This window comes from Streptomyces sp. NPDC058279 (genome assembly GCF_042881255.1).
In the GTDB taxonomy this organism is placed as follows: domain Bacteria; phylum Actinomycetota; class Actinomycetes; order Streptomycetales; family Streptomycetaceae; genus Streptomyces.
This window is the reverse complement of the sequence record NZ_JBHVYA010000001.1, coordinates 54,602-108,869: the sequence shown is the minus strand read 5'-3', so window position 1 is coordinate 108,869 and position 54,268 is coordinate 54,602. Positions and strand designations below refer to the sequence as shown.

At 70.3% G+C, this 54,268-nt stretch carries 54 protein-coding genes and 2 pseudogenes (2 of these 56 cut by a window edge); 34 read left to right on the top strand and 22 right to left on the bottom strand.

What is annotated here, in order from left to right; all coding sequences use genetic code 11:
- Positions 1–563, bottom strand: partial view of a helix-turn-helix transcriptional regulator gene (locus ACFVXJ_RS00580; protein WP_389656318.1) — the 5' portion only. It extends 508 nt beyond the left edge of the window; only the first 563 of its 1,071 coding nucleotides appear in the window; the start codon lies at positions 561–563; the stop codon falls past the left edge of the window.
- A gap of 72 nt (positions 564–635) precedes the next feature.
- Here ACFVXJ_RS00580 and ACFVXJ_RS00575 point away from each other — a divergent pair, with 72 nt between their 5' ends.
- Together ACFVXJ_RS00575 and ACFVXJ_RS00570 are read left to right on the top strand one after the other, a co-directional pair.
- Positions 636–1,022 carry a VOC family protein gene (locus tag ACFVXJ_RS00575; RefSeq protein WP_389656315.1) on the top strand — a complete coding sequence of 129 codons (387 nt, stop codon included), beginning with the start codon at positions 636–638 and terminating at the stop codon, positions 1,020–1,022.
- 176 nt (positions 1,023–1,198) lie between these two features.
- On the top strand, positions 1,199–1,564 hold the full coding sequence (locus ACFVXJ_RS00570) for a hypothetical protein (protein WP_389656312.1): 366 nt from the start codon (positions 1,199–1,201) through the stop codon (positions 1,562–1,564).
- Between the two features lie 791 nt (positions 1,565–2,355).
- Here ACFVXJ_RS00570 and ACFVXJ_RS00565 read toward each other — a convergent pair.
- The gene (locus ACFVXJ_RS00565) at positions 2,356–2,760 is read right to left on the bottom strand and encodes a hypothetical protein (protein ID WP_389658535.1); all 405 of its coding nucleotides are present in this window, start codon (positions 2,758–2,760) and stop codon (positions 2,356–2,358) included.
- Between ACFVXJ_RS00565 and ACFVXJ_RS00560 the strand changes: the two genes are divergently transcribed.
- From ACFVXJ_RS00560 to ACFVXJ_RS00550, 3 genes are all read left to right on the top strand, one after another.
- Complete coding sequence (locus tag ACFVXJ_RS00560) at positions 2,666–3,121, top strand: FAD-dependent monooxygenase (protein WP_389656309.1); 456 nt, start codon at positions 2,666–2,668, stop codon at positions 3,119–3,121. The genes ACFVXJ_RS00565 and ACFVXJ_RS00560 overlap by 95 nt on opposite strands.
- The gene (nadE, locus tag ACFVXJ_RS00555; RefSeq protein ID WP_389656306.1) at positions 3,118–3,948 is read left to right on the top strand and encodes an ammonia-dependent NAD(+) synthetase; all 831 of its coding nucleotides are present in this window, start codon (positions 3,118–3,120) and stop codon (positions 3,946–3,948) included. Before ACFVXJ_RS00560 ends, nadE begins: the two co-directional genes overlap by 4 nt.
- Before the next feature lie 248 nt (positions 3,949–4,196).
- Positions 4,197–4,529 (top strand): hypothetical protein, encoded by a 333-nt coding sequence (locus tag ACFVXJ_RS00550; RefSeq protein WP_389656303.1) that lies wholly within the window; start codon positions 4,197–4,199, stop codon positions 4,527–4,529.
- A gap of 61 nt (positions 4,530–4,590) precedes the next feature.
- On the opposite strand, the gene ACFVXJ_RS00545 is transcribed toward ACFVXJ_RS00550, so the two are convergent.
- From ACFVXJ_RS00545 to ACFVXJ_RS00535, 3 genes are read right to left on the bottom strand one after another with little or no spacing between them, the layout of a single operon-like run.
- The gene (locus ACFVXJ_RS00545) at positions 4,591–6,936 is read right to left on the bottom strand and encodes an FtsX-like permease family protein (RefSeq protein WP_389656300.1); all 2,346 of its coding nucleotides are present in this window, start codon (positions 6,934–6,936) and stop codon (positions 4,591–4,593) included.
- 2 nt (positions 6,937–6,938) lie between these two features.
- A complete protein-coding gene (locus tag ACFVXJ_RS00540) occupies positions 6,939–7,706 on the bottom strand; it encodes an ABC transporter ATP-binding protein (protein ID WP_389656297.1) in 768 nt (255 codons plus the stop codon).
- Positions 7,703–8,209: a PadR family transcriptional regulator gene (locus ACFVXJ_RS00535; protein ID WP_389656294.1), complete on the bottom strand. Its 507-nt coding sequence runs from the start codon at positions 8,207–8,209 to the stop codon at positions 7,703–7,705. Before ACFVXJ_RS00535 ends, ACFVXJ_RS00540 begins: the two co-directional genes overlap by 4 nt.
- Positions 8,210–8,377: 168 nt before the next feature.
- On the opposite strand from ACFVXJ_RS00535, the gene ACFVXJ_RS00530 reads away from it, so the two are divergent.
- The 10 genes and pseudogenes from ACFVXJ_RS00530 (at position 8,378) to ACFVXJ_RS00485 (ending at position 19,747) form a co-directional block, all read left to right on the top strand.
- Positions 8,378–9,652, top strand: coding sequence for an ABC transporter substrate-binding protein (locus ACFVXJ_RS00530; protein WP_389656291.1), 1,275 nt, complete (start codon positions 8,378–8,380; stop codon positions 9,650–9,652).
- A 213-nt stretch (positions 9,653–9,865) separates the two neighbouring features.
- On the top strand, positions 9,866–11,548 hold the full coding sequence (locus ACFVXJ_RS00525; protein WP_389656288.1) for a glycoside hydrolase family 13 protein: 1,683 nt from the start codon (positions 9,866–9,868) through the stop codon (positions 11,546–11,548).
- A gap of 97 nt (positions 11,549–11,645) precedes the next feature.
- The gene (locus ACFVXJ_RS00520) at positions 11,646–12,977 is read left to right on the top strand and encodes an ABC transporter substrate-binding protein (RefSeq protein WP_389656285.1); all 1,332 of its coding nucleotides are present in this window, start codon (positions 11,646–11,648) and stop codon (positions 12,975–12,977) included.
- Positions 12,978–12,986: 9 nt separating this feature from the next.
- Positions 12,987–14,318, top strand: a complete 1,332-nt coding sequence (locus ACFVXJ_RS00515; protein ID WP_389656282.1) for an ABC transporter permease subunit — start codon at positions 12,987–12,989, stop codon at positions 14,316–14,318.
- Complete coding sequence (locus tag ACFVXJ_RS00510; RefSeq protein WP_389656279.1) at positions 14,315–15,247, top strand: carbohydrate ABC transporter permease; 933 nt, start codon at positions 14,315–14,317, stop codon at positions 15,245–15,247. The genes ACFVXJ_RS00515 and ACFVXJ_RS00510 overlap by 4 nt, the downstream gene beginning before the upstream one ends.
- 527 nt (positions 15,248–15,774) lie before the next feature.
- Positions 15,775–16,014: pseudogene (locus tag ACFVXJ_RS00505) on the top strand (hypothetical protein); the annotation flags it as partial.
- A 743-nt stretch (positions 16,015–16,757) separates the two neighbouring features.
- Positions 16,758–17,552 (top strand): TIGR04222 domain-containing membrane protein, encoded by a 795-nt coding sequence (locus ACFVXJ_RS00500; RefSeq protein ID WP_389656276.1) that lies wholly within the window; start codon positions 16,758–16,760, stop codon positions 17,550–17,552.
- A gap of 113 nt (positions 17,553–17,665) precedes the next feature.
- Positions 17,666–17,953, top strand: coding sequence for a hypothetical protein (locus tag ACFVXJ_RS00495; protein ID WP_389656273.1), 288 nt, complete (start codon positions 17,666–17,668; stop codon positions 17,951–17,953).
- Positions 17,954–18,294: 341 nt separating this feature from the next.
- On the top strand, positions 18,295–19,083 hold the full coding sequence (locus tag ACFVXJ_RS00490; RefSeq protein WP_389656270.1) for a hypothetical protein: 789 nt from the start codon (positions 18,295–18,297) through the stop codon (positions 19,081–19,083).
- Positions 19,084–19,288: 205 nt separating this feature from the next.
- Positions 19,289–19,747, top strand: a complete 459-nt coding sequence (locus ACFVXJ_RS00485; protein WP_389656267.1) for a hypothetical protein — start codon at positions 19,289–19,291, stop codon at positions 19,745–19,747.
- 314 nt (positions 19,748–20,061) lie between these two features.
- Here the strand turns inward: ACFVXJ_RS00485 and ACFVXJ_RS00480 are convergent, their stop codons facing one another.
- Positions 20,062–20,451 carry a hypothetical protein gene (locus tag ACFVXJ_RS00480; protein ID WP_389656264.1) on the bottom strand — a complete coding sequence of 130 codons (390 nt, stop codon included), beginning with the start codon at positions 20,449–20,451 and terminating at the stop codon, positions 20,062–20,064.
- Positions 20,452–20,720: 269 nt separating this feature from the next.
- Positions 20,721–21,278: a TetR/AcrR family transcriptional regulator gene (locus ACFVXJ_RS00475; protein ID WP_389658532.1), complete on the bottom strand. Its 558-nt coding sequence runs from the start codon at positions 21,276–21,278 to the stop codon at positions 20,721–20,723.
- A 222-nt stretch (positions 21,279–21,500) separates the two neighbouring features.
- Here ACFVXJ_RS00475 and ACFVXJ_RS00470 point away from each other — a divergent pair, with 222 nt between their 5' ends.
- The 4 genes from ACFVXJ_RS00470 to ACFVXJ_RS00455 all read left to right on the top strand — a co-directional run bounded on the left by ACFVXJ_RS00470 (position 21,501) and on the right by ACFVXJ_RS00455 (position 28,494).
- Positions 21,501–22,904, top strand: a complete 1,404-nt coding sequence (locus tag ACFVXJ_RS00470; RefSeq protein WP_389656261.1) for a purine-cytosine permease family protein — start codon at positions 21,501–21,503, stop codon at positions 22,902–22,904.
- Between the two features lie 143 nt (positions 22,905–23,047).
- Positions 23,048–24,715: an amidohydrolase gene (locus ACFVXJ_RS00465; protein WP_389656258.1), complete on the top strand. Its 1,668-nt coding sequence runs from the start codon at positions 23,048–23,050 to the stop codon at positions 24,713–24,715.
- Positions 24,716–25,266: 551 nt separating this feature from the next.
- Entirely contained in the window at positions 25,267–26,721 is a 1,455-nt protein-coding gene (locus tag ACFVXJ_RS00460) for an IPT/TIG domain-containing protein (protein ID WP_389658529.1), read from the top strand.
- A gap of 264 nt (positions 26,722–26,985) precedes the next feature.
- Positions 26,986–28,494 (top strand): DUF4246 domain-containing protein, encoded by a 1,509-nt coding sequence (locus ACFVXJ_RS00455; RefSeq protein ID WP_389656255.1) that lies wholly within the window; start codon positions 26,986–26,988, stop codon positions 28,492–28,494.
- Positions 28,495–28,582: 88 nt separating this feature from the next.
- On the opposite strand, the gene ACFVXJ_RS00450 is transcribed toward ACFVXJ_RS00455, so the two are convergent.
- Positions 28,583–29,713 (bottom strand): NADH:flavin oxidoreductase, encoded by a 1,131-nt coding sequence (locus ACFVXJ_RS00450; protein ID WP_389656252.1) that lies wholly within the window; start codon positions 29,711–29,713, stop codon positions 28,583–28,585.
- 211 nt (positions 29,714–29,924) lie between these two features.
- Between ACFVXJ_RS00450 and ACFVXJ_RS00445 the strand changes: the two genes are divergently transcribed.
- From ACFVXJ_RS00445 to ACFVXJ_RS00435, 3 genes are all read left to right on the top strand, one after another.
- On the top strand, positions 29,925–30,431 hold the full coding sequence (locus tag ACFVXJ_RS00445; protein ID WP_389658526.1) for a MarR family winged helix-turn-helix transcriptional regulator: 507 nt from the start codon (positions 29,925–29,927) through the stop codon (positions 30,429–30,431).
- 187 nt (positions 30,432–30,618) lie between these two features.
- A complete protein-coding gene (locus ACFVXJ_RS00440) occupies positions 30,619–31,692 on the top strand; it encodes a polyprenyl synthetase family protein (protein ID WP_389656250.1) in 1,074 nt (357 codons plus the stop codon).
- A 242-nt stretch (positions 31,693–31,934) separates the two neighbouring features.
- Positions 31,935–32,699: a dienelactone hydrolase family protein gene (locus ACFVXJ_RS00435; protein WP_389656247.1), complete on the top strand. Its 765-nt coding sequence runs from the start codon at positions 31,935–31,937 to the stop codon at positions 32,697–32,699.
- Positions 32,700–33,060: 361 nt separating this feature from the next.
- On the opposite strand, the gene ACFVXJ_RS00430 is transcribed toward ACFVXJ_RS00435, so the two are convergent.
- The 3 genes from ACFVXJ_RS00430 to ACFVXJ_RS00420 all read right to left on the bottom strand — a co-directional run bounded on the left by ACFVXJ_RS00430 (position 33,061) and on the right by ACFVXJ_RS00420 (position 36,432).
- Positions 33,061–34,896, bottom strand: coding sequence for a glycoside hydrolase family 15 protein (locus ACFVXJ_RS00430; RefSeq protein WP_389656244.1), 1,836 nt, complete (start codon positions 34,894–34,896; stop codon positions 33,061–33,063).
- A 205-nt stretch (positions 34,897–35,101) separates the two neighbouring features.
- The gene (locus ACFVXJ_RS00425; protein WP_389656241.1) at positions 35,102–36,052 is read right to left on the bottom strand and encodes a DNA-3-methyladenine glycosylase family protein; all 951 of its coding nucleotides are present in this window, start codon (positions 36,050–36,052) and stop codon (positions 35,102–35,104) included.
- 2 nt (positions 36,053–36,054) lie between these two features.
- Positions 36,055–36,432: a VOC family protein gene (locus tag ACFVXJ_RS00420; RefSeq protein ID WP_389656238.1), complete on the bottom strand. Its 378-nt coding sequence runs from the start codon at positions 36,430–36,432 to the stop codon at positions 36,055–36,057.
- 84 nt (positions 36,433–36,516) lie between these two features.
- On the opposite strand from ACFVXJ_RS00420, the gene ACFVXJ_RS00415 reads away from it, so the two are divergent.
- Positions 36,517–36,987: a MarR family winged helix-turn-helix transcriptional regulator gene (locus ACFVXJ_RS00415; RefSeq protein WP_389656235.1), complete on the top strand. Its 471-nt coding sequence runs from the start codon at positions 36,517–36,519 to the stop codon at positions 36,985–36,987.
- A gap of 211 nt (positions 36,988–37,198) precedes the next feature.
- The gene (hpf, locus tag ACFVXJ_RS00410) at positions 37,199–37,495 is read left to right on the top strand and encodes a ribosome hibernation-promoting factor, HPF/YfiA family (protein WP_389656232.1); all 297 of its coding nucleotides are present in this window, start codon (positions 37,199–37,201) and stop codon (positions 37,493–37,495) included.
- Positions 37,496–37,587: 92 nt separating this feature from the next.
- On the opposite strand, the gene ACFVXJ_RS00405 is transcribed toward hpf, so the two are convergent.
- The 5 genes from ACFVXJ_RS00405 to ACFVXJ_RS00385 form a co-directional block, all read right to left on the bottom strand.
- Entirely contained in the window at positions 37,588–37,881 is a 294-nt protein-coding gene (locus ACFVXJ_RS00405; RefSeq protein WP_389656229.1) for a YkvA family protein, read from the bottom strand.
- Between the two features lie 280 nt (positions 37,882–38,161).
- Entirely contained in the window at positions 38,162–38,581 is a 420-nt protein-coding gene (locus ACFVXJ_RS00400) for an SHOCT domain-containing protein (RefSeq protein ID WP_389656226.1), read from the bottom strand.
- 111 nt (positions 38,582–38,692) lie between these two features.
- The gene (locus ACFVXJ_RS00395; RefSeq protein ID WP_389656223.1) at positions 38,693–39,040 is read right to left on the bottom strand and encodes a carboxymuconolactone decarboxylase family protein; all 348 of its coding nucleotides are present in this window, start codon (positions 39,038–39,040) and stop codon (positions 38,693–38,695) included.
- A gap of 337 nt (positions 39,041–39,377) precedes the next feature.
- A complete protein-coding gene (locus ACFVXJ_RS00390) occupies positions 39,378–39,662 on the bottom strand; it encodes an SHOCT domain-containing protein (protein WP_389656220.1) in 285 nt (94 codons plus the stop codon).
- A gap of 31 nt (positions 39,663–39,693) precedes the next feature.
- The gene (locus ACFVXJ_RS00385; protein ID WP_389658523.1) at positions 39,694–40,116 is read right to left on the bottom strand and encodes a DUF6325 family protein; all 423 of its coding nucleotides are present in this window, start codon (positions 40,114–40,116) and stop codon (positions 39,694–39,696) included.
- Between the two features lie 513 nt (positions 40,117–40,629).
- Between ACFVXJ_RS00385 and ACFVXJ_RS00380 the strand changes: the two genes are divergently transcribed.
- Positions 40,630–42,048 (top strand): DUF2252 domain-containing protein, encoded by a 1,419-nt coding sequence (locus ACFVXJ_RS00380; protein WP_389656217.1) that lies wholly within the window; start codon positions 40,630–40,632, stop codon positions 42,046–42,048.
- A gap of 121 nt (positions 42,049–42,169) precedes the next feature.
- Here ACFVXJ_RS00380 and ACFVXJ_RS00375 read toward each other — a convergent pair whose 3' ends face one another.
- Positions 42,170–43,786, bottom strand: coding sequence for an MFS transporter (locus ACFVXJ_RS00375; RefSeq protein ID WP_389656214.1), 1,617 nt, complete (start codon positions 43,784–43,786; stop codon positions 42,170–42,172).
- A gap of 443 nt (positions 43,787–44,229) precedes the next feature.
- Here ACFVXJ_RS00375 and ACFVXJ_RS00370 point away from each other — a divergent pair, with 443 nt between their 5' ends.
- The 3 genes from ACFVXJ_RS00370 (at position 44,230) to ACFVXJ_RS00360 (ending at position 46,139) form a co-directional block, all read left to right on the top strand.
- Entirely contained in the window at positions 44,230–44,583 is a 354-nt protein-coding gene (locus tag ACFVXJ_RS00370) for a hypothetical protein (protein ID WP_389656211.1), read from the top strand.
- A 97-nt stretch (positions 44,584–44,680) separates the two neighbouring features.
- Positions 44,681–45,187, top strand: a complete 507-nt coding sequence (locus ACFVXJ_RS00365; RefSeq protein WP_389656208.1) for a hypothetical protein — start codon at positions 44,681–44,683, stop codon at positions 45,185–45,187.
- Between the two features lie 133 nt (positions 45,188–45,320).
- Positions 45,321–46,139, top strand: a complete 819-nt coding sequence (locus ACFVXJ_RS00360) for a hypothetical protein (RefSeq protein WP_389656205.1) — start codon at positions 45,321–45,323, stop codon at positions 46,137–46,139.
- Between the two features lie 477 nt (positions 46,140–46,616).
- Here the strand turns inward: ACFVXJ_RS00360 and rpsR are convergent, their stop codons facing one another.
- The 4 genes and pseudogenes from rpsR to rpmG form a co-directional block, all read right to left on the bottom strand.
- Entirely contained in the window at positions 46,617–46,853 is a 237-nt protein-coding gene (rpsR, locus tag ACFVXJ_RS00355; protein ID WP_389656202.1) for a 30S ribosomal protein S18, read from the bottom strand.
- A 66-nt stretch (positions 46,854–46,919) separates the two neighbouring features.
- Positions 46,920–48,033, bottom strand: a pseudogene (locus ACFVXJ_RS00350) (CobW family GTP-binding protein).
- A gap of 26 nt (positions 48,034–48,059) precedes the next feature.
- Positions 48,060–48,308, bottom strand: a complete 249-nt coding sequence (locus ACFVXJ_RS00345; protein ID WP_389656199.1) for a type B 50S ribosomal protein L31 — start codon at positions 48,306–48,308, stop codon at positions 48,060–48,062.
- Between the two features lie 28 nt (positions 48,309–48,336).
- The gene (gene rpmG / locus ACFVXJ_RS00340) at positions 48,337–48,501 is read right to left on the bottom strand and encodes a 50S ribosomal protein L33 (protein ID WP_389656196.1); all 165 of its coding nucleotides are present in this window, start codon (positions 48,499–48,501) and stop codon (positions 48,337–48,339) included.
- A 313-nt stretch (positions 48,502–48,814) separates the two neighbouring features.
- Between rpmG and ACFVXJ_RS00335 the strand changes: the two genes are divergently transcribed.
- Positions 48,815–49,363 carry an ATP-binding cassette domain-containing protein gene (locus tag ACFVXJ_RS00335; protein ID WP_389656193.1) on the top strand — a complete coding sequence of 183 codons (549 nt, stop codon included), beginning with the start codon at positions 48,815–48,817 and terminating at the stop codon, positions 49,361–49,363.
- Positions 49,364–49,434: 71 nt separating this feature from the next.
- Here ACFVXJ_RS00335 and ACFVXJ_RS00330 read toward each other — a convergent pair whose 3' ends face one another.
- Entirely contained in the window at positions 49,435–49,623 is a 189-nt protein-coding gene (locus ACFVXJ_RS00330; protein ID WP_389656190.1) for a hypothetical protein, read from the bottom strand.
- Here ACFVXJ_RS00330 and ACFVXJ_RS00325 point away from each other — a divergent pair.
- From ACFVXJ_RS00325 to ACFVXJ_RS00305, 5 genes are all read left to right on the top strand, one after another.
- Positions 49,546–50,343, top strand: coding sequence for a metal ABC transporter permease (locus ACFVXJ_RS00325; RefSeq protein WP_389658520.1), 798 nt, complete (start codon positions 49,546–49,548; stop codon positions 50,341–50,343). The genes ACFVXJ_RS00330 and ACFVXJ_RS00325 overlap by 78 nt on opposite strands.
- Positions 50,344–50,712: 369 nt before the next feature.
- Positions 50,713–51,720 (top strand): permease, encoded by a 1,008-nt coding sequence (locus ACFVXJ_RS00320; protein WP_389656187.1) that lies wholly within the window; start codon positions 50,713–50,715, stop codon positions 51,718–51,720.
- Positions 51,717–52,517 carry a TIGR03943 family putative permease subunit gene (locus ACFVXJ_RS00315; protein ID WP_389656184.1) on the top strand — a complete coding sequence of 267 codons (801 nt, stop codon included), beginning with the start codon at positions 51,717–51,719 and terminating at the stop codon, positions 52,515–52,517. The genes ACFVXJ_RS00320 and ACFVXJ_RS00315 overlap by 4 nt, the downstream gene beginning before the upstream one ends.
- 276 nt (positions 52,518–52,793) lie before the next feature.
- A complete protein-coding gene (locus ACFVXJ_RS00310; protein ID WP_389656181.1) occupies positions 52,794–53,816 on the top strand; it encodes an ArsR/SmtB family transcription factor in 1,023 nt (340 codons plus the stop codon).
- Between the two features lie 173 nt (positions 53,817–53,989).
- A protein-coding gene (locus tag ACFVXJ_RS00305) for a peptidase inhibitor family I36 protein (protein WP_389656178.1) crosses the window boundary here: on the top strand, positions 53,990–54,268 show its 5' portion. Its footprint extends 156 nt past the window's final position; the window shows 279 of its 435 coding nt (coding positions 1–279); the start codon lies at positions 53,990–53,992; its stop codon lies beyond the right edge, outside the window.

Below are 54,268 nucleotides of genomic sequence, written 5' to 3'. Positions count from 1 at the left end.
GCGACGAAGTACCAACGGCGTCCCGTGTGGACCAGGCGGTACGGGTCGACGTCCCGGACCGTGGCCTGTCCTTCCCGATCGCGGTACGACAGGCGGCTGCGCTCGCCCCGGCGGCAGGCGGAGGCCAATTCCAGCAGCATGCCGGGCGTGATCTGCGGTTCGTCGGACCTCGTGGTGTGCACCAGGGCGGCGTCCATCTCGCCCAGCCGGTCCGCGATCCGGCGTGGTAGGACCTGACGCAGTTTCAACAGAGCGGAGAGCGCGGCTTGGTCGCCACCCAGCACGCCGCTGAGTGCCGCCTCGCGCAGCCCGACCGCCACGGCGAGTGCCTCTTCGTCATCGAGGACCAACGGTGGCACCCGGGCGCCGGGCCGCAGGCGGTAGCCGCCCCACGGCCCGGGGTCGGACTCGACGCCATAGCCGAGTTCTCGAAGCCGTGCGACGTCACGCCGCACCGTGCGCTCGGTGACCGCCATCTTGTCGGCCAGCTCGCCGCAGGTCCACGACGGTCGCGCGGACAGCAGAGAGACCAGTCGCAGCAGGCGGGCGGATGTGCTGATCACCTTCGTAGTCTCCCGCAATCTCCCGCATGACCAGGACCGAATCTGTCCTGGTCCCGTCGTAGCGTCTCTCCCATGAGCACTGAAAACACGTCCGCACCCGCGATCCGCTTTGCGGCCGTCACCTTCGACTGCCCGGACCCCGCCGAACTGGCCCGTTTCTACGGCGACGCCCTCGGCCTGCCCGTGGCCTACTCCACTGACGACTTCGTCCTGCTCGGCCAGGAAGGCTCGGCGGGGCTGGGGTTCAACCGGCTGGTCGACTACCGACGTCCCACCTGGCCGGACCCTTCCCAGGAGAAGCAGGCGCACATCGAACTGGGCGTCGACGACCTGGATATCGCCCAGGCCCGGCTGCTCGCCCTCGGGGCGGTCGAGCCCGCCGACCAGCCGGAACCCGACCGGTGGCGGGTCCTGCTGGACCCCGCAGGCCACCCGTTCTGCATCACCACCCTGGTGTGAGCCTGATCGGCCGACTGACGATCACGACAGTGCGAGCAGGCCGGGGCGAGGACCCCGGCCTGTCCTGCTGAGGGTGGCGGCAAGCCTGCGCGAATACCCCCGTCCACGCGCGGCGCCTCGGATGTGCCGAGCCGTCTATGCTGAACCGCAGCAGGACACGGGGGAAGGGGCGGTTGGTGGACTGGTTCTGGTGGATTCTCATCATCTTCTGGACGGGCGGCTTCGCGTGGGCAGCCGACAACGTCCGCACCGCTCTGCGTAATCGGCATGAGCGGAAGCTGCAGTTGCTGGAGGCGGCGAAGCAGGAACGTTTGGCCGTTGAAGCGGCGCACAAGTCGCCGGAACCGGTGTGCGGGTGCACGCACCATCTCGCCAAACACGACAAGCGGGGCGGGTGTCACGAACGCGTCGAGGTGCCGACGGCCTGGGACGTGAACAAGAAGCCGCTGCGTTATGAGGCCGGCCAGTGCAACTGCCAACAATACGTGGGACCGCAGCCTCTTTCGCAGGTGTTCGCGGAGGAGCTGACCGACCGCGCCTGACCGACAGGGGGCCTTCCGGCGGACGGTGTCCTGTTCTTCGGCGTGCGGCTCCTCAGATGCGCTCTGCGGTCAGCCGCTTCCCATCTGCGCCGAGGATCAGAACGTTCCTGGCGGTGCCGTCCCGGCCGTGATCGCCGTCCCACCACTCGACGAAACTGTCGGGCGAGCGATTCAGGTCCGGCCTTCCCGGGCCCTGCCGGGTAGTCGGTGCTCAACTCGACGTCATAGTCGTGTTCGGTCAGTTGGACTGTGACCAGCGTGCGGGGGTGATCGACGTGTCCGGCCTCGCCTTTGGCGCGAGCCCACGCACGGAACCGCTCCAGCATCTGCGCATCCGGGGTCCGCTTGGTCACCGGGCCGGTCGGCAACTGTTCAGGGGCGTTGGCGACGCCGTGGAGGCAGCCCCGCACCCAGGAGCCACGATCCGTCTCGGCGGCGTTGCCGGCCTCCAGGGCCCGACGCGTACAGCCACCCCATACGGTCTCCCGCACGGCCGCCCCTTTGCCCGAGGAGTCGTAGACGGCCTTGCCCGCCGTGTATCCGGAACGGTAGGCCGCAACATAGTCGGGTACGGCAGACGAGTGGGGCTCGGGTGCGGAGCCGTCGAAGGCTTGCCGCCGCCGCAACCGACGAGGCCCACCAACGCGGCGACAGCCATCCCGAGTACGCGGCCTGAGCGATGATCCGTGACGCCCCCCGGGTGCCGACTGTTACCCGATGAGACGGCATCCGGGGCCCGTTGGTCACACCGGTCGAACATGGCTTCGCCGGTCTCGCAGGCGCGGGAAGTCCTAGCGCAGGGCGGCGCCGACGATCCCTTCAAGGGCTTCGCGCGGCACCTCGCCCCCGCCCACGAGCCGGTCGAAGACCAGCCCGTCGAGGCAGGTGAGCAGGGTGTGCGTGCGGCTCGCGACGTCTGTCACATCACGCCCGGCGAGGAACCGTCGAACGGCCTCGCGGCCGGCGTTCTCGCGGGGCACGAGGATCTCGCGCAGCTGCGGGTCGCGCACGCTCTCGATGGCGCAGGCGCAGGCGCAGGCGTAGGGGGCGGGGGAGCGGCGGCGGCCCGCGCCTGTGAGCCGCTGTCGGGCGAGCAGCGCCATGCCGTCCACCAGGTCCTCGGTCGTGCGAAGGGGCGGGAGCCGCGTAGGCGAGAAGGGTGCGCCGATCCGTAGCCATGGGCCCGCGTACGCGATCGGACGGATCGCGCTGCTCGGCGACGCGGCGCACGCGATCACCCCGAACCTCGGGCAGGGCGCCTGCCGGGCACTGGGGAACGCGGTCACCCTGGCCGCCGCACTCGCGACCGAGCCCAGCGTCGAAGCCGCGCCCGCCCGGTACGACGCCGTGCCCCGGCCCCGGCGCATCATCCAGCCGGCATTTCGCTCGGCCGGCCCACGATCCGGCAGACCGGTCTCAGGGCCGGCTGCCCAGCGCCGCTCCGACGGCAGACGGACACAACGCCCCCGGCGGCCGGATCCGAACGGCGGTGCCGACGCACCCCTGGGTAGGGTGGCCCGACACCACATCGTGAACAGGAAAGAGGAGCAGACGTGAGTGAGTCGGCGGCCATCGCCCTGCAGCAGGAGATCGCCCGGGAACTCCAGGTCGCCGAGATTTTCGAGGCCGAGCGGGAGATCGAACGCCGGGTGACCTTCCTCGCCGAGCAACTGACCTCCACCGGTCTGCGCTCGCTCGTGCTCGGCATCAGCGGCGGCGTCGACTCCACCGCCACCGGCCGGCTGTGTCAGCTCGCCGTCGAGAGAACCCGGACCGCCGGGCACGAGGCGCGGTTCTACGCGATGCGGCTGCCCTACGGCGTCCAGGCCGACGAGCACGACGCCCAGCTCGCGCTCTCCTTCATCCGGGCCGACCACGTGCTGACCGTGGACATCAAGCCCGCCAGCGACGCCGCGCTAGAGGCCGCGCTCGCTGCCGGTGCGGGCTTCCGCGATGCCCGCCACCAGGACTTCGTGCACGGCAACATCAAGGCCCGCCAGCGCATGATCGCCCAATACGCGTTGGCCGGCGCGCACGACGGCCTGGTCGTCGGCACCGACCACGCCGCCGAGGCGGTCTCCGGCTTCTTCACCAAGTTCGGTGACGGCGCCGCCGACCTGGTCCCGCTGACCGGCCTGACCAAGCGCCGGGTGCGCGCCGTCGCGGACGCCCTGGGTGCGCCTGCCGAGCTGGTATGGAAGACACCGACGGCGGATCTGGAGACCCTCGACCCGGGCAAGGCCGACGAGGACGCGCTCGGGGTCACCTACGACGACATCGACGACTTCCTGGAAGGCAAGCCGGTCGACGAGCGGGCCTTCGAAACGATCGTCCGCCGCTACCGCCTCACGGACCACAAGCGTCGGCTGCCGGTGGCTCCCTAGTGCGGTGAACGGCAAGGTCCACGGGACGCGCCGCCCGGCACGGCACCTCCCTCCCTGCGTTGTCGGACCGCGCAAGTGGCTGCGGGAGGTAGCGCCGCGCAGCTTCCCGTAACACGCCTCCTTGGAGCTGCGCCGCGCCGGCGGACCCACCGACGCGCGCCTTGCTGTCTGCGGCGAGCAGCCGACTGAACGGGTTGCGGCTGCGCCGGGTCAGGCGATTCCACACCCCACAGCATGGGAGCCGAGCCATGGCGAATGACGAGGCGTACCGCCGAGAGCTGGACTATCTCAGTCAGTACGCACACGACGACTGGCTCGGTTTCTCGGTCGTCAGCGGAGCCGTGGGGAGTTTGCTCGGGCGTGGCGCCACATTCCAGGAGCAGCTGGGATTGCTCATGCGGATGGTCGCCGATCTGTACGACGCCGGGGCGAGACCGGGAGACCTGACGGAGTCGGAACAGGATCCCTTCCGGCCATGGAATTCGGACAAGGCCGGGGCTTTGGCGCGAATCGCGGCAGGCGTCGACGCGCATTCCCGGTTGCCCGACTCCGCTGACATTTGCTGGTTCACGGTGCCGTGACGCTGTCGAGGGAGACTGCCCGCGGCACTTGCTCTTCATGTGCGACGGCCCTGCCGCGCACTCAGAGCGTCTCGCTCAGCGAGTCCGCGAGTCGCCGCCGTGCCGTGCGCGTGGCCGGCAGGGTCGCCGCCGCCACCGCACCCAGCACCGCTGCGACGATCACGGTCAGCAGCACCGACAGCGACGGCAGGTGGGCGATTCCGGCGCCGATCCCGCTCGATGCGCCTTGCGCGTCCACGAGCCGGCTGCCCACCACCGCGCCCAGCACCGTTCCGGACACGGCGGAGACCAGCGCGGTCAGTCCGGCGGCCGCCACGATCATCGAGCCGATCTGCCGGGGCGTCAGCCCCATCGCCTTGAGCGCGAGCAGGTCCCGGCCCCGGTCGCGCACCGCCGCACTGATCAGCGTCAGCAGTTCGAGCAGGCCGATCAGCGCCAGTACCGCGATCAGGGCGGCGATCACCGCCCGTGCCGGTTGCAGCCGGTCGGCCGGGTTGGGCGTCTCCCGGATCTCCAGCGTGCCCCCGGCTGCCGCGGCGAGCGCGGTCCTCACCGCCCGAGGATCCGCACCCTTGCGCAGCACCAGGGAGTGGAACTGCGGCCGTAGCCGCGGATCACGCTCGCGCAGCGCGTCGAGGGTGGTGGTGATGACGCGGCCGCCGGAATCGGGCTCGATGGTGCGGCCGACGAGATGCAGTATCTGCGGCCGTCCCTCGACGGTCATGCGCACCCAGTCGCCGACCCGTACACCGAGCAGGTCCAGCAGTCCCTGCCCGGCCACCGCCTCGTCCGGGCCGCCGACCGCCCGCCCTTCCACCACGGCCGACGGGTACGGGTGTGCCGTCGTCCCCAGCCCGCGGAGCGTGATGGTGCCGGTCTGTCCCGGGACCAAGGCCGCCATCTCCGCACCGGGATGGACGGCGGCGATGTCGGGGACCGCCGCCAGGGTCTTCTCCAGCTCCGCGTCCGACGGCCCTGGGGACCCTTCGGCCCGTACGGTCAGGGCCGCGGGCAGCCCCATCAGCGCGGGCCGGCTGCGGAACTGGTCAAGTGTCGACCACGCGACGAGCGCGACCGTGATCAGCAGGAGCGGCAGGGCCAGCCGGCCCACGGATGCCAGTGTCCGGCCGCGTCGGGGGAACGCGGCGCGCCATCCGAGCACCAGTGCGGCAGGCACCCGAATCCCCAGCGCCCGCCTGCCCAGTGCGGTCATCGGCGCGGCGGTCGGCAACGCCGCGCGGGCCGTGGGCACCGGTGGCACCCGCCCGGCGCGCCAGGCCGAGATGCCCGTGGCGGCCGCGATCAGCAGCACCGCGCCACAGGGGACGCCGACCATCAGTGCCGTGTGGCCGGGCAGGTCCTGCCAGGCCGCCGCCGCTTCCCCGACGCGCCCCGGTATCCGGGCGCCGAGCAGGGCGATCGCCGTCGTGCCGAGGGCCACCCCGAGCAGCGCGAAGGCCAGATGCTGTACGAGGAAGCCGCGGGCCACCTGGCCCGGAGTGAAGCCGACGGCCTTGAGGATGGCTATGTCACGGAGCTGGCCCCGAACGCGGGCGCCGATCGCGCCGGAAGCGGCGAGTGCCGCCGCGAGCAGCGCACCGAGACCGAACACGGCGAACATCTGCCCGAGGAGTCGGTCGTCACCGCCTGCCTCGGCCCGGGCCTGCTGCCACTTCGTCACCTGGGCCACCCGGTCGGCGCCCAGGACGGTCACGGCGCGCTGGACCATGAAGTCGGTGTCCGCCGGATCCTTCAGGCGCAGCCCCACGCTCGTCCCGGTGCCCGTGGGGGCGATCGTGTCGAGGGTGGCGGAGAGCACCCAGCCGATGCCCGGTGCGCCGCCGGGCTGGTACCGGGGCTCGGCCGCCTCGGCGATGCCAGCCACCCACAGTTCGTGCGGGGCGCCGTCCGGTCCGGTGACGCGCACCGTCTCGCCCGGCTCCGCCCACAAGGCCCGCGCGACGGAACTCTCCAATACGACGGCCCCGGCCTTGGCCCCAACCCCGGCCCCGGTCCCGCCGTCCCCCGCGGTGAGCCAACTGCCGGCGGTGAGGAGCGGTCGCCCGGTCTCGGGGGGCCGCGCCGAGGTCGCCCGTAGCGTGACCCCGGCCCGCGCGCCGCGCGACTCGACCGTCGTCGCCGCTGTGCGGTAGGGGCCGGAGAGGGCCGCGACCCCGTCCAGGCGGCCCAGGGCATCCACGTCGGCCGCACCGGCACGGGTGTCCAGCCAGATGTGCGCGCCCTGGGATCGATTGAAGATTCGTTGCCACGGGTTCGCGGCATAGCTGAACATCGCGCCGGCGAGCAGGAGCGAGGCGATGATCCCGGCGCTGGCCAGGACGACGAAGAGGGCCTCCCCGCGGTGCGCGCGGAAGCCGGCGTGCGCCCAGCGCAGAGTGGCTCGCACCCTCAGTCCTTCAGTTCGAGGACGCGGGACACGCCGCCGGCCGGCCCGCGGCGTCCGTCACCGAGTTGGGCATCGTCGGCGATGCGGCCGTCGAAGAAGCTGATGACGCGGTCGGCGGCGCCGGCCATCCGGGCGTCATGGGTGACCATCATGATCGTCTGGCCGCGCTGGTGGAAGCGGGACAGCAGCCGCAGCACCTCCCGGGTGCCCTTGCTGTCGAGGCTGCCGGCAGGCTCGTCGGCGAGCAGCAGCGCGGGATGGTTGACCAGGGCCCGGGCGAGCGCGACCCGCTGCTGTTCGCCGCCCGAGAGTTCGCCGGGCATCGAGCGTTCGCGACCTTCGAGCCCCAGTTCGGCGAGCAGTTCGGCGCGGGACTCGCGCGCGGACTTCGGGGAGGCGCCGGCGAGCAGGGCGGGCAGTTCGACGTTGTCGGCGACGGTGAGGTTGGAGACCAGGTTGAAGAACTGGAAGACGACTCCGATGCTTCGGCGGCGGAGCACCGCCCAGCGGGCCTCCCGGTATTCGTCGACGCGTTCCGCGCCGATCCACAGCTTCCCGCCGTCGGGCCGCTGGAGGCCGCCGATCAGATGCAACAGTGTGGACTTCCCGGCTCCCGACGGCCCGGTCACCGCGACGAACTCGCCCGGCCGGACCGTCAGGTCCACCCCGCGCACGGCGTGCACCGGTGCGCCTTCGCCGTGGTGGGTCTTGGTCAGGCCCTCGGCCCGCACGATGGGCACGGCAGGAGCGGTCGCGGCGTCCTCGCTCATTCCAGCTCCTCCTGACAGCGTTCCAGCCAGTCGAGGTCGGCCTGCAGATGCAGCATGGCCCCCTCGATCAGCAGTTGGGAGATCTTGTTGTCGCGGTCTTCGGCCGCGGCCAGCTTCGACAGGTCCCGCATGGTGTTGAGGTACTGCCGTCGTTGCTTGTTGATCAGAGCGACCGGGTCGGCCAGCCCCGACCGGGGCGCGAGGGCGAGTTTCATGAAGAACTCGTCCCGTACCCGGGGCTCCTCGGCGGTCTCGTCGAACCAGGCCAGCACGGCCTCTCGTCCGGCGTCGGTCAGCCTGTACGTGCGCTTGTTGGGTCGGCCCGACTGCTCGACGTCCTCGCCTTCGATCAGGCCGCTCTTCTCCAGCCGGCCGAGGGTGACGTAGATCTGGCCGACGTTGGGCTGAGGGTACGCGGCGCCCAAGAGCTTCTCAAGGTCCTGCTTCAGCTCGTAACCATGGGCGGGGCCACGGGTGAGGAGTGCCAGGAGCGGCAGCCGCACTCGCTCCTCCTCCCTCCCGCTCGGTAGTCACCTGTTCACCCGGCAGCGGGCCGGGTGGTGCCGCCATCATGCCCGTCTGCCTGGACGTCTAGTATCGCCCATGCCTAACGGGTATATATAGGCCCCGATAGTCGGCGGCGCAGCCGGATCGTGCACGGGGAGGAACCTATGCGGTGGATGCGTGCCGCGGGTAGGGCTCTCCTGGTCGTGGCGGTGGTGCTGGCCGGGTACGCCGGGTTCGGCGCCCGCGCCCCCGACGGCGTGGCCGCCGGTGGCCGCGGTCCCATGACGCTCGTCACGGCGGGGGACCTGACCGGTTACCTCTCCCCGCTGCTCGACGACTGGAACGCCGGACATTCGGGCGAGCGCGTCACGCTCGTCGAACTGCCCGACTCGGCCGACGAGACCCGCGCCCAGATGATCAGCGAGCTGCGGTCGGGCAGCAACCGCTTCGACGTGCTGAACATCGACGTCGCCTGGACGTCCGAGTTCGCCGCGGCCGGATGGATCTCCCCGCTCGATCGCGGCCGCTTCCCCTTGGACGCGTTCCTGCGGCCCGTGGTCGACACCGCCACCTTCGACGGCAGGCTGTACGCGGTCCCGTACGTCACCAACGCGGGACTGCTGTACTACCGCAAGGACGTGCTGGACGAGGAGGGCGAACAACCACCGCGTACCTGGGCCGACCTGGTCCGCCAGGCACGCACGATCGCCCCGAAGCACGGACTCGACGGGTACGCCGGCCAGTTCCTGCCGTACGAGGGACTCACCGTCAACGTGACGGAGGCCGTCCACTCGGCGGGCGGTTCGATCCTGCGCGACGACGGCGCCCGCGTGACGGTCGACTCCGACGCGGCACGCGCCGGGTTGCGGTTCCTCGCGGACGGCGTTCGGGACGGTTGGATCTCCCAGGACGCGCTCGGCTACAAGGAGGAGGAGTCCCGGCGGGCGTTCCAGGACGGCCGGCTGCTCTTCCTGCGGAACTGGCCCTACGTCTACGCGGACGCGAGCGCGGCGGGGTCGAAGGTCGCGGGGAGGTTCGGCGTCGTGCCGCTGCCCGGAGCGGACGGGCCCGGCACCAGTGTGCTGGGCGGCTCCAACCTGGCCGTCAGCAGCCGTTCCCGGCATCCGGCCTCGGCGGCCGACCTCATCTCCTACCTCACGAGCGAACGGGTCCAGCGGAAGGTGCTGACCGAGGGCTCGCTCCCACCTGTGCGCGCCGCGCTCTACGAGGACCCCCAGCTCCTGAGCGCCTATCCCTACCTGTCCACGCTCCGTCAGAGCGTGCTGTCGGCGGTGCCGCGCCCCAAGAGCGCCCGCTACGACCAGGTGAGCCTGGCGGTACAGGCCGTGGCGCAGGACCTGATGGCGCGGCGCGAGACACCTGACCAGGCGGTGGCGCGGCTTGCGCGCGAGCTCGGCGGTGTTTCCCGCACCGACTGACCCCACACGATTCCTCATCCCAGGGTGCCTACTTGCATGTTAAGTAGGCACCCTCTTTCGTGTATCCGCTTACTTAGGGGCAAACCACCCCAGATTTGTGCTGTTTCCGGACGCATCGTTGACACTCTCCGGTCATAGCTACTTAACATGCATGCATAACAGCGCACCTGATCCAGGGCGCTCTCGCATTCAGCAGAAACAGGTCGACGCGAGATGCTCAGCACCCTTCCGGCCGGCACCGGCCACCCCTCCCGCAACGCCCCCGCACCCGACTCCTGGTGGCGCGACGCGGTGATCTACCAGGTCTACGTCCGCAGCTTCCTCGACAGCACCGGGGACGGCATCGGCGACCTGGCCGGCGTACGGGCCGGACTTCCCTACCTCAGGAAGCTCGGTGTCGACGGCATCTGGCTCAGCCCCTTCTACCCGTCGCCGCAGCACGACCACGGCTACGACGTGGCCGACTACTGCGGCGTCGACCCCGTGTACGGCGACCTCGACGAGTTCGACCGGCTGGTGGCCGACGCCCGTCGCCTCGGCCTCAAACTGCTGCTCGACATCGTCCCCAACCACTGCTCCAGCGAGCACCCGTGGTTCCGCGAGGCCCTCGCCGCAGCACCCGGCAGCCCCCCGCGCTCCCGTTTCCACTTCGCGCCGGGCCGCGGCCCGGACGGGGCGCAGCCGCCCAACAACTGGCGCGCCATGTTCGGCGGCCCCGCCTGGAGCCGGACCACCGCGCCCGACGGCACCCCCGGAGAGTGGTACCTGCACCTGTTCACGCCCGAGCAGCCGGACTGGAACTGGCGCGACCCGGCCGTCGGGGACGAGTTCGAGCGCGTGCTGCGCTTCTGGCTGGACCGCGGTGTCGACGGCTTCCGGATCGACGTCGCCGCCGGGCTGTTCAAGCACCCCGACCTGCCCGACTCGGAGGACCCCGCGGCCGACGAGCGGGCCCGCGACTCCGTCAACCAGCTCGCCTGGAACCGGCCCGAGGTCCACGGCGTGTGGCGCCGCTGGCGCACGGTGTGCGAGGAGTACGCCACCCGGGACGGCCGCGAGCGGCTGCTGGTCGGCGAGGTGTCCGTACCGACGGCCCGCGAACACGCCGAGTACGTCCGGCCCGACGAACTGCACCAGGCGTTCTTCTTCGACCTGCTCAGCGCCCCGTGGGACGCCGACGCCTTCCGTTCGACGATCACCGAGGCGATGCGCGACATCGCCGGCACCGGCTCCACCGTCACCTGGGTGCTCAACAACCACGACCAGGTCCGCACCGTCACCCGCTACGCGGGCGAGCCCGGCGTGGAAGGCAGCGGGCTGGGAGCCGCCCGCGCCCGCGCCGCCGCCCTGCTGATGCTCGCCCTGCCCGGCGCCGCCTACGTCTACCAGGGGGAGGAGCTCGGTCTCCCCGAGGTCCTCGACCTGCCCGACGAGGTCCTGACCGACCCGATCTGGCGCCGTACCGGCAGCCGCAAGCGGGTCCGGGACGGCTGCCGGGTACCACTGCCCTGGTCGGGCCACGCCTCGCCGTTCGGCTTCAGCCAGGGCGCGGCCGGCGCCAAGCCGTGGCTGCCGCAACCGGAGTGGTTCGCCGAGCACGCCACCGATCGGGCCCTGGCCGACACCCGTTCCTTCTGGCACCTCTACCGCGACGGCCTCCAACTGCGGCGCAGCCTGCCGCAGCTCGGCGACGGCACCCTGCGCTGGCTCGAGACGCCTCCGCAGGTGCTGGCCATCGCCCGGGGCGACGGCCTGGTCTGCGCGGTCAACTTCGGCACGGAGGCCGTGCCCGCCCCCGTCGCGGGGACCCCGCTGCTCGCCAGCGGACCCTGCCCGGACGGAGTGCTCCCGGCGGCGACGGCCGCCTGGTGGACCTCGGAGTGCCCCGCTCCGTAACCCGCGCGGCGCCCCGTGCGCCGACGCAACACCCCTCGCGGTGACGCCCGAGGCGACACCGCAGTCCCGAACCCGCCCTCCTCGAAATGGACCCCTCATGCGACGACCCGGCAAGCCCACCCGACGGACCGCTGCCACCGCGTCGGCGGCACTCGCCCTCGCCCTCGGAGCCACCGCCTGCGGCGGCACCACCGCACCCGCGAGCGGCGGCGAACTCAGCGGCCAGACCGTGACCGTGGCAGGCGTCTGGACGGGCAGCGAACAGAAGAACTTCAAGAAGGTCCTGGACGCCTTCACCGCGAAGACCGGCGCCAAGACGGTCTTCGTCCCCTCCGGCGACAACGTCTCCACCTTCGTCGGAAGCAAGATCGAGGGCGGCAACGCACCCGACGTGGTGATGATCCCCCAGGTGGGCGTCCTCCAGCAGTTCGCCAAGGCCGGCTGGCTCCAGCCCCTGTCCGACGAGGCGGCCCGGACGGCCGGCTCCACCCTCCCGCCGGTCTGGAAGGACTACGGCACCGTCGACGGCACGTACTACGGCCTCTACTTCAAGGCCGCCCACAAGTCCACCGTCTGGTACGCCCCCGACGCCTTCGCCCAGGCCGGTGTCGGCGAGCCCAAGAGCTACGCCGACCTGCTCAAGGTCGGCCGTACCCTGGCCGACTCCGGCCGCCCGGCCTTCGCCGTGGCGGGCGAGGACGGTTGGACCCTCACCGACTGGTTCGAGAACATCTACCTCTCCCAGGCAGGGCCGGAAAAGTACGACCAACTCGCCCAGCACAAGCTCAAGTGGACCGACGACAGCGTCGTCAAAGCCCTCACCACCCTCGGCGAACTGTTCAAGGACAAGCAACTCGTCTCCGGCGGCGCCGAGACGGCGCTGCGCACCGACTTCCCCTCCTCGGTCGAGCAGGTATTCGGGCCGGAGCCCAAGGCCGGCATGGTCTACGAGGGCGACTTCGTCGGCGGCGTCGCCAAGGACCAGTTCGGCAAGAAGCCGGGGCAGGACGCCAAGTTCTTCCCGTTCCCCGCGGTCGACGGAGGCAAGGCCCCCGTCGTCAGCGGCGGTGACGCGGCCGTCGTCCTCAAGGCGGGGAAGAACGGCAAGGCGGGCATGCGGCTGCTCGAGTTCCTGGCCGGCCCCGAGGCCGCCGAGGTGTGGGCCGGCGCGGGCGGCTTCCTGTCGCCCAACACCAAGGTCGATTTCGGCGCGTATGGCGACGACACCACCCGCAGCACCGCCCAATCGCTGGTCGCGGCGGGCAACTCCGTCCGCTTCGACATGTCGGACCAAGCCCCGGCGGCGTTCGGCGGCACCAAGGGCGCGGGCGAGTGGAAGCTCCTCCAGGACTTCCTGCGCGACCCTTCGGACCCGCAGGGCACGGCCTCGAAGCTCGAGGTTGAAGCCGCCAAGGCGTACGGGAACTGAGGCGCCCCCATGGCTGAGACCCTGACCGCCCGCGCCGCGGCCGACCCCCGGCGCCGGGCCCACAACAGGAGGCGCCGCCTCGCGGTCGTATTCGTGCTGCCGGCCCTGCTGCTGCTCGGCGCCCTGGTCGTCTACCCGGTCGTCTTCTCGTTCTGCCGCAGTCTCTTCGACGCCAGCGGCAACCGTTTCGTCGGAGCCGGGAACTACGTGGCGATCGTCCACGATCCGGCCACCCTGAAAGCGATCCGCAACAGCGCCATATGGGTCGTGGTCGCCCCGACCCTGCTGACCGGACTCGGACTGATGCTCGCCGTCCTCACCGAGAAGGTGCGCTGGGCGACCGCGTTCAAACTGACGCTCTTCCTGCCGATGGCGGTCTCCTTCCTCGCCGCGGGCATCGTCTTCCGGCTCGCCTACGAGCAGGATCCGGGCCGGGGCGTGCTCAACGCGGTCGTCGTCGGTGTCCACGACACCTTCGAGGACGCCGCCGCCTATCCGACGGCCCGTATCCGCGAAGGCCAAGCCCTGACAGGCAGCGCAGGCGGCCCCTACAGCACCACCAAGGCGATGCGTCCCGGCCGCTCGGTCAACCTCGGCCTCGTCGGGGTGGCACCCGACGCGGTGCCCGCCACGGCGAAGCCGGCTGCCGCCGCGGCGCCCGGCCCGGACGGGATCGGGGGCGTCGTCTACCTCGACTTCGCCCCCGGCGGCTCCGGAACGCCGGGCGAGGTCGACCCGGGCGAGAAGGGTCTGCCCGGCATGACGGTCGAGGCCGTACGGGACGGCCGGACGGCCGCGACCGCCACCTCCGGCGCCGACGGCTCGTTCCACTTCACCGGGCTGGCCGACGGCGAGTACACCCTTCGGCTGCCCGCCGCCAATTTCGCAGCCCCCTACCAAGGCGTGAACTGGCTCGGCCCGGCCCTGGTGACACCCGCCATCATCGGCGCGTACCTGTGGGTGTGGACCGGCTTCGCCATGGTTCTGATCGGGGCGGGGCTCGCCGCCATCCCGCGCGACGCGCTGGAGGCCGCGCGGATGGACGGTGCCACCGAGGGCCAGATCTTCCGCAAGATCACCGTGCCGCTGCTCGCGCCGGTGCTCACCGTCGTGTTCGTCACGCTGGTGATCAACGTGATGAAGGTGTTCGACCTCGTCTACATCATCGCGCCCGGACCCGTGCAGGAAGAAGCGAACGTGCTGGCCACCCGCATGTGGCTGGTCTCCTTCGGCGGCGGCAACAACCAGGGCCTCGGAAGCGCGCTCAGCGTGGTGCTCCTCCTGCTGGTCGTCCCGGCGATGGTCTTCAACATCCGACGGTTCCGAAGGAGCGCGGCATGAGCAGTCACGGCACCATCGAGCGCAGGGCACCCCGGCGTACGACCGCGGTCCAACCCGCCCCTGCCACGTCCGGGCCCAAACCGCCCCGCAAGGGCCGGCTGTCGCGCCTGCTGAGCAGGTCGGCCGTCCAGGCACTGCTGCTCCTGGTCGCCCTGATATGGATCACCCCGCTGGCCGGCCTGTTCCTGTCCTCGATGCGCTCCGAACGCGACAACGCCTCCGGCGGCTGGTGGAACGTGTTCACCGACCCCTCCGAGCTGTCCCTGGGCAACTACACCGCCCTGCTCAAGGATTCCGGCATCGCGGCGGCCTTCGGGAACACCGTCCTCATCTCGGTACCCACGACCCTCCTGGTGGTCGGCATCGCGGCCCTCGCCGGATACGCCTTCGCGTGGCTGGACTTCCCCGGCCGGGACGGCATCTTCCTCGTGGTCGTCGGGCTGCTGGTGGTACCCGTGCAGATCGGCCTGCTGCCCGTGGCCAAACTCTTCGGTGCGGTGGGCCTGTTCGGCACCATTCCGGGCGTCGTCCTCTTCCATGTGGCCTACGGGCTGCCCTTCGCGATCTTCCTGCTGCGCAACTACTTCGCCGAGATCCCGCGCGAAATGTTGGAAGCCGCCCGGATGGACGGCGGCACCGAATGGCGGATCTTCTCCCGGCTCGTGCTGCCGCTCGGCCGTCCGGCCATCGCGAGTCTGGCCATCTTCCAGTTCCTGTGGGTCTGGAACGACATGCTCGTGGCGCTGCTCTTCGCGGACAGCGAGTCCCAACCCCTCACGGTCGCCCTCCAGTCCCAGATGCGGCAGTTCGGAAGCAACATCGGCGTTCTCGCGCCGGGCGCGTTCCTGTCCCTGGTGGTCCCGCTGATCGTCTTCTTCGCCTTCCAGCGGCACTTCGTCCAGGGCGTGATGGCGGGCTCGGTGAAGTGACGCCCGCGCAGGTCGCGCGGGATGGGAGCACCGCGCCGGCAGGCACGGAGACGGCGGCACATACGGTCGCCGCATCCACTTGCGGACACCCTCTCGGGCCGGGAGGTCAGATGATTAAGGGCGCCTGAACCGAACCTTAACGCCGCCTGTGGGCTCCTCGGCCGCACGTCGATCAAGACCGTCGGTGTGAGCGCTCCACTACACCTCGCTCCGCTGGGCGTCGGGTCGTGACCTGCTTCTTCGCACGTGCTCGTTGAGCGTCGAGCCGCGACGGCGTGCCGCGCAGCGCCCAAAACCCCCTCGCTGGGAGGGAGTTGTCACGTGGTGACAAGACCGCGCCGCCTGGTCGGGTCGGCCCGTATGAAGGACAGGGGGGACAGCGTCCATCCGATCGAGGAGTGTCCATGTCCCGGAAGCGGACCATGAGTTCCAAGAAGAAGGCCGTGCTCGGTGTCGTCGCGGGAGCACTTGTGGCCGGAGGGCTCGTCGCCACGATGGCCACCGGCAATGCCGCCGTCCCCGACGTCGTGTGTCAGGGGTCGACGGTGACGTTGTCGGGTGAGGCGGGCGCGCCGGCGGCGAGTAGTGGGACGTTTCCGGTGGGGACGAAGTTGCGGGTGACGAATCTGGACAACGGTCAGGCGACGACGGTGACGGTGAACGGCCCGTCGGGCAGTTGTGTCCTGTTGAACAACGCGGCCTTCGCCAAGGTGCGGGAGCCGGGCAAGAACCTGATCCGGCGTGCGCGCGTCGAACGCGTGCGCTGAGCGACCGGAGCCGGTTCGCGCATCGAAGCCACGGCGGGGGCACCGGCACGTTGCCTCCGCCATGGCATCGGTTCCGATCGCCCGAGTGCGCATGTACCCCGGGCCCCCAACTCCGAGCCGGGTCCCAGCCGTGGGTCAGGCGGCGGGCGAGAAGGGGCAGCAAGCGCCCCTCAGTGGCGTCGGATTGCGGCGGGGTTGAAAGGCCGTCGGTGTCGGCCTGCCCGCCCGGGCCGGAGCCTCGGGCCCAGTGTGGCCTTTATACAGCCCCGTTGGTGGCGGTCGGGGTGAAGGCGTCGGCGTTCGCGCGGCTGCTCACGGTGACGGGGCGCGCCCGTACCGGTCCTGGGCGGTTGGGCGTTGAACGGGCCGGCGGCGGTCGGCCGGTTGTCAGTGCCCCCTTCTATCTTGAAGTCATGGAGCTCACCAAGCGGACACTTGCGAAGGCCTGGCAGCGGACGGTCGCGCGACACGCCCCCCTGGTCGACATGGTTGGTCGCTGGGGCAGCGGAGGACGGGGGCCGGCGCCTCCTGCTGGGCGAGGACGGCAGGCACGGTGGGTGGCAGTCACGGCCCCCACCGGGATGTCTTGGCCACCCGCGACCTCGAGCCGGCGCTCTACCTGATCGCGGAGGTCGCGCTGCGTCGGCGCGGCGGCAACGCCGAGGAGGTGGCCGACGCGCTGGACCATATCGGGCTTCGGGCGGCGGACGACCGGGGAAGGCTGAAACCGGGGGGTGGTTCGTGTGGGCTTGACGGGTGGGGTGCCGGCGGGTCTGGCGTGGGTTCTGGTGCTGCTGGCGGGGGTGGTGCGGTTCGCCGGCGGCTGGGTCGGATCGTCGCGCCGGGCGTTGTCGCCGGTGGAGATGGGGCTGTTGCGTGGGGGAGCGCGGGGGGCGGCGCAGACCGGGCTGGTCGAGCTGTACCTGGCCGGAGCAGTGGAGGCCGGATTCCGGCGAACGGTGCGGGCGGTCGAGCACCGGCGGCCGCCGCGCGACTGCTCCGCGGTGGCCCGCGCCCAGTACGACGTGCTCTACGGGAAAACACATCCGCGCCGGTTGCAAAACCAAGACCGGGTACGGGCCGCCATCCGGGAAACGACCCGGGGCTTGGAGCGTGCGGGGCTGCTGGTGTCCGCCGGGCGACGCTGGACCGCACGGGCCCTGCTGCTCCCGGTGTTCGCCGCAGCACCGGCCTGGGCCGTCGCAGGTGGCGGGGAGACGGTGTGGCTGTGGCTCATGCTCCTCGCCGACATGGCCGCCCTCGTGCTGTGGACGCGCCCCCGACGCACCCCCCGCGGCGCCGAGCTGCTCCGGCTGCGCCAAGCCCGTGCCGGGGATCGCCCCGGCTCGGAGCGGGACGACCCCGGGGGACTGCTGCTGAGCGTCGCCGTCTTCGGCGCCCCGGCGCTGCGCGCCCGGCTTCCCCGGTTCACGAAGGAGAGCGGGCTGTTGACCCGTCCCCCGTGGGAGCCCATGGAGCGCAGTGGACGCGGGGGCTGGCACGACTCGCCAGGCGGGGGAGGGGGGTGCGGGGGCTGATCCCGGGAAAACGGGCCGGACGGCGTCCCACAGGCGCGGCCGTCCAGGGGTGTGCGTTCGGCAAGCCATGGTGGCCCCGCGCGACTGGGCGAGGGGCGGCCCTGGGGCGCGGGGTGGGCCATGTCCTCGACGGGGTCGTGGACTCCCTGCCGTCCTTCGGGTCAGACGAAGGCACCGACTCCGGCTCACCCCTCAAACCCGTGGTCTGGGCGGTGGGCGCGAAGGCCGGGCAGGAGGAAGGCGCGGACGGCCGGTACGGGGAAGCGGTACTGACTTTCCCCCGCACCACACACGACAAGCGCTGGTACTTCGTCAAGCGCGATGGCCGACTGGACAAACGCCTCGCCTTCGCCCTTACAGTGCTGCGCGAGAGCGAAACCCTCGGCGCCGACCGCCGCTGATCGGCGCCCGTCCCCCGGGTGTGCCCAGCGTGGCGGGAGGGCGTGGAGGTTCGTCCGAAGGCCATAGGTCGGCTCGTGGGCGAGAACAACCCTGTGGTCGCGCCGGCCGGTGGGCCGAGGCACTGGCTGCCGATACGGCCTGGGGCACGGCACGGACTCTGGCTCGCCGGATCCTCGTCGCCCAGCCAGGCGAATGGCGTCAGCCACTGCCGCGCCGCGTGTTGCCTCAACGCGTCCAAGACTGATTCCCGACCCGGTCTGCCAAGGCACTTGGAGCGTGAGTGGAGTAGGCCGGGAGCTGTACCCGGCGCTCGCCCGGCAGCGGGTGAGATCCTCAACGGATGAACGAGACATCCGTTGCCCGGGCGATCGCCGGGTGGCCGCCGGCCGCCGCCGGGGAGATCGAATGGCTGCGGGAGCTGGCCGACGACGATGGGCTCACCGGCTTTATGCCGCCGGCACTGCCCGACGCTGCTTGGGTGCTCCACTCCATGTACGAACACGAACTCGGGCCGACCGGCATGTCCTACGTCGCGTATCAACGAGCCGTTCTGAATGGCGGCGGGCCCGAGATCATCTCGGGGCTCGACCCCGCGGACGTGTTCGGGGGCACGGTCGGTGAGCCGCACGGCCCCCGTTGGCGCCGGTTGCTCTGGGCGGAGCTCTCGCGACGGACAGGTGACCCCGTGGCACCTGAAGGCCACTTGCCCTGCTACCGCTCGTTTCCCTCGCTCCGGGAGCCGAGCGCCCGGCCAGTCGGCATCACGGGGCCGTCCGAAGGCTGCCTGGACCGGACCGACTGGGACCGCCTGATCGAGATCCTCATCGAGCACAGTCCGCAGGGTGCGGAAACCAACTGCCTGGCCTACTACAGCCCGCTTCTGCAGGGGGCGGCGGACTTTGACACCGTGCACGTCCGGGCCGGGGTACTCGCGGACGCCAAGGAGTTGTACGACCACCCCGAGGAGGACAACTGGACCCCGTCCAACCTCTGGGCCCAGGATCGCTCCTGGGTCCTCTGCACGGACTACGACCTCTGGGCCACCAAAGTGGCGGGTCCCGCCCCGCTCGTCGAAGCCCTCGTGGCCGACATGGAAATCGAGGCTCTACGACTGCCCTGGGCCGACTGATGGAGCGCTCGCCCGCCGCCGGCTCGGCAGGTCAACGGCCCAAGTCACCGGGCTATCCTCGGCCAGTACGAGAACGGCGCCTACCAGAAGGTGTAGTGCGGGGCCGGGTCGATGTGCGTCGGGCGGTGTCCCTTGGCGCAGCGCCGTGATTTACGGTCTCCTATTGCACCGGCAACGATCAGTTCGACAACGGGGATGTTCGCACATGCGCAAGACAGCCACTCTCACCATCAGCCTGCTCGCGGCGACCGCGCTGCTGACGGGGTGCGGCAGCGAGAAGAAGGACGCCGGCCCGGCCAAGGCGGCCGCCGCCTCGCCCAGTGCCTCGGCGAGCGGCGCGAAGGGCTCGTCCTCGGGTAAGAAGGGCGTTCCGCATCAGGTGGTCTTCGAGGTGGACGGCACGGGGCCGTCCAACGTCATGTGGATCGGGAACACCAACCACTTCGAGCAGGTGACGCTGCCCTGGACGAAGACGGAGTCCATGCAGTTGGAGGGCGCCGAGCTGAAGGTCGGCGTCACGGTGTCGCTGGTGCCGGGTTCGGTCAAGGGCCCGGACGGGATGCTCAAGGCCGCCCCGTGCACGATCAAGGTCGACGGTAAGCAAGTCGCGGACAATCAGGGCGGCGGGTCGGACAAGCCCTGCACATACAAGCTCAAGGACTGACAGTCGGATCTTTTCTGACAAGTGCTCCTGGGTGCGCCGCTGCTCGTGGCTGCGTTGCGCGTCGCCGAGACAGCCGCGGTAGGCGGAGCCGCCGCAAGCGGCTTCTGCGGTGTGGCTTCGAGCCTCGCGGTTCCTGCGGAACCGATACTTCTCCCGTTCGTTGAACAGGCCGAGGCGCCCCCCACCCCGGGTACCCCGAGCTCCCGGGGCGGGGCAGCCGGGCACCGCTACGCCGCGCACCCCATCTGCCGGCAGGCCATCCCGAGGCAAGACCTACGACACCACCTGGCAATGAACTACCAGGTCGTGCGGTGTCAGCGTCGGCCCGGTCGGTCCAGTGGGCGGACGCGCATGGCTGACCAGATGACATCGAGGGCGATCAGCGTGACGCCGACCAGGCCGTGGCCGGAGAGGCGGTTCTGCAGGACGTCGCGGTTGAGGTCCGTGCCGGCCTTCACACCGCCCTTGCGGTAGGCGACCCAGACCAGACCGTCGAACGGGACCGCGTCGAGCGCCTTATCGACGGTGGCGTCGAGGGTCGCGGCGTCGGGGGCGAAAAGCAACACCAGGTCCGGGTTCTTGGCTTCCGTGACCACGGTGGCGGCGGAGGGAAGAGGTCCGCACGACCAGTCGGCCGGCGCCCCGAACACCAGGAGGGTCGCCCCCTCCTTGATGCCCAGCTTCTCCGCAGTCGTCTTCGCCATGCCGGAATCCTATCCAGCGTGCGGAGCCGGATGGCGGGCGGCTGCCTCCCCCTGAAGGCCGGCGGCGCGGAGCCGTGGTCCGCCGACGCCCCTGTCGGGGCCACAGCGAGGGGCCCGCTGATGCTTCGGCCGGCCGTTATGCGACTGTGGGCAGCGCCTTCTCGGGTGGCCGGGGTGGCCGGGGTGGCGGGGGTGGGGAGGCTTGCGGGGGCCTCGCGTCGCTCCGGGGCGGCCGAGGCGGTGTGAACGGATCATCCCCGGGCCAACCCTCAGGCGTGCGGGATCAGCAGCGCCGCCGCCGAGGTGGCGTGCTTCAGGGAGGCGGCGCGGTCGGCGCCGTGCTGTCCGAGCACCACCCGGGTGCTCAGTCCGTCCAGCAGTGCGAGCAGTTCCGACGCGCGGGCGGCCACGTCCAGGTCGGCGGCGAAACGTCCCTGGGCCACGCCCTTGGCGAGCAAGGCCTCCAAGTCCCGCTGCCAGCCGTCGTCCATCTCCTGCTGGGCGGCGCGCAGGTCCTCGTTTGAGGGGGTGCGGGCCCACAGCTCGATCCACAGGGTCCAGCGCGGATCGCGGGGACCGCGGGGCAGGTAGAGCTCCAGGAACAGTGCGAGCTTGCGGTGTGCGGTCACCCGACGCTCCAACAACTGCCTGCGTTCCACGGCCAGTTGTTCCTCGCTCCAGCGCAGTGCGGCCATCAGTAGCCGGTCCTTGCTGCCGAAGTAGTAGAGGATGTGGCCGCCGCTGGTGCCGAGGCGCTCGGCGAGCGCGGACATGGTGAGCTCCGCGAGCCCGCCCTCGGCGATCGCCGCCATGGCCTCTTCCAGCATGCGCTCCTGGGCGATCCGTCCGTCGCGCCGTCGCGCCGCCCCCGCCGCCCCCGCCGCCCCCGCTGCTCCCGCCACCCGTGCCCGCCTTCCCGATCTTCGTGGCCCGACTTTATCCCGGACAAGGTCTTGACGCGGTCCCATCCGGCGGCGCATCTTGAATGCCATTCAAGAACTTAGAACGCCATTCAAGGTTCATGGGCTCCACAGTCAGGGGTACGGCGCATGACGCAGCAGGACACGACGGCCGACGTCGACGAGGTGTTCCGGGTCGAGACCCACGGCATCGACCCCATTCCCGACGCCGAGCGGCACGGGAGCGCCCGGGACCTCTTCTGGCTCTGGTTCGGCTCCAACCTCACCTTCACCTACGTGATCAACGGCGCCCTCGCCGTGGCCTTCGGTCTCTCCTTCTGGCAGGCCACCGCCGTGGTCGTGGTCAGCGGACTGTCGTTCTTCGCGGTCAGTGCCGCCGGTCTCAGCGGCATCCGCACCGGCACCGCCACCCTGGTCATCTCCCGGGCCGCCTTCGGGGTGCGCGGGAACTTCCCGGCCGGCGTCCTGAACTGGGTGGTGAGCATCGGCTACACCATCGTCAACACCGTGGTCGGCACCCTCGCCCTGGAGGTGTTCTTCGCCGAAATGGGCCTGGGCGCGGGGACCGGGGTACGGGCCCTCGCGCTCGGGATCACCCTCGCGCTCACCTTCGCCGTCGCGATGTGGGGTCACGCGACCGTCCAGTTCGCCGAGCGCTGGATGGCGTACGTCCTCGCCGTCGGTTTCGGCGCGCTCCTCGTCTTCGTCCTGCCCGGTGCCGAGACCGCCGCCCCGACCGGCGCCGCCGCCCCGGGGCTGTCCGGCTGGAGCCTGGCCTTCGTCGTGATGCTGGCCGGGCCCTTCTCGTACCTGCCGATGCCGGCCGACTACACGCGCTACCTGCCCCGGACCACGTCGCTGAAGTCGATCACCTGGATGGGGGCGCTCGGTGGGTTCGTCTCCTCCGTCGCACTCGGCGTCGCCGGGGTCGCCGCCGCCACCCGGACCGACATGACCGATGCCGTGGCAGGGGCCGAGAGTTTGCTTCCGAGCTGGTTCAAGCCGGTGTTCCTGGCCCTCGTCCTCGGTGGCTCCGTCACCAACTCGATCATCACCCTTTACTCCTCCAGCCTGAACCTCCAGGTTCTCGGCATCCCGTGGAGCCGCGCCCGCGCCATCGTGATCAGCGCCGCGGTCACCGCGGCCGGATCGCTCGCCGCGCTCTTTCTGACCGACTTCACCACCTCGCTGCTCTCGTTCCTCTCCCTGCTGATCATCGTGTTCGCGCCCTGGGGCGGGGTCTTCCTCGCCGACATGCTGCTGCGCCGCTGCCACTACGACTCCGACGCACTGCACGCCGGAAGCGCCGGCGCCTACTGGTACCGGGCCGGCTACCATCCCGCAGGCATGACCGCGCTGCTCGCCGGCATGGTCTTCGCCTCGCTGACCTGCGACTCCGAGCTGTGGACCGGCCCGCTGGTGGCGCCGCTCGGCGGCGCCGACCTCACTCTGCTCGGCTCGGTCGTCTCAGCGCTCACATACGCGCTCCTCGCCCGGCGGACGCTGCGCCCGGCGTACGCCCCAGCCGCCTGAGCGCCTCGTACCCGTCACTCACGCCCCTCGACTCAACCCGTACGCCCCTCACACGCGCCAACGTGCGCCCCTCGCGCGCCCCCCGTGAACGAGGGGACGCACCCGCCCCCGCCCCCCGCGACCTCTGCACAGGAGCACCGACCATGCCGCACCCCATCCCTGCCGATCTGCTGCTCACCGGAGCCCGCATCCACACCGTCGACCCCGACCTCCCCGAGGCCGAAGCCCTGGCCGTGTCCGACGGCCGGATCGTCTGGATCGGCCCGGACGCCGAGGCCGTCGCATGGGCGGGCCCGGACACCGAGCGGATCGACGCGGGCGGTCGGCTGGTGCTGCCCGGCTTCATCGACGCCCACAACCACGTCCGGCTCGGCTCCGACGACGCGTGCGTACAACTCGCCGGGGTGCGCACCCTGGAGGCGATCCTCGACCGGATCGGCGCCTGGCGCGACGCCCACCCGGACGCCGCGTGGATCGAGGCCGAGGCCTTCGACTACTCCGCGATCCCCGGCGGCCGGATGCCGACCGCCGCCGACCTGGACCCGGTCACCGGGGACGTCCCGGCGATCGTGCTCTCGTACGACGTGCACACGGCCTGGCTGAACACGGCCGCGATGCGCCGGCTGGGGGTCGCGAAGGACCGCACCGACCTGCCCTTCGGCACCGCGGCCGTCGACCCGGAGACCGGTGAACCCACCGGCTTCGTCAAGGACTTCGCGATCAAGGGGCTCTCTCGGGACGGCCACCGGGCACTGCACGAGCACGGGGTGCCGTGGGCCTCGCCGGACCGGCAGTACGGTCGGTTGGCCAAGAGCCTGGACGACGCGATCGGCTTCGGCATCACCACGGTGGTGGAACCGCAGAACTCCCTGGACGACCTGGAGCTCTACGAGCGGGCGCGCGCCGAGGGCCGGCTGCGCTCGCGGATCGTCGCGGCGCTCTTCCACCCGCGCGGCACGACGGAGGAGGAACTCGACGCGTTCGCGGCGGCGGCCCGGACGTACGCGGGGGATCGGCTGCGGGTGGGGCCGCTCAAGCTGTACATCGACGATGTGGTCGAGCCGCGCACGGCCGCGCTGCTGGAGCCGTACACCGGCTGCGGGGCACACCGCGGCGAGACCTTCTACCCGGCGGAGGAGTTCGCGGAGCTGCTGGCGCGGCTGGACGCGCGCGGGTTCCAGTGCTTCGTGCACGCCACGGGCGACCGGGGAATCCGTACGGTCCTGGACGCGGTCGAACACGCCCGCTCGGTCAACGGGCCGCGGGACGCCCGCCACCAAGTGGTGCACGTGGAGTGCCTGGACCCGGCGGACGTGCCGCGCTTCGCCGGCCTCGGGGTGGTGGCCTGCATGCAGCCTAGGCACTGCGCGCCGGAGATCGCCGGGCCCGGCCAGGACTGGGCGGAGAACGTGGGCGAGGGCCGCTGGCACAAGGCATGGCCGATGCGGAGCCTGTACGAGGCCGGCGCGGTGCTGGCGTTCTCCAGCGACTGGAACGTGGCCGAGATGGACCCGATGATCGGGATCTACACGGCGATCACCCGCCGCCCGCTGGGCGGCGGCGATCCGTGGCAGCCGGCCGAGACGGTGGACGTCGCGACGGCGGTGTACGGCTACACGATGGGTTCGGCGTACGCCAATTTCCTGGAGAAGGACCGCGGTTCGCTGACGGTGGGCAAGGCGGCCGACTTCGTGGTGCTGTCCCGGGACATCCTGGCGGTGGCCCCGGAACGGATCCCGGGCACGGTGGCCGAGACGGTGGTGGTCGCGGGCGAGGTGGTTCACCGGGCTGCCGTCCGACCGGGGTCATAGACGCGACGACCCCCGCGCCGTGCGGGGGCGGTCGCCCCGTGGGTCGACGGGGGTCCACTTCTGAACGGTTGTGGCGTCCGACCCGGGTGCCAGCGGTGCTCGACGCGGCGGGGACACCGGCGCGCTCGGGGCCGGCGCGGGCTGCTGTAGGTGGCGCGATCCGGCTCCTCGTCCCAGGCCACGCACCGCGTCGGGAGCAGTGACCAGCAGGCTGTCAGGCATCGGCTGTCAGGCATCGCATCCGGTACACGCAGCCGTTCGCGGACCGGTGTCGGCTCGGTGGTGGAGTGGTCCTCGTGCGGCCGGGCGGGGTGCTGTTCCGGAGTCGAGGCGGCCCTCGGGCCTGTGCCCGAGGGCCGGTCGCCCGGCGAACACGCCAAGAACTCCCCCCATGGGCCGCCGGCCCGATCGCGTGACCTCCGGCCCAGCCACCGTGGTGCGCTTGGGGCAGAAAAGTAGGTTGGACACGCACCTGCCGCGGCGGGGCCGGCGATCCCAGAGGAGCGAGCATGGCGTCCGACTCGAATCAACCGACTGTTCCACAGGTGACCATGACGCTCTCCGCGATCGCGGCGACCGCAGCCACCCCGCGCCCCTCGGGCGAGACCCTCGCGGAGCAGAGCACCCGGATCATCCTGGGCATCAACCAGCAACTCGCGGACGCATCGCTCGCGACCCAGGGCACTTGGGCCCTTGCCTGGCTCGGGCTGAGTCCCGGCAATGCCAACATGGCCTACCTCGCCAGAAACACCGACGGCTCCAACTCGTTCGCCGTGGTCATCCGGGGCACGGTCGGCAATGTGACCGATCTGCTGGAGGACCTCGACGTCGGCACGGTGGTCCCCTTCAACCTCGTCGGAATGCCGTCCCCGGTCTCGGTCTCCAAGGGGGCGATGAAGGCGTTCACCGAGGTCGTCACCATGACCACGGCAGGTGTCACCCTGGCGCAGGCGCTGGGCACCGCCCTGGGCCAGGCGCAGCCGAATCCGACGGTCTACGTCACCGGCCACAGTCTGGGCGGCTGCGTCGCGACCATGGTCGCCCCCTACCTCCAGACGCTCACCTGGCCCAAGGGGAAGCCGAACTTCGAGCTGCACACCTTCGCCGCCCCCACCGCCGGCGGAGCGGACTTCGCCGCCTACGTCGACTCCCTGGACTGGCAGGCCAACGAGCGGCACTACAACATCAACGATGTGGTGCCGCAGGCGTGGAACAACCTGGAGGAAATCGAAACCGCTCAGTGGTACCCCGATCCTCCTGGCCCGGCGCAGGTCGACGCCGTCAAAGCCGTCATCTCGACGCTCGCCGCCCTACCCGGCCCCAACGTCTACGTCCAGCCGGGGAAAGACGACCCGCTGAACGACAGCTACAAACCCTTCGACCCGAACCTGGTGAAAAAGTCGCTCCAAGACTTCATGGGCCAGGTGGACTTCCAGCACGCCAACTCGACCTACCTGCAGCTCCTCGGCGCGCCTGACGTGCAGTCGGGGCCGGTGGTGACCGTTGTGACCCCGGTCGGCACGGCCGGCGCCCCGGTCGAGATCGTCGGCAGCGGATTCGGTCAGGGTGTCATGGTCGACTTCGGCACGGTGCCGATCTCCAAGGAACACGTCCTCCGCGACGACGTGATCGTCGTCTGGGCACCCCCAGGCGTAGGAGTGGTCGACGTCCGCGTCACCAACAATCTGGGCACCTCCCCGGCCGTCCCGCGCGGCCAGTTCGCCTACGGCGGCCCCGCCGCCGTGGTGGTCACCGGCGTCAGCCCGAACAGCGGCCGACTCGGCGACCAAGTCCGGATCAGCGGAGTTGACTTCGCCTCAAACGCTCAGGTCTACTTCGGCGACAAACTCGCCACGCTCGTCGACTGCGCCCCCGAACAGCTTCTCGTCAAGGCGCCCGCGGCAACCATCAAACTCGGCAAGCCCGCGACGGTCAACGTCACCGTCCTGTCGAACAACTACTCGTCCCCCGGGAGCCCGACGGACGAGTTCACCTACCTGGAATAACACAACGCCGATGCCGTTCCCGACCAACAGCGCGAACGGAACGGCCACCGGAGCGAGTTCAGGCACCCTCCCGTCCAACCCGGTCGGTGGCGGGACAACGAGTCCGCAGCCCAGCGGCGGCTGGTCGTTCGTGCCAACGCCTCACCGTCCCCGCAAGCCGGCCCGCCTGGGCCATCGCCACAGCGATGACGGGGCCGGGCTCCGGTGTCAGTCCGCTCAAGTATCCTTCCAGCCACCGCACACCGACTGGGAGGACCAGGAGAATTGACTGCCCTGTCTGCTTTCCCGCTGCCTTTTCATGCTTCTCGTTCCATATCGTTCGCCACACCCCGAACGCTGCGGGAACTTCAGATGATGCGGTGCAGCGCGCTCATTCGGGCGAAGTCGGGGTGGTTCGACAAGATGAACGATGCCGACATCGTCGCCAGGTGGACGCAAGAAGCGGTCACCCAAGGCCTCACCGAAGCGCAGGTTCGTTACGTGCTTGCCGAACTCCGGCATTATGCCGCGCTGCGGGACGGAACAACCGGCGTCGAGGTGTCCGCCGTCGACGGGGTGTGGCAGTCGGACACGCTGGTCGACGAAACGCTCAGATCCCGGCTGCGCGAGGCGGTCCGGGTTCTGGAGCAGGTCCCCGAAGAAGAACAGGACTGGCATCCCGGATCGGACGGCCAGGTGCTGGATCTGGTTCATCCCTCACTGTTCTGCCTCGTGAGAGAGGTGAGCGGGGCGCCCGATCGGGCTTGGCAGAACCCGACGGACCGATACTCGAAATACGAGTTCTCGGAGAAGTTCCAGTGGCTGCCCACGGACGTCGACGTCAGTGCCGACGGCGATGTCGCCTTCCGTTCGTACGTCAACAATGTCCACCCCGAGACGCACCGCGAACTGGCCGCCGTACTGCCCGACTTGTTCGCGCGCATGCGCCCGCTGCTGGAGAACGTGCTCACCGATCTGCGCCATCCGCGGCCCCTGCGGATCGAGGCCGATCCTTACGGGTGGTACGACTCGCAGCCGGAGTATCCGGACAAGTCCGCCTACAGTGATGATCGGGCTTACGCGGAAGCCCGCGACGCATGGGAAGAGGCCCAGGACGACTGGTGGCAAAACCGTCGCCCGGTCGTCCCGGACGCCCCCGCCTTCGTCCCGCCCGAGTTGCCGGATGAATCCGCCCGAGTCGACCTGCGCGGCCGCTCTCTCCAGGTCATCGTCAAGCTCGCCACCATTCATCTCACCCCGGACAAGCCCGAGTATCCCGGCGGTTCCTGGCATGTCGAGGGGATGATGAACGAGCGGATCGTCTCGACCGCCATCTACTACTGGGACAGCGAGAACATCACCGAAAGCCGCCTGAGTTTCCGGGCGGCACTCGACGACCCGCACTACGAACAGAACGACGACAACGGCCTCCGCGAGGTCTACGGCCTGGAGGACGAAGACGCACTGAATCAGATGCTGGGATCGACATCGACCCCGGCGGGCCGCTGTCTGGCGTTCCCGAACATCCTGCAACACCGCGTGGGTTCATTCCGCCTCACGGACCCCGCCCGCCCGGGATATCGTAAAATTCTCGCGTTCTTCCTGGTCGACCCATCGGAAAGAATCGTCTCGACATCCGATGTGCCACCGCAACAGCCATGGTCCGAGACCTCGACCATGACGCTTGAACAGGCCAAGGCCTACCGGGACCAACTGATGCAGGAACGCAAGTTCTTCGTCGACGAACACAATGAGCAGCTTTACGAACGAGAATTCTCGCTCTGCGAGCACTGAACTGAGCGCAGCGCGAACGCCCCGTGACGTCGGCGGACCGATGTCACGGGGCTTCCTCGGACCAGCCGTCCGTCCCTACTGCTACCGGCTACCGACTGAGCGACTTGAGCGCCGCCGCGTCGTACGGCTCCAGCTCGTCGAAGCGGTTGCCGAGGACCTTCGCCGCCCACTGCGGGTCCTGGAGCAGCGCCCGGCCGACGGCGACCATGTCGAACTCGTCGCGTTCCATGCGCTCCAGGAGATTGTCGATGTCCCCGAGCGCCGCGCCCTCGCCGGCAAAGGAGCGGATGAAGTCGCCGTCGAGGCCGACCGAACCGACGGTGATGGTCGGCCGGCCGGTGAGCTTCTTGGTCCAGCCCGCCAGGTTCAGGTCCGAGCCTTCGAACTCCGGGAGCCAGTAGCGCCGGGTGGAGGCGTGGAACGCGTCGACGCCCGCCGCCGTCAGCGGGGCCAGGATGGCCTCCAGCTCCTCCGGGGTCTGCGCGAGCCGGGCGTCGTAGGCTTCCTGCTTCCACTGCGAGTAGCGGAAGATCACCGGGAAGTCGGCCGCGACGCGCTCGCGGACCGCCGCCACGATCTCGGCGGCGAACTTCGTACGGGCCACCGCGTCGCCACCGTACGCGTCAGTGCGGCGGTTGGTCCGCTCCCAGAGGAACTGGTCGAGCAAGTAGCCGTGGGCGCCGTGGAGTTCGACACCGTCGAAGCCGATCCGCTCGGCCTCGGCGGCGGCGTCGGCGAACGCGCCGATGACGTCGTCCAGGTCGGCGCGGGTCATCGCCTTGCCGGTCCCTTCCGTGCCGTCGACGCGGATACCGGAGGGGCCGACGGCGGGCGCTTCGGCGTACGGTGCCTCGCCCTGCTTGCGCACCATGCCTATGTGCCACAGCTGCGGCACGATCGTGCCGCCCGCCTCGTGCACGGCCGCGGCGACCTTCGCCCACCCCGCAAGCTGCTCCTCGCCGTGGAACCGCGGCACCCGGTCGCTCTGCCCGGCGGACTGGTGACCGACGTAGGTGCCCTCGGTGACGATCAAGCCGACACCCGCGGCGGCCCGGCTGGCGTAGTACGCCCGCACGTCCTCGCCGGGCACGCCGCCGGGGGAGAACATCCGCGTCATCGGCGCCATCGCGATGCGGTTGGGGACGGTCAGGCCGTTCAGCGTGACGGGCCGGGACAGGATCTCGGCCGCGCGGGAGGCGGTGGACGTGGTGACGGTCATGCGGGTCCTCCGGTGTGAGGCTGTGGCTCGTCGGTGTGACAACCAGGAGTGCATAGTACACATGCTGTGTATCATGCATATCGCGGGCCCCACGGCCGGAGCCGTCCGCTGGAAGACCGCCCTCGGAAGGTCCGCCGGTGCGCGGGTCCGCGATAATGGAGCGCCGGAAGGAGTGGGAGGCGCAGTGCTGGAGAAACTGGAGCGGGAGCTGATGCTGCTCTCGCGGCACCAGGTGCTGGCCCGGCGCGAGCGGGACCCCGAACGCCTGGAGCGGTCGGCGTACCTGCTGCTCAGCCGGCTCGACACCCAAGGCCCCATGTCCATCGGACAGTTGGCGGATGCCTTCGGGCTCGACACCTCGACGGTGAACCGCCAGACGGCGGCACTGCTGCGCTGCGGGCTGGCCGAGCGCGTCGCGGACCCGGACGGCGGCATGGCCCGCAAGCTGCGCATCACCGCCGAAGGCGGGCGCCGGCTCGCCGGAGACCGCGAGGTCAACCGGTCCTGCCTGGCCCGGGTGGTCGCCGACTGGTCCCCGGAGGAGGTACGAGAGCTGGAGGACGTCCTGGTCCGACTCAACCGCAGCGCCGAGGCCCTCGAAGGACGGCACTGGCCGCGCACGGAGGAGGCGGACGGTGCCGGCGCCGCATGCCGCCCGTCGGTCCCGCAGGAATCCTCGGCTCCCGGGCAGCGGGATTCGGCGGCTCCTGCCCCGTAGGCACCCGCGATCCCTGCCCCGCAGCAATCCGCGCCGCGCGCCACGTGGGAACCCGACACTGCCGCTCCGCGGGAACGCCCGCGCATCGGGCGCCTGACCCTGCCCGACGGTGACAGCCCGGGCACCAACCCGAGTGTCACCCGTACACAAATGTGTCCCGTGGCAGTCTCCGAGCAGGAAGAGCGTCATGACGCAGCAGATCCTCGAGCGTGTCGCCGGATACGAACACCGGTTCAACGCGCTCTTCGAGGAGTACTTCGACCGGGTCAGCGCTCAAATCGATGCGCCGTCCTTCAGTCGATTCACCCCGGACTGCGTGCAGTTGCTGCGGGAGTTGTCCCTGCGCGGCGGCAAACGGATGCGGGTCGTGTTGCTGCACGAGGCGGCACGTCTGGTGACCGAGGAGCCGGTTGAAGGACTGGGGGCCGCCGCCCTGAGCATCGAGCTGCTGCAGACCCACGGCCTAGTGCACGACGACCTCATCGACGACAGTCCCACCCGTCGCGGTGCCCCCTCCACCTACTACGCCTACCGCGAGCGGTTTCCCGACCACCCGCAGGCTGCCCTTGGTCTGACCGTGCTCGCGGGCGATCTCGCCCTCGCGCTGTCGCTGCGGGTGCTGCTGGAGGAGTCGAAGGTACCCGTGGCGGTCCGGCAGGCCATGATCGAGGTGCAGACCCGGGCGGCGACCGACACGTTCGTGGGCCAGATCGTCGACCTGGAACGCGACTTCGCCGCCGCGCCGGACGAGGATCTCCTGCACTGCGTGGCCGACTACAAGTCCGCCCGCTACTCGATCCTCGCGCCCATGCAGCTCGGACTCCTGGCCGCGGGCCGGGACCCGGCCCTCTTCGATGAGGAGCTGCGGGAGTACGCGCGGCTGGTGGGGGTCTGCGGGCAGATGCGGGACGACTACCTGGACCTGTTCGGGGACGCGGCAGTCATGGGGAAGCCGATCGGAACCGACCTCCGCGACGGCAAGCGCAGCTACACCGTCAACGCGCTGCTGGCGGGCGTCGACGGCGCCGACCGTCGCCTGCTGGAAGCCGCGTTCGGCGACCCGGCATGTGAGCCGGAAACCATCGCCGCTGTCCGGGAAATCGGCGAGCGCCACGATGTGCCGGGCACAATGCGGGCAGACATGCGCCGCTACGCTCAGCAAGCGTCCGCTGTGACCGCCGGATGGCGCTCGCGGTGGCGGGAGGAGGCGGTCACCTTCTTCGAACTGCTGCCGCAGTGGAGCGTCGGGCGAACCAGGTGACCGGCAGGTGACCGGCAACGGAAACCCGAACCTCACCCGTAGCCCCGGCGGGGCCGCCTCGACCTCGTGGAACGCTTCCGCGCGTCGGATACCGGCGGGGAGGGCACCTCGCCGGTGGGGCCGGCGTTGAGTGTGAGGGGCTCCGAGCGGTGCGGCACGGCTGTCCGTATGCCGATACCGCATTCCGTGGTCGACTGTGCTCTGGCAGAGTCCGGTGATCATCACGATCGAGGGGGAACCTCATGGCTTACGAGATCGTCGCGCACGATGTGGACATCGAGGTAAGTGGTTCGGCGACGATGAGCGCCTATCTGGCTCGTCCGGCCGGGGGCGGCAGCCATCCGGCCGTGCTGGTCTGCGCCGAGTTGTGGGGGGTGACCGAGGAGGTGCGGGCCGTGGTGCGGCACGTCGCGGAACTCGGCTATGTGGCGATCGCCCCGAACCTGTATCACAGCTCCGGCCCGGAGACCGCCTTCGGCCTGGAGGAGAGCGACGCCAACAGGGCGCGTGCCTTCGAGCTCCTCGGCCGGCTGACCCGGGACGAGGTCGAGACGGATCTGCGTGCCTGTACCGACTACGTCCGTGACCGGGCGGGCGCCAACGGCAAGTGCGGCGTCCTCGGGTTCAGCCTCGGCGGCCACATCGCCTACTTCGCCGCGAGCCGCCTCGACCTGGCGGCAGCAGCGATCTTCTACCCGGGGTGGCTGCCGGTCGCGGGTACCGCGCTGAGCCGCCCGGAGCCGCTGCTGGAGGTGACCGGCGCCATCGCCGCCCGCGATGTGCGGATGCTGCTGTTCTTCGCGGAACTCGACCACGTCATCGACGCGGACCAGCGCGGCCGGATCGGTGATGCCCTGGCAGCGGCGGGGGTACGCCACGAGACGGTCGTCTACCCCAAAGCGCAACACGCGTTCTTCTTCCCCGGACGCGGTATGTACGACAAGGCCGCGGCCGAGGACTCCTGGGCCCGGGTGCGCGCACTGTTCGCCACCCGACTCGCCCAGTAGATGAATGCCAGCCAGTGGGTTCCAGAGCCGATGTCCCGGTCGGGGAACGGGTGGGCGAGCGCGGCGGTCGTGTGGTCCGGCCTGCCGCTGGACTCGCTGAACGTGCGGGCCTCATACCCGGACTGCCCGGTCGGCTATCGACCGACCGTGTTCATCAGGACGATCGCCACGAGATCCGCGAGGATGACGGCGACGACGCAGACGATCGAGGCCCAGGCCCTGCGCGACTCGTCAAGGTTCATGCGCCGCCTCCGGCTGGGGATGCGAGTGCTCTCGGGGCGGCCGCTTGCGCGCGGGCGCATCGACCTCTCGTCATGATGACCCCGCATCGCGTGGCACACATCTCGGGAGCGGAGCCGCGTCAGCCGAGTGCGCGATCGAGGTTGAAGGCGGCGCTGATCAGCGAGAGGTGGGTGAAGGCCTGGGGGAAGTTGCCGAGTTGTTCGCCGGTCGGGCCGATCTCCTCGGCGAACAGACCGAGGTGGTTGGCGTAGGTGAGCATTTTCTCGAAAGCGAGCCGGGCCTCCTCCAGTCGGCCTGCGCGGGTCAGTGCCTCGACGTACCAGAAGGAGCAGATCGAGAACGTGCCCTCGGGGCCGTGAAGGCCGTCGGGGCTGACGGCCGCGTCGTAGCGGTAGACCAGGGAGTCGGAGACCAGATCCGCGGTGAGGGCGTCCAGGGTGGAGAGCCACTTGGGGTCGGTGGGCGAGATGAACTTGGCCATCGGCATCATCATCAGCGAGGCGTCCAGCTCATCGGCGTCCAGGGCCTGGACGAACGCGCCCCGCCGGGCCGACCAGCCGCGCTGCATGATCTGCCGGTAGATCGCGTCCCGGGACTCCCGCCAGCGGGGCAGGTCGGCCGGCAGGCCGCGGCGGTTCGCCATGCGTATCGCCCGCTCCAGTCCCACCCAGCACATCAGCCGCGAGTACACGTAGTTCCGCCGGCCCGCGCGGGTCTCCCAGATCCCCTCGTCGGGCTGGTCCCAGTGCTCGCAGAGCCAGTCCGCCATCGCGCCGACCTCGTCCCACCGGGCACTGCTGATCGGCTGTCCCCACTTGTCGTACAGGTAGATCGAGTCGATCAGGGCCCCGTAGATGTCCAGCTGGAGCTGGCCGGTGGCGGCATTGCCGACCCGGACGGGCGAGGAGCCCAGGTAGCCCTCCAGATGCGGCAGCTCGTACTCGGGCAGCTCGCTGCGCCCGTCGATGCCGTACATGATCTGCAACGGGCCGGTCGCACGGCTGCCCCGCATGATGCCGCGCTCGCCGAGGAAGCCCATGAACGCCTCGGCCTCCGAGGTGAACCCGAGGCGCAGCATGGCGTAGACGCAGAAGGCGGCGTCGCGGACCCAGACGTACCGGTAGTCCCAGTTGCGCTCGCCGCCGACCTGCTCGGGCAGGCTGGTGGTCGGAGCGGCGACTATCGCACCGGTCGGCGCGTAAGTGAGCAGCTTCAGCACCAGCGCGGAGCGGTGCACCATCTCCCGCCACCGCCCGTGGTAGCGCGAACCGGCCAGCCAGTGGCGCCAGAACCTGACCGTCGCATCGGCCTGCGCCTGCGCCTCGGCACGGGGGCACGACCGGGTCGGGACGTCGTCGCCGATCTGGTCGAGGGCGAACACGTTGGATTCGCCCTCGAGGAGCTTGAAGTGCGACCACGCGTCCAGGCCGTCGCTCTCCAGTGGTGCCGTGGCGGTCAGCGCGAGCGTCAGTGACGGGGACTGGAACACCGCCACATTGCCTTCCATGTGCGTGGTGTGCGCTTCGGTGCCGTAACCGAAGCGCGGAGCGATCCGGGCCCGGAACGGGAGGGTGCCGCGGACGCAGATCACCCGCCGGATCAGCCGGTGCCGGGCCGCCTCCCGCGACTCGTCGACCACCGGCATGAAGTCCTGGATCTCCGCCACCCCGTCCGCGGCGAAGAACCGCGTGATCAGCACGTTCGTGTCGGGGAAGTAGAACTGCCGGGTGCGTGTCGGGACCTCGGCGGCCAACTCGAACGACCCGCCCCGGTCGGCGTCGAGGATGGACCCGAACACGCTGGGCGAGTCGAACCGCGGGCAGCAGTACCAGTCGATGGTGCCGTTGGCGCCGACCAGGGCGGTGGTACGAAGATCGCCGATCAGGCCGTGCTCGGAGATCGGTACGTAGCGGCAGCTGTCCATCTGCTCGAAACCAGCCGTGTCGAACGCCATGCCGGCCTCCCTGCCGCTGCGGCGCGGGCCTGGAGATGAAGCCCTACCTTTCATGCTAGATCGCTACCAGGGGTGTGGGCCTGGCGGAGCCGTGCGGACCGGACTCGGCCCCGGCCCCGGCTCGCTCCGGCTGTGGGAACGGCGGCGCCACGCAGGTCGAGCAGGGGAGGAGGCGGTAGGCCGGGCGGCTGCGGGCGACGTTCGGTTACGCGCCGCCGCGCGTGCGCAACAGGAGGGCGACCCAGCTGCGGTAGGGCGCCCATCGGTCGCTGATGCCGGCGAGACGGTTCGCGTCGCGGGCATCCGGCCCGCTCAGGCCGTAGGCCCGCGCCATCGCCGCGTGCAGTCGGGGCTCGTGGCGTGGGAAGAGGTCGGGATGTCCGGCGCCGCGGATGAGGATCAGCTCGGCGGAGAAAGGGCCGATGCCGGGCAGGGTCCGCAGGTGGGCAAGGGCGTCCTGGGCCGGCATCGCCCGGAGACGGCTCGCGTCGAGGTCACCGGCGAGCGCGGCGTCCGCGACCTGGCGCAACCTCTCGACCTTGGTGTCGGGCAGCCCGGGGATGCGGTCGAGTCGGCGCAGGACCAGCGGGGTGGGGAAGGCGTGTAGCGTGCGGCCGCAGACGGTGACCTGTTGTCCGTGGTGTTCGGCGATGCGGGCCTTGATCGCGGCCGCCTGGACCATGCGGATGCGGTGGCCGATGACCGCCCAGGCCGCCGCCTCGTAAGGGGAGTGGAAACACACCGGCCGTAGGCCCGGGTATGCCGAGATGAGTTCGGCGACGACGTGATCACGCCGGGCGAGCCGGGGAAAGCCGCTGCCGTCGACGTCGAGGGAGAGGATGCGGGCCAGCTGCTGTCGCACCGCGTCCACCCCGGGTGAAGGCGGAACGGGCACGGTTTCCGTGGCCGTCCCGGCCCACCCCTCGCGGGGCGGGCCGGTGTGCACGATGGCCTGCGCCTCCACGGCGCCCTGCGGGCCGTCCGGCTGCCTCACCTCGACGCCCACGACCGAGTGGCCGTCGTCGGCGGGGAACGCCAGCCGCAGCGCCCGGTCTTGTGCGGTGTCGTGATACCTGGCCGGGGCGAAGCCCTTCAGGAAGCCGAGACCGGCCGCGAGGGAGAAGGGTCCTCGCGGGGTGATGGTGAAGGCGTACACGCTCAATTCCCGTGCGCGGTGATGGCGTAACCCTCGGGGCCGAGGAATGTGAACATCCGGCCGAAGGGACCGTCCTCCGGCGCCCTGACGATGGGCATCCCGGCGGCCTGGACACGGTCGTGGAGGGCCTCGGCGTCGTTGGTCTTGAACCACAGCGAGACGCCGTGGCCGGGCCGCTCCACCGTGTCGAGGTCCACGCCCGGCAGGGGCTCGCGGACGGCGAACGCGATCGGCTCGGTGGTGAACACCACGGCGCCGGGGGGCGAGACGGACGCCCGGCGCAGCCCGAGTTGCGTCTCGAAGAAGGCGGCGGCCGCGTCGACGTCACGCACCTGCAGCGCGATGAAGTCCGGCCCGGTGACGGAAAGGTTGGTGGTCATGGATGCTCCTCGGCCGTTCTGAATGTCAGGACTTTGACATAGGTGACGGTAGGCTTCCCCGCGTTGCTATGTCAAACTCCTGACATGAGTGATGAGACGACCACCGGCCCGACCCCGTCGGGCGACGGGACCCCCGACGTGACCGAGCGACTGGGCTACCGCCTCAAGCGGGCCGCGGCCGCCCTGCGCGGCGCGATGGACGGAGCCCTGCGTGAGCACGGCCTGACCGTGCCGCAGTACTCCTGCCTCGAACTGCTCGAGCAGCGCCCCGGGCTGTCCAACGCCGAACTGGCCCGCGCCACCTTCGTCACCCGGCAGTCCGTGAACGTCGTCCTGCGCGCACTGCAGGACGCCGGCCTCATCACCCGCGCGGCCACCGCCGACCACGGCCGCGCCCTGCCCACCCACCTCACCGAAGACGGCCGTCGCCGCCTCGCCGCGGCACGCACCGCCGTCTATGCCATCGACCAGCGGATGAGCGAGGCCGTCCCGCCGAAACGCCTCGCTGCTCTCCTCGCCGACCTGGACCGAATGGCGTCGACACTCGGCGGATGAACCGGTCCGCGCTGCCGTCTGCCGTCTGCGTTCAACGGGCCGGGCGGTTGGTCAAGCCGCATGCGCTGGACGGCGGACCGGTGCGGTCCGCTGGTGTGTCCGCCGGTAGGGTCGGCGGGCACTCAAGTCGACGGACCGCTGCCCGCCTGTCCATGCTTGGCAGAACATGGTCTGACCAGCGAGGATCTGCCAGACAACCGAGAGGAAACCCATGAACCACACGCTCAACGGGGACAACGTCGAGATCACCGACGCACTCCGCGGTTTCGTCGCCGAGAAGCTGGCCGAGCTCGATGTTCAAGGCACCGACACCAGCAGCGCCCGGGTGACCCTGAAGACCGACGGCTCGAAGCAGAGCGCCTCGGGCACCCTCCAGGTGGACGGCCACGATCTCACCGCCATCACCGCGACGGCGTCCGACCTGCACACGGCCATCGACCAACTCGTCAACAAGCTCTACGCCCAGCTCAAGAGGCACAAGCAGAGGCAGTACGGACGCCCCCAGTAATCACGACCACGAGCACGCACAGGCGATGGCGATACCTGCGGGGGCCGGGACCGTTCCGGCCCCCGACGCAGACCAGGCGAGGGCGCGCCTACTCACGAGGGTGCGGTGTCCTTGGGGCCGGGCAGCCGGGCCGCCGCCGCGTGGAGCGAGCGCAGGGCCAGCAGCAGGACGCCGATGTCGTCCAGGTACACGGGGTCCGGGATCAGGTCCACCGGCGAGACGGTGTAGAGCACGGCGACCCAGAACAGGGCTTTGTCGCGCAGTGGGATCCCGGCTTCGAGCAGCAGGCGCCGTGCCTTGAAGACCCGTACGAGCAACACGGCCGCATAGAGCGCGAGTCCACCCGCGACGATCGCGGCCAGCGTGAGCCAGACCTTTCCATCCATTTCCCCCGTATACCCGGATCGAGCGCTCGCAGCCGCGTGGCCGCCCAGCGGGGTGAGGGCCGCGTTCCTGCTCGGACGCGGAGAGCGAGCTCTTCCGGTGCATCAGCGACATCGGATACGCGACGATGATCCCCGTCGAGAAGAAGGGCCGCTCCCAGGCGCGCGTCGTCCAGCCCGTCTGGGAGGTCATCGTCGGCCGGCTCGCCCGCCTACACGACACTGGTGAAGTCGACGCGTCTGGCGGACAGTCCGGGGTGACGTTGCCGGGCGTTGGGTGCCGTTACGGGTGAAGGACCCTCTCCTTGGCCTGGCGGAACTCCTCCTCGGAGATGTCGCCGCGGGCCCGGATTTCCGAGAGCTTGGCGAGTTGGTCCACCTCGCTGGTCGGACCGGTGGCGCCGACGGTCTCGCGGATGTAGCGGTCCGTTGCTTCCAGCTGAGCCCTCGCGTGCTCCTGCTCACGCCTGCCCATGTCCTTGCCCCGGGCGATGACGTAGACGAAGACGCCCAGGAAGGGAAGGATGATCGTGAAGATCAGCCATCCCGTCTTGGCCCATCCGTTCATGGAGTCGTCGCGGAAGATGTCGACGATGATGCGGAAGAGCAGGAAGATCCACATGACCCACAGGAAGATCCACATGACCGTCCAGAAGGCTCCGAGGACCGGGTAGTCGTAGGCCAGGTACACGTAGCTGTCCATCGCTTCTCCTGTTTGCTCTCGTCCGTGTTGCGGTTCCGGCACGTACGGGTGAAGGGCCGGCGGATCCTGGTTGAGCCCGGGCGGGGCCTGCCGCCCCGTCCGGGCCGGTCGTCACCGCTCTTCATCGCCGGGGAGTTCCAGCTCGAAGGCTTCGCCGATGGCGCGGGCGGCGGAAACCACCCGGGCGCTGCCCACCACGGGGGCGATCGCCACAAGCGTTCCTTGGATCTTCTCCAGCGGTACGCCGGCTTCTGCGGCGGTGCCGAGGTTGAGCAGGTACGAGGGGGCCGAGGCGTCCATGGCCACCAGAGCCGCGATGCGTACCAGCAGATACGTCTCCTGATCCAGGCCGGACCGCTCGAACGTGTCGAGAGTCATCTGCACGAGCGTCTCGAACACGGGCGCGTTCGCTTCGGCGAGGGCGGCGACGCCGGCCGCTCCGGTCTCTTGTGCAGCCATCTCAGGCTCCTCGTCTGGTGGTCGGGTGGCGTACCTCTTCATCGGAGCTCCGGGCCCGCGCCGCGCCCTGGGTGGACGCCGGGCGTACCTCGTCGCACCGGCACAGCCGGACCCCCGCCAGGCGGCCGGAACGAGGGCGACGCGGGCTGAAGCCACCGCGGTCGGCCGGCTACGGCAGGAGGCGCATTGCCGTCATTTGGCGGCAGCACCCGATGGAGAGTCGGTGTCGCGAGCGAGGATCTTGTGCAGTCAACACGTCAACGCCGATGAGCACGGGAGCTGTTGGAAAGGGGACGGGAGGGGCGGCGCTCGTATACAGCCTGCGCAGCCGGAGCGGTCAGGAGCCGAGGATCTTGCGCTTCTGGTCCTCGAACTCCGCTTCTGTGAGGACGCCCTGGGTCTTGAGCTCGCCCAACTGTTTCAGCTGGTCGATCTTGCTGGTCATGTCGGGGACCGGTGGAGCCGCGGGCGTCTCAGCAGGGTATGCCGCTTGGGGCGCGGGCTCCTGGTATCCCTCTTGGGCAGCCCATCGCCCCTGCTGGCGGCGGGATACACGGTTCGATACGGCGGTCGCCGTGCCGGCGACGACGGCCGTGCGGGCGACTCCTCGGAGCAGACCCATAGTGGTCTCCCTTCTTGCTCCCCCTTGCCGTTCAGGAGGTAGCTTCGGTCGACTCGAGCGCGGCCATGACGACCGACGCGGGGATTCTTCCGGAGGCGACCAGTTCGGCACCACCACGACGCAGGGCCGCGGCGAACGGTGCAGCCCACACGTTTTCGTAGATCAGGACGCCCGCGGAGTTACCGGGCTCCAGGGCGACGGCTGCCTCCTCGATGTCGTCCTGGCCCATCAGCCCGGAGGACGCTCCCTCGAAAACGGCCAGGTCGAGCGCGCCGTCGCCGGTGAAATCACTGATCTCCATGACGGCCACGGATCCGTCGGCGTCCTTCCGGATGAAGGTCAGGTCGAGGATGCGGATGAGGCCGCGGTCCACCAGGTCGACCAGGAGGGGGAGTCCCTCGCCGGTCATTCGGTTTCCGGGAAACTCGACTACCAGATAGTCGATGGGGCCCATCTCGCCGGATGTGTCGACTTCATTGACTGCGTCGCTCACGGCGTCACCTCTGGGATTGTGGCTGCCTTCCCCCATGCCATTGCAGCACCGGACCGTGGCGATCGCACCTCGTGGCAGACCCGCCCGTCGGGCCCACCGGGGCCGCGCGTGCCGCACCGTACGGATCTTCTTGTGCCCATGGGGCGACGAAGGCGACGAGCAGCTCTCAGCCGGCTCTCGGCAGCTCTCGGCCGGGAGCGCAGCGAACTCGATGAACGGCGCCGCCGATGTGCCCGTACCGTGTTGGCTCGCCGCAAACCGCCTGCAGGGATACGTTGACTGGGGAGGCTTCCCTGCGCCTCCGACACGGCCGGCTCGGAGCACGCCACGAAAGCACTGGCCTCTGTGCCGTGCGCGCGGCGACGACCGATGCGCGGCCTGCCGCCTCGGTGCGGTCAATCCTCGGCCGATGCCCCCACTGCCGCCGCCATCGGCCTCGCCTGCGCGTCGGCAACACCTCTTGGAGCCGCTGCCATGATGGAGAACAGGCTGGACGGACACGCGCTCCGGCACCGCACCCCGCGGGAGCGTGCCGCGCGCGGCAAGGCGGCGCGGGCAGCGGTACCCCGCAGCAGCCACGCCGAGTACGGACCCGGGCCGGAGCGGCCGGATCCGCTGGGGATCATAGAGAAGCAGTCGGCGACACGGGTGCCCGAACTCGTACCGATCCGCTACGGCAGGATGGCCGAGTCGCCCTTCCGCTTCTACCGTGGGGCCGCCGCCGTCATGGCCTCGGATCTCGCGGGCACGCCGAGGTCGGGATTCACGACGCAGCTGTGCGGCGACGCGCACATGCTGAATTTCCGGTTGCTGGCCTCGCCCGAGCGCCGCCTCATGTTCGACATCAACGACTTCGACGAGACGTTGCCGGGCCCCTGGGAGTGGGACGTCAAACGTCTGGCCGCCAGCCTCGTCATCGCAGGCCGGCTGAACGGCTTCAGCCGCAAGGAACGGGCAGCGATCGTGCGGGCGACGGTTCGCTCCTACCGCGAACACATGCGCGACTTCGCCGGCATGGGCAATCTGAGCGTCTGGTACGCCCGGTTCGACGAGGACTGGGTACGTGAGCGGTTCGGGGCGGACATGTCCGCGCGTGGCCGCGACCGCTGGGCGAAGGCCACGACGAAGGCGCGCTCCCACGACACCCTCCAGGTCTTCGACAAACTGACCCGTGTCATCGACGGCAAGCGCCGTATCGCTCCCGATCCGCCGTTGATCACCCCACTCCAGGACCTGCTGCCGGATGCGCAGCGCGGCGATCTGGAGCAGCAGATCCGCCAGCTCATCGAGCGCTATGGCACGACCCTGCAGTCGGACCGGCGCTTCCATCTTGAGCAGTACCGGGTGGCCGACATGGCCCGCAAGGTGGTCGGGGTCGGCAGTGTGGGCACCCGCTGCTGGATCGTGCTCCTGCTGGGCAGGGACGACGAGGATCCACTGTTCCTCCAGGCCAAAGAGGCCGACGAGTCGGTGCTGGCCCCCCACGTCGGGGACCCCCGTTTCCGGACGCAGGGCGAGCGGGTCGTCTCCGGGCAGCGGCTGATGCAGGCCACCAGCGACATCTTTCTGGGCTGGGAACGGGTCGAAGGGTTCGATGGTCGCCGGCGGGACTTCTACGTACGGCAGTTGCAGGACTGGAAGGGCGTGGCGGTGGCCGAGGACATGGTGCCGCGAGGCATGCGCACCTTCGGCGCGCTCTGCGGCGCCACCTTGGCACGCGCCCATGCGAGGTCCGGCGACCGGATCGCCATCGCCGCCTACTTGGGGGGCGGTGACTCCTTCGACCGGGCGTTGGCGACCTTCGCCGAGCGCTATGCCGACCAGAACGAGCAGGACCACCGGGCACTCGTCGACGCCGTCAGCAGCGGGGAGTTGGTCGCCGAGTCGGCCTGAGGTTTCCGGGCGGTCCGGAGCTCGGCCAGGCGGACTTCATACAGCCGGGCCCAGACGCCCGCCTCGGTTCGGTCCCGAGGACGCGCCGCCAGGCCGTCACACCACTGCGGCCGGCCCGGAGCTACGACTTCGTGGCGCGAGGCTGGTGCGCCGGGATCCGTGAGGTGAAGAACAAGGCGAGGAGAGCGGCGAGGGCGAGTGCGGCGAGTGCGGCGCGCAGGCCGTCGAGCCTTGCTTCGGTGTTGGCGTCGAGCACTTCCTGGGATGTTTTCGCGCTCACACCGGCGTTGTCGAGAGCTGCCTTCAGTTGTGCGTCCGACAGGAACGGAGCCCCGCTTTGGAGTTCGACGTGGGCTTGGCTCTTTACCTGGTCCGGGACCGCCGGGTTCTGCTCGACACTGGTCAGGAACGACGTCGTGAGCGTGGCGATCATGATTGACCCGGCGAGTGCCGTGCCGATCGAGGCACCGAGGTTGGTGACGGCGTTCTGTACGCCACCGACTTCCGCGCTCTGGGCTTCCGGGACTGCGGACACGGTGACCGACCCGAGCTGGGAGGCCAGCGCGCCCATGCCGAGCCCGATCAGCAGGAGCGGGATGGTGACGATCTCCCCACCGGCGCCGGTGTCGAGCGCGGCCATCAGAACCACCGCGCCCGCGAGCAGCGCGAGGACCCCGAGCCGAACCACCCGACGCGGCGAGACGTCGGGGAGGAGGCGTGGGATCAGGATCGCGGCCGCCAGCAGGGTCAGGGAGAGGGGCAGGATGCGGGCTCCGGTCTGCAGCGCGGTCAGGCCCAGGGCGACCGACAGATAGAGCGGTACGACGAAGAACACGCCCATCTGTACGAGGTACTGGAAGAAGAACAACGTCAGGCCGCCGGTGAGCTGCTTGTTCCGGAACATGGCCGGGTCGACGAGTGGCTCCCTGTCCCGCCGCAGGACGCGGGCCTCCCAGCGGAGGAAGAGCCAGATCAGCAGCAGACCGGCCAGCATCAGCCACACGACGAGCGAAACCCCGAGCCACGAAGGCGCGTCGGGTTTCGGCCGGAACCAGCCCCATTCGTCGGAGCGGAGCACTCCGTAGACGAAGGTGCCGAGGCCGAGGGCGGAGAGCACGGCGCCGATGACGTCGATCCGGGCGCGTTCGCCGATGGGCGCCTCGGCGATGCGGCGGGCGAGCAGCATGATGCCGAGCACCACGACGACCTCACCGGCGAACACCCAGCGCCAGGAGAAGTACGTGGTTGCGAGACCCCCGATGAGTGGCCCCAACGCGATGGCCACGGCTCCTGCGGCCGCGACGAGTCCGTAGGCGGCGGGCCGGCGTTCGACGGCGAAATTGCTCGCCACGAGGGTCACGATCGCGGGCAGGATGAGCGAGGCTCCGATCCCCTCGAGGAACGCCCAGCCGAGCATCAGGACCGTCAGGTTCGGTGCGAGTGCCGTGGCCAGGGAGCCGCAGCCGTAGACAGCGCAGCCGATCATGAAGGCACGTCTGCGGCCGATCAGGGCGCCGACTTTCCCGCCGGGGATCATGAACATCGCCATCACGAGGGTGTAGGCCGTGATGGCCCCTTGAATGCCGGTCACCGTCGTGCCCACATCCTCGGCCACCGTCGCGATGGACACGTTCATGACAGAGCTGTCGAGGGCCATCAAGAACTGACCGGCCGCGAGTGTCATCAGGACGAGGCGCCCTGTCGTCGGCTTCGCGTCGGCATCTGCGATGGGTGCCATGGATGAATAGTGACGATTGTTCCGAGGTCGCCCCCGCGACCCGCCACGGAGGTCAGCCGCTTGGCGGTGGCGGGGGCGACGCCGACCTTCTCGCACCGAGCGGTTGCCGGGCCGGCTCGGCGCCGGCGGCGCGCCGCCAACGACACAAAAGCCAGACAGCAGAAATGCGGGCGCCGTCGGTCGGCAGTAAGCTGCTTGAAGCCGGGCATTCGATTGTGCCGCACTATTTCAGCGGCGCTCAAAGCGGGCTCTTTGCAAGCGCTGTCGGCCCTGTCTTCAAAGGGCCGCTACTGCCCCCGCGAAGCGACACGCCCTCGGCCTCGGGCGCCCCGGAAATGGGCCTGGTTCGCAACTGGGACCACGGGTCGCCGGAGTTCTTTCGCCCCCTTCAGGTGACCGGGCGGAGGCGGCGCGGGCGCAGGCGGGCGAAGGAGGTGGACCGCATGCTCCGTATCGGACACCGCAAAGCGATGGCCACGCTGGCACAGCCCCCGGAGGAGATCGGCCGGGCGGGCTGGCTGTTCATCGGCGCCGCAACGATGGCGGCAGGAGCGTTCTTCCACGCGATCGCCGGCTCTGTGGAGATCGTCAGGGAGATGTTGGGAGCTGATCCGCCGGCCGTGCCCGAACCGGGAAGCGAGCCGGCCCGGCACAAAAGGACCGAGCCCCAACTGGACGGGTGGATCGTCTTCGGTGCCGTCTTGCTTGGGACGACGACGCTCTTCCACGCCATAGCGGCTCTGGTGAAGATCATCAAAGAAGTGCGTGGACCGGGCCTCGGCGGGACTGGCGGGTAGGACCGGGCTTCAGAGCTCGTCACACGATCTTGATGCGATGCCCTGGTCAGCCGTGACCGGTCTGACGAAGGGGTCCTCGCGCATAGTCCGGTAGCGGATGCGGCGCGGCCAGTCCGGCAGCCACCACGGGATCTCGCGGGGCGCCGAAGAGCAGTGGCTCGAAGCGTGGGGCACGATCAAGGGCAGGCCCGACCAGCCCCTGTCTTACGTGAGTCACGGGTATCGCCTGCCGGAACGGGGGGCCACTCTCGTCGTCTCCACGTGGCGGAGCACCGGCCGCTACCTCAAGGACCACACTCCTGCGGAGGCGCTGACCCACGCCCGCGTCGACAGCCTCGCGGGGGCCCTGAATCTCGCGTTCCGCTACGGCGCCCCGCGGGGGAAACGCATCGAGGCCGACTTCCGCAGCGCGGCGGAGGAGTTCCTGCCCCTGCGCAGGCATACACCGACGCTCGGTATCGGCGTGGACGGCAGCACGGCCGGCTTCGAACTCCTTCGGATCGGCCACGCCTGGGCGGCCACTGCCGCTCTCGGGCCGCTCGCGATCGGCGCGTACGGATTCCGTACCGCGCTCGACGAACACGAACTGGTCGTCCGGGCTTAGGGGCCGGCGGTCGCCTGGCCCGAGGACTTCGTACCGGCCGATCGAAGGGTGAACGTGAGGCATCTCCCGGCCGTCAAGCAGCAGCGCATGGCCGACGGGGCCCCTGTGGAGGGCGGGCAGGTCCCTGTCTGTGATGATCGCTCCAGTTGACGAGGAGGACATGATGGGTGACTCGGAAGAAGGGTCGACCGGCCGGCGGCGCCTGGACGGCGGTGATGTCCGGTTTCGGCCCGGTGATGTGCTGATGCTGGAATGCCCGCCCACCGAGACCACCGTCGCGTCTGTCTCTCGCCTGTACGTGTCCGTACGGTGGCCGTGGAACGACGTCGATCCGGAGGCGCACAGCTTCCGTTGGAACGGCGAGACCGCGCTGCCCACTCCGGAGGCTTTCGACTGGGACAGCACCTACTTCCGTACCGTGCCTGCGGAAACAGACCTCAAGGCCGGCGATACCTGCCTGGTGGGAATCGCGCCGACCGTGGTGCACGTCGCGTCCGTCCACCACTTCGATCCACCTCTGCTGACCGGCATGCTGCCCCGCCCTGCCTGCTACCTCGAAATCCTGCGGCAGGGCGAAGCCCACGATCCCGAGCTCGAGGATCAGGGATATGCCCTCGATCCGGTCGGCGGCGAACCGATTCGCATCGAGTTGCTGTTCCGCCCCTACGCCTTCCTTGAGGCAGGCGACGAAATCGTTGACCATGATGGGCGTGCCTGGCGGTTCGACGGCCCCTGGGACTGGCATTCCTTCGACGGCCGGCAGCCCACGGTCCCCGCCTGGCCACTGCGACTCCTCTCCCGTAATGGCGATATGACACCCGACGGCACTGCGGGGGTCGCCCGACAGACGGAGACAGGCAGCCACGAAGAGGAGCTGCGGCGTTGGACCCGTCTCGCTCTAGCCAGGCCGTCCACCGACCAGCTTCGTCCGATCGATCTGCGATCGGGATGAAGGCGGGGGGTCAGCCCATCGGGGGGACCGTGGGGGCTGCTGCGCCGGCCTCGTCAAGTACCGTGGTGGCCGCTTAAACCGATACTTTGAGAGATCGACGCCGTGGTCACCGCCAGGTTCTTCTTCGACGCAGGATCAGGCGCGGTCCTTTGGCCGGTCACGCCCGAGGGCAGCGAGGTGTGGGGGTACCCGGTCGAACTGGACCGACTGCCGATCAGTCACGCCCTCCGCGACGGCTTGCACAGGCTGATAGATCGCTACGATCCGTCGCTGAACTGGGATATCCCCCGCACCCGGGACCGTGGCGGGAAGCGGAGTGGCACGACTTCACGTGCGGCATCCCGCGAGTTCTCCGGCGACGGAGCTTAGCGTCAGGCTCCTGTCATCAGGGTTGCAGGTGTCCCCGCACTACACCGGATTCTCACTGGTGTCGCCGTCGTCTGCGACTCGGCTCGCCTGGGCAGTCGCACCCCTCCGCTACCGGCCGGGGTAGGGGAGGAGGGCCATCTCGCGGGCGTTCTTGATGGCCAGGGCGAGTCGGCGCTGCTGCCGGGCGGTGACGCGGGTGACGCGGCGGCTGCGGATCTTGCCGCGGTCGGAGATGAACCTACGGAGCAGGTCGGTGTCCTTGTAGTCGATGTATGTGATTCCGGCGGTGTCCAGCGGGTTGGGGCGGGACTTCAAGGGCTTGCCGGGGGCGGGGCGGCGGGGCATGGGGGTTCCTCACATGTCCGGGTGTCGGGTCGGTGGATGGGTTGTCGGGTCAGTGCATCGGTCGGTTCAGGAGACGGGGTCGAGCAACGGACCGAAGGCGGCGGGAAGCCGCTTCCACGCCTCGCGCCCGGCCGCGTACTCGGCTTCGGTCACGAGGCAGGAATCCAGGAGCTGTTCGATCCCGTCGCGGTCCAGACCCGGCGAGGTGAAGACCAGGTGTTGGCAGCAGTCGCCGTGGTCCGGGTCCCAGTCGAGGGCGGCCGCGGCCTGACGCATGGCGGGGACCAGGTCCCAGGCGGCGTCGGGGAGCGAGGCCAGCCAAGGGCCGGCGTTCTCGACGCACAGCGCGCCACCGGCCGCGTGCCAGGCCAGGAGGGTGTCGGGGCGGTCGGCGAGCCAGAACCGGCCGCGGCTGCGGGCCGCGGCGCAGGTCAGGTCTTCCAGGGCCTGGTAGAGCCGCCCGGGGTGGAACGGCCGGCGCCGCCGCCAGACGAGCGTGGCGACTCCGGCTTCGTCGGCTTCCTGGGGGAGGAGCGCGCAGGCCGGATGTTGGGCGGCGGCGGCCGTCTCCACGTCGAAGCCGGCGAAGGCCAGGCGGGTGAGTTCGCTGGAGCCGGTGGGTACCTGGCGGGCGGTCGGGTGGAGTTGGGTGAGCAGGGCGCGGTCCTCCTCGTCGGTCTCCTCGCTGTCGGCGATCGCGAGGACCGGCGCGTATTCGAGCTGTCGGGCCCAGGTGTCCCCGACGGTGCGCTGGTCGGTGGCCGCCGCGGCGAGTCCGGCCTCGGCGAGATCGTCCCCGTTGGCAAGACAGGGCAGGACGAGCGCGGGGTCGACGGCGGTGATCACGTTGCTGAGTTCCAGTACGTCACCGCCGTGCGCGACGATCACCTCTGCCATCGCCCTCGGCTCGACGGACTCCCAGAGTTCCACCACGGCCAGCCGGGTCAGCCCGCCGGCGGCCAGTCGTTCCAACTCGGGGACGAGGTCCTCGCGCAGCGCGCAGCAGGCGCAGTCGTTGACCAGCGCGGTCTCGTCGGCGGAGATCGCGCCCCCGGAATCGCGCAGCGTACGAAGTACGTTGCCCCCGGCGGCCGATGACAGATCGTGGTGCAGGGCGATGCTTCCCGGGAACGCTGCGCAGCAGGTGTTCGACGGTCTCCTTGCGCGCGTCGGTGTGCATGCCGGCGACGATCACGACGGGGAGGGTCACTTGCGCCCTCCGTAGCGGCGCTCGAAGCGTTCGACACGGCCGGCGGTGTCCAGGACGCGGGCGGTTCCGGTGTAGAAGGGGTGACTCTGGGAGGAGATCTCGACGTCGATGACGGGGTAGGTGTTGCCGTCCTCCCACTCGATCGTCTTGTCGCTGGTGGCGGTGGAGCGGGTGAGGAAGGCGAAGTCGGCGGCCTTGTCGCGGAAGACGACAGGCGCGTAGGCGGGGTGGATTCCGGGCCTCATGGGGTTGCTCTTTCCGGGGGTTGAGGGGTCAGCGCTCTTCGCGGAAGTCGACGTGCCGGCGGGCGACCGGGTCGTACTTGCGCAGGACCAGGCGGTCCGGGTCGTTGCGCCGGTTCTTGCGGGTGACGTAGGTGTAGCCGGTGCCGGCGGTGGAGCGGAGCTTGGTGATCGGGCGTGCTTCGTTGCGTGCCATGGCCTCAGTATACGGTAATGGGAATCATGTTCAATAAAGGACCGGGTCGGACGGTGCCGTGGCTGCGACCACCGTCCGGCCCGGAGTGTCAGGCCGCCTGAGGGGCGGGGGATTCGTGCTCGCAGGCGTCGTCGATCCCGTACGTCTGCCAGTGGGGAACGCGTCCACGGCGGCACGGCTTCCCCCGGGTCGAGCAGGCAGGCTTCGAGGGCCGCCCACAGCGCGTCGGCGCGCAGGCCCGTGCCGATGAAGACGAGTTCCTGACCCTGCGTTCGACGCCTCCCTGAGGATCCGCGGTGTCGATGTGGTGCGCATGGGCCGGGACGGCGACCGGTGGGGGGTGTCGCTGCCGCTCCCGAGCGCGCGGCGGCGGGCCGCCCGCGCGCGGGTGGACGAGGTGATCGAACTGGTCGGTGCGGCGGCGTACGCACACCGGCCCATCGGGCAGTGTTCGGGCGACGAGCAGCAGCGGCTGCTGATCGCCCAAGCGCTCGTCCGTCGACCGGAACTGCTCCTGCTGGAGGAGCCGTTGGACAGCCTCGACCTGCCCAACCAGAGCGCCGTCGCGGCACTGATCGGGCGCATCTGTCACCAGGAGGGCGTGTCGGTGGTCATGGTCGCCCACGACGTGAATCCGATCCTCCACCACCTGGACCGGGTGGTGTACCTGGCCGAGGGCGGGGCCGCCGCCGGCGCGCCGGGCGAGGTCATCACTTCTGAGACGCTGACCCGGCTGTACGGGACGCCGGTCGAGGTGCTGAGGGCCTCGGACGGGCGGCTGGTCGTGGTGGGTCAGCCGGAGGCACCAGCCGTCCACACCGACCGGCACGACACCACGGGGAGCGGTCATGCCGCCGGTTGAGACGGTGGCGCCGCCCGGGTCGTGGAACCTCCTGGCCGACTGCCGGCAGATGTGGTCGTACCCGTTGATGGTCAGCGCGTTTCGCGCGGGCGCGGTCGTGGCCGTGGTCTCCGCTCTTCCTGCTCGCCGCCTCTGCGCTGTCCCAGCCGTTCTTCCGGCACGCCGTCCTCGTCGGGACCGCCATCGCCGCCGCCTGCGGCCTGGTCGGCTACTTCCTCGTCCTGCGCGCCCAGGTCTTCACCGGCGACGCTCTCAGCCACGTCGCCTTCACCGGCGCGATGGCGGCCCTCGCCCTCGGCGCCGACCTTCGCCTGGGCCTGCTCGCCGCCACGGCCGCCATGGCGCTGCTCATCGGCACCCTCGGCCGTCGGGCGCGCCCCGACGACGTGGTCATCGGTAGCGTCTTCTCCTGGATCCTGGGCCTGGGCGCCTTCTTCACCACCGTCTATACGACGTCCCGCAGCACCACCAACGGAACCGGAGGCGTCAGCGTGTTGTTCGGCTCCATCTTCGGCATCCCCGCAGGCAGCGCCATCGTCGCGGCCCTGGTGGCCGTCGGCGTCGCCCTGCTGGTGGTCCTGATCGCCCGGCCACTGCTGTTCGCCACGCTCGACGAGGCCGTGGCCGCCGCCCGCGGGGTCCCGGTGCGCCCGCTCGGCTACGGCTTCCTCGTCCTGGCCGGGATCAGCGCCGCCGAGGCCACCCAGGCGGTCGGCTCCCTGCTCCTGCTCGGCCTGCTCGCGGCCCCCGCGGGAGTCGCGATCCGGCTCACCGACCGCCCTTTCCGGGCGCTTGCCCTGTCCGCCGGGTCGGGGGTCCTGGAGATGTGGGCGGGCTTGTTCGCCTCGTACGCGGTACCGAGGATGCCGCCGAGCTTCGCGATCACGGCGGTCGCCACGGCCGGCTACGCCGCGACGTTCCTGATACGACGGCCCGGCCCCGGTCGTCGTACGCAAACCGCCATCCCGACCGGCGCCTGAGCGAAGGCGCGCTGTCGGAACGGCCGACAGCACGTCCGCACGCCACGTCAGCACACCGTTTCTGACGCCACGTAGCTCAGCCCGCCGTCGACGGCTCACCGGTGGGTCTGCCCAGGAGCCGTAGGTACATCGTGCGCAGTCCGAGCGGGGCGGCGGCCGCGACACTCCCGGCGAACAGCCGAGTGGATTTTCGATGTGCAGATCTGGCGGGCCGACCGTGTGTCGGTCGGGACGGACGCATGCGGCACATGGTGCCTGGCTCGTGGCCGGACGACGGCTCGCAGACGAGCGGCCAGTCGGTCCTCCTGGCCCGACGCCAGCTATATTTCGACCGCCGAACGTCCGACATGTGGAGAAGGCGTGCACGAGATGGCTGAAGTTGCCGGGGCCGCTGCCCCACCCCACGGCGCCTCCATCCGCGAACCGGTCCCAGGCTGGGTGTACCTGTGGGCCATGGCGATGGCCGTGTGCGGTGTCGTGATCCTGGTCGGTGGTGGATGGCTGGACGCGGCGGCGGTGCAGGCCTGGCGGACCGTCTGTCTCGCCGTCACCGTTCAGGCGCTGCCGTTCCTGCTGCTCGGCACGGCGCTGTCGGGTGCCATCAACGCCTTCGTGCCCGAGCGCGTCTTCACCCGGATGCTGCCCAAGCGGCCGGCGCTCGCCGTCCCGGTCGCCGGCCTGGCCGGAGTGGTCCTGCCCGGCTGCGAATGTGCGTCGGTCCCGGTCGCCAACAGCCTGATCGGCCGAGGAGTCACCCCGGCCGCGGCCTTCGCCTTCCTGCTGTCCGCCCCCGCCATCAACCCCGTCGTACTGACCGCCACGGCCATCGCATTCCCCGGCAGTCCCGCGATGGTCCTGGCCCGGCTCCTCGCCTCGCTCGCCACCGCCGCGGTGATGGGCTGGCTCTGGCTCTGGCTGGGCCGCGAGGAGTGGCTGCGTCCTGTCGCGCGGTTCACCGGTCACCAGACGGGGCGCAGCCGCTGGAGTGAGTTCCGGCTCGGCTTCCAGCACGACTTCCTGCACGCCGGGGGATTCCTCGTCCTCGGAGCGATGGCGGCGGCCACCTTCAACGTGGCGGTTCCGCGTTCGGTGCTCGACGTGGTCTCCGGCTCGCCCTGGCTGTCCGTGCTCTTCCTGGCGGCCCTCGCCATCGTCCTCGCGGTGTGCTCCGAAGCCGACGCGTTCGTGGCGGCCTCACTCACCGGCTTCTCGCCCTTGGCGCGGCTGGCGTTCATGGTGGTCGGCCCGATGGTCGACCTGAAACTCATCGCCCTGCAGGCGGGCACGTTCGGCCGGGCCTTCGCGGTCCGCTTCTCCAGCGCCACGACAGTCGTGGCGGTGCTGTCCAGCGTCCTGATCGGAGGAGTGCTGCTGTGAAGCGGTCGGCACAGGTGTTCCTGCTCTTCCTCATCGGCTCCGGCCTGCTGCACGTCTCGCTGTTCACCGACCTGTGCCTGAGGTACGTCAAGCCGGGCATGCGGCCCGTGCTGATCGTCTCCGGCGTCGTGCTGCTGGTGCTGGTGACGGCGGACCTCTGGTTCCACCGCAGACCCGCCAACCCGCGGCGCGGGGCCGCAAAGACACACGAGCACGCGGCCGACGGCGACGACCCGAACGACATGGTCGAACCGGCGCACGCACACGGGCACGACCATTCCAGCGCCCCCCGGGTGGCCTGGCTGCTGTTCCTGCCCGCCCTGAGCCTGCTCGTGTACGCCCCGCCCGCCCTCGGCTCGTATACCGCCTCCCGCGACTCCGCCAAGGTCGTCACGGCGCAGCAGAGCTTCGAGGCGCTGCCCGCCACCTCACCGCTGCCGATGACCCTCACGCAGTTCACACGACGCGTGCAGCAGGACAGCAGCCAGGCCATCAAGGGACGGACGGTCCAGATGAGCGGGCTGGTCACGCTCGATCAGCGGCATGACGGCTGGTACCTCACCCGGATCATCATCTCGTGCTGCGCCGCGGACGCACAGTCCGTGAAGGTCCGCGTCCACGGCGCACCCTCCCTACCCGCCGACACCTGGGTCTCGGTCACCGGTACCTGGCACCCCGGCGGCACGCTCGGCACGCAGTCCGCCCCGGCCGAACTGGACGCCCTCACGGTCGAGGAGGTCGAGCGGCCGGTAAACGGGTACAGCGACAGTCTGCCGCTCGTCCCCTCGCGCTCCTAGCCGCCGGCCACCGCCTCGGCTCGGCGAGGCCACGCCTACGCGGGTGGTCGCGGATCGCGCGGGACGAGTAGGTCTCCTTGTCCGGCGGTGAGAACGAACGCCGGCGGCGCCGCACCACCCGCCGGCCCCCGTACACAAAAGGTCTGGAAACGGCGTTGCAGCGCCACGGGGAGCACCGGACAATTCCTACCGCCGCCCGCCACGCGAGCGGCCCGTCGCGAGTGACGTCGGATCAGCCCGCGTCGCCGTACGAGCCCGGGATCAGTGGGGCCATTCGTGTTGCGTATTCATTTCACCGCGGACGATCTCGCCCGGACACGAGTGGCCGCCACGATCGGGGCGGCGGCGGAGACCTATTACAGCCTGGAGATGCTGAGCCGACGCTCCCTCGCGGTGCCCTTCCGGCACTGGCGCACGAAGGTGACAGGCCGACTCCCGCAGGACGCCGAGCCGCTCACCGCACTCATGCCGGACCGCGGCCCCGGGCTGGACCTGCTGGCCTTGGCCGGGGACTCGCCCGACATCGACCAGGCCGTCGACACCCTGCTGCGGGCTCCACGCGCACGCGTACGCCGAGAGCTGGAGGCGGTGGCCTTCGACTCCGTCCACTCCTCCTGGGCACGGACTGTCGCCGAGGGGGACGGCGAAGCCCGCCGGCAACTGGCGACAGCCCTCGCCGCTTGCCACCGCGTGACCGTCGGGCCGTACTGGTCGGCCGCCCGGTCGCGCCTCGAAGCGGTACGCGCGCAGTACGCCCGTACTTTCCTGGAGACCGGCGTTGAGGGCCTGCTTGCCACGTTGTGCCCGCCGCTGGTGCGTTGGAGCGCGCCGGTGCTGGAGGTGCGCTACCCCCGGCCGGTCGATGTCCATCTGGGCGGCCGGGGTCTCGTCCTCGCGCCGACGGTCTTCTCCTGGCGCGAGCTCAGCTTGCTGTACGACCCGTACGACGAGGAGTCGGTGCCCCGGCTGACCGTGCCGGCGGTGACCGATACGGCGAACGGTTCTACCCTGTGGCACGACGGCACCGGCACGGACGCCGGCGAGGCCCTCGGTGCCCTGCTGGGCCGTACCCGGGCAGCCGCGCTGCGACTCCTCGTGGACGGCTGCGGTACCACCGAACTCGCCGGACGGCTCGGCATCACGCCGGCGGCGGCGAGTCAGCACACCAAGGCCCTGCGCGGCGCGGGCCTCATCACCACGAGTCGCAGGGGCGGTTCCGTGCTGCACGTGACGACGGCCCTCGGACGTGAGCTGATCGGCGGGATGCGAGAGCGGGCGAGAAAGGGCGGCCGCTCTTAAGCCGTGGCTTAAGAGCGTGGCCGGCGGAACCCGGTCGTCGGCAGGATTCGGGACGGCGCCGGCCCGCAGAGTCCTGCGGCACCACATCCGCCACGGGACCACATCCGCCAGGCACCGCACCCGCACATCACCACATCCGCAACAGAGGTGGGAGCACGCGCATGACAGCTGCAATGAGTTCACGGAGTATCAAGTCCCGCCCGCGCCGTGCGGCGGAGCGAGCCGCAGTCCTCGTGGGCGCCGCGGTGATCGCCTTCGCGACGGCTCAGGCACCCGCGTCGGCGAGTACCGCCCAGTGTGCCGACAACCGCCTGTGTGCCTGGTCCGATGCGGACTACGGCGGCATCTTCACCGCCTACACGGCCTCCGCGCCCGCTCTCGGCGGTGACAACGACCGGTTCGACTCCTTGTGGAACCGCAACAGCGTGTCCTGGTACGTCTACGTCGACGCG

Excerpts from the sequence above, each read along its gene's own strand:
- ACFVXJ_RS00560 (WP_389656309.1), top strand. The coding sequence starts at position 2,666 with ATGCCGTCCACCAGGTCCTCGGTCGTGCGAAGGGGCGGGAGCCGCGTA.
- ACFVXJ_RS00345 (WP_389656199.1), bottom strand. The coding sequence starts at position 48,308 with ATGAGGCCCGGAATCCACCCCGCCTACGCGCCTGTCGTCTTCCGCGAC.
- ACFVXJ_RS00540 (WP_389656297.1), bottom strand. The coding sequence starts at position 7,706 with ATGAGCGAGGACGCCGCGACCGCTCCTGCCGTGCCCATCGTGCGGGCC.
- ACFVXJ_RS00320 (WP_389656187.1), top strand. The coding sequence starts at position 50,713 with ATGGCTGAAGTTGCCGGGGCCGCTGCCCCACCCCACGGCGCCTCCATC.
- ACFVXJ_RS00375 (WP_389656214.1), bottom strand. The coding sequence starts at position 43,786 with ATGGCACCCATCGCAGATGCCGACGCGAAGCCGACGACAGGGCGCCTC.
- ACFVXJ_RS00435 (WP_389656247.1), top strand. The coding sequence starts at position 31,935 with ATGGCTTACGAGATCGTCGCGCACGATGTGGACATCGAGGTAAGTGGT.
- rpmG (WP_389656196.1), bottom strand. The coding sequence starts at position 48,501 with ATGGCACGCAACGAAGCACGCCCGATCACCAAGCTCCGCTCCACCGCC.
- ACFVXJ_RS00525 (WP_389656288.1), top strand. The coding sequence starts at position 9,866 with ATGCTCAGCACCCTTCCGGCCGGCACCGGCCACCCCTCCCGCAACGCC.
- ACFVXJ_RS00465 (WP_389656258.1), top strand. The coding sequence starts at position 23,048 with ATGCCGCACCCCATCCCTGCCGATCTGCTGCTCACCGGAGCCCGCATC.
- ACFVXJ_RS00400 (WP_389656226.1), bottom strand. The coding sequence starts at position 38,581 with ATGGACAGCTACGTGTACCTGGCCTACGACTACCCGGTCCTCGGAGCC.
- ACFVXJ_RS00480 (WP_389656264.1), bottom strand. The coding sequence starts at position 20,451 with ATGGCGAAGACGACTGCGGAGAAGCTGGGCATCAAGGAGGGGGCGACC.
- ACFVXJ_RS00360 (WP_389656205.1), top strand. The coding sequence starts at position 45,321 with ATGATCGCTCCAGTTGACGAGGAGGACATGATGGGTGACTCGGAAGAA.
- ACFVXJ_RS00485 (WP_389656267.1), top strand. The coding sequence starts at position 19,289 with ATGCGCAAGACAGCCACTCTCACCATCAGCCTGCTCGCGGCGACCGCG.
- ACFVXJ_RS00395 (WP_389656223.1), bottom strand. The coding sequence starts at position 39,040 with ATGGCTGCACAAGAGACCGGAGCGGCCGGCGTCGCCGCCCTCGCCGAA.
- ACFVXJ_RS00515 (WP_389656282.1), top strand. The coding sequence starts at position 12,987 with ATGGCTGAGACCCTGACCGCCCGCGCCGCGGCCGACCCCCGGCGCCGG.
- ACFVXJ_RS00450 (WP_389656252.1), bottom strand. The coding sequence starts at position 29,713 with ATGACCGTCACCACGTCCACCGCCTCCCGCGCGGCCGAGATCCTGTCC.
- ACFVXJ_RS00475 (WP_389658532.1), bottom strand. The coding sequence starts at position 21,278 with ATGCTGGAAGAGGCCATGGCGGCGATCGCCGAGGGCGGGCTCGCGGAG.
- ACFVXJ_RS00530 (WP_389656291.1), top strand. The coding sequence starts at position 8,378 with ATGCGGTGGATGCGTGCCGCGGGTAGGGCTCTCCTGGTCGTGGCGGTG.
- ACFVXJ_RS00365 (WP_389656208.1), top strand. The coding sequence starts at position 44,681 with ATGCGGCGCGGCCAGTCCGGCAGCCACCACGGGATCTCGCGGGGCGCC.
- hpf (WP_389656232.1), top strand. The coding sequence starts at position 37,199 with ATGAACCACACGCTCAACGGGGACAACGTCGAGATCACCGACGCACTC.
- ACFVXJ_RS00550 (WP_389656303.1), top strand. The coding sequence starts at position 4,197 with ATGGCGAATGACGAGGCGTACCGCCGAGAGCTGGACTATCTCAGTCAG.
- ACFVXJ_RS00385 (WP_389658523.1), bottom strand. The coding sequence starts at position 40,116 with ATGGGCCCCATCGACTATCTGGTAGTCGAGTTTCCCGGAAACCGAATG.
- ACFVXJ_RS00470 (WP_389656261.1), top strand. The coding sequence starts at position 21,501 with ATGACGCAGCAGGACACGACGGCCGACGTCGACGAGGTGTTCCGGGTC.
- ACFVXJ_RS00575 (WP_389656315.1), top strand. The coding sequence starts at position 636 with ATGAGCACTGAAAACACGTCCGCACCCGCGATCCGCTTTGCGGCCGTC.
- ACFVXJ_RS00335 (WP_389656193.1), top strand. The coding sequence starts at position 48,815 with ATGGGCCGGGACGGCGACCGGTGGGGGGTGTCGCTGCCGCTCCCGAGC.
- ACFVXJ_RS00405 (WP_389656229.1), bottom strand. The coding sequence starts at position 37,881 with ATGGATGGAAAGGTCTGGCTCACGCTGGCCGCGATCGTCGCGGGTGGA.
- ACFVXJ_RS00490 (WP_389656270.1), top strand. The coding sequence starts at position 18,295 with ATGAACGAGACATCCGTTGCCCGGGCGATCGCCGGGTGGCCGCCGGCC.
- ACFVXJ_RS00370 (WP_389656211.1), top strand. The coding sequence starts at position 44,230 with ATGCTCCGTATCGGACACCGCAAAGCGATGGCCACGCTGGCACAGCCC.
- ACFVXJ_RS00415 (WP_389656235.1), top strand. The coding sequence starts at position 36,517 with ATGAGTGATGAGACGACCACCGGCCCGACCCCGTCGGGCGACGGGACC.
- ACFVXJ_RS00440 (WP_389656250.1), top strand. The coding sequence starts at position 30,619 with ATGACGCAGCAGATCCTCGAGCGTGTCGCCGGATACGAACACCGGTTC.
- ACFVXJ_RS00430 (WP_389656244.1), bottom strand. The coding sequence starts at position 34,896 with ATGGCGTTCGACACGGCTGGTTTCGAGCAGATGGACAGCTGCCGCTAC.
- ACFVXJ_RS00420 (WP_389656238.1), bottom strand. The coding sequence starts at position 36,432 with ATGACCACCAACCTTTCCGTCACCGGGCCGGACTTCATCGCGCTGCAG.
- rpsR (WP_389656202.1), bottom strand. The coding sequence starts at position 46,853 with ATGCCCCGCCGCCCCGCCCCCGGCAAGCCCTTGAAGTCCCGCCCCAAC.
- ACFVXJ_RS00390 (WP_389656220.1), bottom strand. The coding sequence starts at position 39,662 with ATGGGTCTGCTCCGAGGAGTCGCCCGCACGGCCGTCGTCGCCGGCACG.
- ACFVXJ_RS00445 (WP_389658526.1), top strand. The coding sequence starts at position 29,925 with ATGCTGCTCTCGCGGCACCAGGTGCTGGCCCGGCGCGAGCGGGACCCC.
- ACFVXJ_RS00520 (WP_389656285.1), top strand. The coding sequence starts at position 11,646 with ATGCGACGACCCGGCAAGCCCACCCGACGGACCGCTGCCACCGCGTCG.
- ACFVXJ_RS00380 (WP_389656217.1), top strand. The coding sequence starts at position 40,630 with ATGATGGAGAACAGGCTGGACGGACACGCGCTCCGGCACCGCACCCCG.
- ACFVXJ_RS00510 (WP_389656279.1), top strand. The coding sequence starts at position 14,315 with ATGAGCAGTCACGGCACCATCGAGCGCAGGGCACCCCGGCGTACGACC.
- ACFVXJ_RS00460 (WP_389658529.1), top strand. The coding sequence starts at position 25,267 with ATGACGCTCTCCGCGATCGCGGCGACCGCAGCCACCCCGCGCCCCTCG.